At 30.7% G+C, this 57,671-nt stretch carries 61 protein-coding genes and 1 tRNA gene (1 of these 62 running past the window's edge); 38 read left to right on the top strand and 24 right to left on the bottom strand.

All coding sequences use genetic code 11. From position 1 onward, the window contains the following. Window positions 1-536 carry the 5' portion of an ion channel gene (locus tag ACYU7A_RS08410; RefSeq protein ID WP_460575706.1) on the bottom strand. It extends 421 nt beyond the left edge of the window, so only the first 536 of its 957 coding nucleotides appear in the window; it begins with the start codon at window positions 534-536; its stop codon lies beyond the left edge, outside the window. Between the two features lie 223 nt (window positions 537-759). Between ACYU7A_RS08410 and ACYU7A_RS08405 the strand changes: the two genes are divergently transcribed. Continuing rightward, window positions 760-1,521, top strand: a complete 762-nt coding sequence (locus ACYU7A_RS08405) for an NYN domain-containing protein (protein ID WP_460575704.1) — start codon at window positions 760-762, stop codon at window positions 1,519-1,521. Window positions 1,522-1,551: 30 nt separating this feature from the next. Here the strand turns inward: ACYU7A_RS08405 and ACYU7A_RS08400 are convergent, their stop codons facing one another. Next, entirely contained in the window at window positions 1,552-1,944 is a 393-nt protein-coding gene (locus tag ACYU7A_RS08400) for a hypothetical protein (protein ID WP_344815144.1), read from the bottom strand. Between the two features lie 309 nt (window positions 1,945-2,253). Between ACYU7A_RS08400 and ACYU7A_RS08395 the strand changes: the two genes are divergently transcribed. The 3 genes from ACYU7A_RS08395 to ACYU7A_RS08385 all read left to right on the top strand — a co-directional run bounded on the left by ACYU7A_RS08395 (window position 2,254) and on the right by ACYU7A_RS08385 (window position 4,264). Further along, window positions 2,254-3,057: a hypothetical protein gene (locus ACYU7A_RS08395; RefSeq protein ID WP_460575702.1), complete on the top strand. Its 804-nt coding sequence runs from the start codon at window positions 2,254-2,256 to the stop codon at window positions 3,055-3,057. Between the two features lie 114 nt (window positions 3,058-3,171). After that, window positions 3,172-3,732, top strand: a complete 561-nt coding sequence (locus tag ACYU7A_RS08390) for a TPM domain-containing protein (protein ID WP_460575700.1) — start codon at window positions 3,172-3,174, stop codon at window positions 3,730-3,732. 58 nt (window positions 3,733-3,790) lie between these two features. Further along, window positions 3,791-4,264, top strand: coding sequence for a hypothetical protein (locus ACYU7A_RS08385; RefSeq protein WP_460575698.1), 474 nt, complete (start codon window positions 3,791-3,793; stop codon window positions 4,262-4,264). 62 nt (window positions 4,265-4,326) lie between these two features. Here the strand turns inward: ACYU7A_RS08385 and carB are convergent, their stop codons facing one another. Continuing rightward, entirely contained in the window at window positions 4,327-7,179 is a 2,853-nt protein-coding gene (gene carB / locus ACYU7A_RS08380) for a carbamoyl-phosphate synthase large subunit (protein ID WP_460575696.1), read from the bottom strand. Window positions 7,180-7,343: 164 nt separating this feature from the next. After that, window positions 7,344-7,505 carry a 50S ribosomal protein L34 gene (rpmH, locus tag ACYU7A_RS08375; RefSeq protein ID WP_007136275.1) on the bottom strand — a complete coding sequence of 54 codons (162 nt, stop codon included), beginning with the start codon at window positions 7,503-7,505 and terminating at the stop codon, window positions 7,344-7,346. A gap of 153 nt (window positions 7,506-7,658) precedes the next feature. On the opposite strand from rpmH, the gene ACYU7A_RS08370 reads away from it, so the two are divergent. Continuing rightward, window positions 7,659-8,174 carry a DUF2892 domain-containing protein gene (locus ACYU7A_RS08370; protein ID WP_298304187.1) on the top strand — a complete coding sequence of 172 codons (516 nt, stop codon included), beginning with the start codon at window positions 7,659-7,661 and terminating at the stop codon, window positions 8,172-8,174. 117 nt (window positions 8,175-8,291) lie between these two features. Here ACYU7A_RS08370 and ACYU7A_RS08365 read toward each other — a convergent pair whose 3' ends face one another. Together ACYU7A_RS08365 and ACYU7A_RS08360 are read right to left on the bottom strand one after the other, a co-directional pair. Continuing rightward, entirely contained in the window at window positions 8,292-9,185 is an 894-nt protein-coding gene (locus ACYU7A_RS08365; protein WP_460575690.1) for a lytic transglycosylase domain-containing protein, read from the bottom strand. A gap of 50 nt (window positions 9,186-9,235) precedes the next feature. Next, window positions 9,236-9,892 (bottom strand): alpha/beta hydrolase, encoded by a 657-nt coding sequence (locus ACYU7A_RS08360; RefSeq protein ID WP_460575688.1) that lies wholly within the window; start codon window positions 9,890-9,892, stop codon window positions 9,236-9,238. Window positions 9,893-9,998: 106 nt separating this feature from the next. On the opposite strand from ACYU7A_RS08360, the gene ACYU7A_RS08355 reads away from it, so the two are divergent. The 4 genes from ACYU7A_RS08355 (at window position 9,999) to ACYU7A_RS08340 (ending at window position 12,229) form a co-directional block, all read left to right on the top strand. Further along, window positions 9,999-10,283 (top strand): GNAT family N-acetyltransferase, encoded by a 285-nt coding sequence (locus ACYU7A_RS08355; protein ID WP_298304181.1) that lies wholly within the window; start codon window positions 9,999-10,001, stop codon window positions 10,281-10,283. A gap of 6 nt (window positions 10,284-10,289) precedes the next feature. Next, on the top strand, window positions 10,290-11,162 hold the full coding sequence (locus ACYU7A_RS08350; RefSeq protein ID WP_460575686.1) for a T9SS type A sorting domain-containing protein: 873 nt from the start codon (window positions 10,290-10,292) through the stop codon (window positions 11,160-11,162). A 77-nt stretch (window positions 11,163-11,239) separates the two neighbouring features. Further along, complete coding sequence (locus tag ACYU7A_RS08345) at window positions 11,240-11,581, top strand: hypothetical protein (protein WP_460575684.1); 342 nt, start codon at window positions 11,240-11,242, stop codon at window positions 11,579-11,581. Window positions 11,582-11,749: 168 nt separating this feature from the next. Next, window positions 11,750-12,229 carry a hypothetical protein gene (locus ACYU7A_RS08340; RefSeq protein WP_460575682.1) on the top strand — a complete coding sequence of 160 codons (480 nt, stop codon included), beginning with the start codon at window positions 11,750-11,752 and terminating at the stop codon, window positions 12,227-12,229. Window positions 12,230-12,389: 160 nt separating this feature from the next. On the opposite strand, the gene mtaB is transcribed toward ACYU7A_RS08340, so the two are convergent. Further along, entirely contained in the window at window positions 12,390-13,718 is a 1,329-nt protein-coding gene (gene mtaB / locus ACYU7A_RS08335) for a tRNA (N(6)-L-threonylcarbamoyladenosine(37)-C(2))-methylthiotransferase MtaB (RefSeq protein WP_460575680.1), read from the bottom strand. Window positions 13,719-13,917: 199 nt separating this feature from the next. Here mtaB and ACYU7A_RS08330 point away from each other — a divergent pair, with 199 nt between their 5' ends. Then, window positions 13,918-14,295: a SpoIIAA family protein gene (locus ACYU7A_RS08330; RefSeq protein ID WP_460575678.1), complete on the top strand. Its 378-nt coding sequence runs from the start codon at window positions 13,918-13,920 to the stop codon at window positions 14,293-14,295. 70 nt (window positions 14,296-14,365) lie between these two features. Here ACYU7A_RS08330 and ACYU7A_RS08325 read toward each other — a convergent pair whose 3' ends face one another. Beyond that, entirely contained in the window at window positions 14,366-15,541 is a 1,176-nt protein-coding gene (locus tag ACYU7A_RS08325; RefSeq protein ID WP_396144058.1) for a GlmU family protein, read from the bottom strand. 163 nt (window positions 15,542-15,704) lie between these two features. Further along, complete coding sequence (locus ACYU7A_RS08320; RefSeq protein ID WP_345090026.1) at window positions 15,705-15,956, bottom strand: type B 50S ribosomal protein L31; 252 nt, start codon at window positions 15,954-15,956, stop codon at window positions 15,705-15,707. A gap of 224 nt (window positions 15,957-16,180) precedes the next feature. Here ACYU7A_RS08320 and ACYU7A_RS08315 point away from each other — a divergent pair, with 224 nt between their 5' ends. From ACYU7A_RS08315 to ACYU7A_RS08270, 10 genes are all read left to right on the top strand, one after another. Further along, window positions 16,181-16,723, top strand: coding sequence for a DUF4199 domain-containing protein (locus ACYU7A_RS08315; RefSeq protein WP_460575675.1), 543 nt, complete (start codon window positions 16,181-16,183; stop codon window positions 16,721-16,723). A gap of 1 nt (window position 16,724) precedes the next feature. Further along, entirely contained in the window at window positions 16,725-17,681 is a 957-nt protein-coding gene (locus ACYU7A_RS08310; RefSeq protein ID WP_344815159.1) for a glycosyltransferase family 2 protein, read from the top strand. A 21-nt stretch (window positions 17,682-17,702) separates the two neighbouring features. After that, entirely contained in the window at window positions 17,703-18,197 is a 495-nt protein-coding gene (locus ACYU7A_RS08305) for an ORF6N domain-containing protein (RefSeq protein WP_298304164.1), read from the top strand. Between the two features lie 4 nt (window positions 18,198-18,201). Further along, window positions 18,202-19,929 (top strand): phospho-sugar mutase, encoded by a 1,728-nt coding sequence (locus ACYU7A_RS08300; RefSeq protein WP_460575672.1) that lies wholly within the window; start codon window positions 18,202-18,204, stop codon window positions 19,927-19,929. After that, on the top strand, window positions 19,930-21,759 hold the full coding sequence (locus tag ACYU7A_RS08295; RefSeq protein WP_460575670.1) for an ABC transporter ATP-binding protein: 1,830 nt from the start codon (window positions 19,930-19,932) through the stop codon (window positions 21,757-21,759). It abuts the gene before it with no gap. A 27-nt stretch (window positions 21,760-21,786) separates the two neighbouring features. Continuing rightward, window positions 21,787-21,963 carry a hypothetical protein gene (locus tag ACYU7A_RS08290; protein WP_460575668.1) on the top strand — a complete coding sequence of 59 codons (177 nt, stop codon included), beginning with the start codon at window positions 21,787-21,789 and terminating at the stop codon, window positions 21,961-21,963. 3 nt (window positions 21,964-21,966) lie between these two features. Next, window positions 21,967-22,668 carry a hypothetical protein gene (locus tag ACYU7A_RS08285; protein ID WP_460575666.1) on the top strand — a complete coding sequence of 234 codons (702 nt, stop codon included), beginning with the start codon at window positions 21,967-21,969 and terminating at the stop codon, window positions 22,666-22,668. 80 nt (window positions 22,669-22,748) lie between these two features. Continuing rightward, on the top strand, window positions 22,749-23,570 hold the full coding sequence (locus ACYU7A_RS08280) for a helix-turn-helix domain-containing protein (RefSeq protein ID WP_460575664.1): 822 nt from the start codon (window positions 22,749-22,751) through the stop codon (window positions 23,568-23,570). A 203-nt stretch (window positions 23,571-23,773) separates the two neighbouring features. After that, window positions 23,774-24,019: a DUF3667 domain-containing protein gene (locus ACYU7A_RS08275; protein ID WP_460575662.1), complete on the top strand. Its 246-nt coding sequence runs from the start codon at window positions 23,774-23,776 to the stop codon at window positions 24,017-24,019. A 59-nt stretch (window positions 24,020-24,078) separates the two neighbouring features. After that, the gene (locus ACYU7A_RS08270) at window positions 24,079-24,540 is read left to right on the top strand and encodes a hypothetical protein (protein ID WP_460575660.1); all 462 of its coding nucleotides are present in this window, start codon (window positions 24,079-24,081) and stop codon (window positions 24,538-24,540) included. Here ACYU7A_RS08270 and ACYU7A_RS08265 read toward each other — a convergent pair. From ACYU7A_RS08265 to ACYU7A_RS08250, 4 genes are read right to left on the bottom strand one after another with little or no spacing between them, the layout of a single operon-like run. Beyond that, entirely contained in the window at window positions 24,533-25,249 is a 717-nt protein-coding gene (locus tag ACYU7A_RS08265; protein WP_460575658.1) for a hypothetical protein, read from the bottom strand. The two genes, ACYU7A_RS08270 and ACYU7A_RS08265, sit on opposite strands and share 8 nt — an antisense overlap. A gap of 21 nt (window positions 25,250-25,270) precedes the next feature. Beyond that, window positions 25,271-25,945: a hypothetical protein gene (locus ACYU7A_RS08260; protein WP_460575656.1), complete on the bottom strand. Its 675-nt coding sequence runs from the start codon at window positions 25,943-25,945 to the stop codon at window positions 25,271-25,273. Continuing rightward, window positions 25,946-28,402, bottom strand: a complete 2,457-nt coding sequence (locus tag ACYU7A_RS08255; protein ID WP_460576687.1) for a TonB-dependent receptor — start codon at window positions 28,400-28,402, stop codon at window positions 25,946-25,948. Window positions 28,403-28,417: 15 nt separating this feature from the next. After that, on the bottom strand, window positions 28,418-30,109 hold the full coding sequence (locus tag ACYU7A_RS08250) for a M23 family metallopeptidase (protein ID WP_460575654.1): 1,692 nt from the start codon (window positions 30,107-30,109) through the stop codon (window positions 28,418-28,420). Window positions 30,110-30,303: 194 nt separating this feature from the next. Here ACYU7A_RS08250 and ACYU7A_RS08245 point away from each other — a divergent pair, with 194 nt between their 5' ends. The 3 genes from ACYU7A_RS08245 to rny all read left to right on the top strand — a co-directional run bounded on the left by ACYU7A_RS08245 (window position 30,304) and on the right by rny (window position 32,682). Beyond that, complete coding sequence (locus ACYU7A_RS08245; protein ID WP_298304146.1) at window positions 30,304-30,594, top strand: hypothetical protein; 291 nt, start codon at window positions 30,304-30,306, stop codon at window positions 30,592-30,594. Window positions 30,595-30,598: 4 nt separating this feature from the next. Continuing rightward, window positions 30,599-30,892: a cell division protein ZapA gene (locus tag ACYU7A_RS08240; RefSeq protein WP_460575652.1), complete on the top strand. Its 294-nt coding sequence runs from the start codon at window positions 30,599-30,601 to the stop codon at window positions 30,890-30,892. Window positions 30,893-31,119: 227 nt separating this feature from the next. Next, window positions 31,120-32,682 (top strand): ribonuclease Y, encoded by a 1,563-nt coding sequence (rny, locus tag ACYU7A_RS08235; protein ID WP_460575650.1) that lies wholly within the window; start codon window positions 31,120-31,122, stop codon window positions 32,680-32,682. Window positions 32,683-32,734: 52 nt separating this feature from the next. Here the strand turns inward: rny and ACYU7A_RS08230 are convergent, their stop codons facing one another. From ACYU7A_RS08230 to ACYU7A_RS08210, 5 genes are all read right to left on the bottom strand, one after another. Beyond that, window positions 32,735-33,127 (bottom strand): response regulator, encoded by a 393-nt coding sequence (locus ACYU7A_RS08230; protein ID WP_460575648.1) that lies wholly within the window; start codon window positions 33,125-33,127, stop codon window positions 32,735-32,737. Next, entirely contained in the window at window positions 33,114-34,637 is a 1,524-nt protein-coding gene (locus ACYU7A_RS08225; RefSeq protein WP_460575646.1) for a PAS domain-containing sensor histidine kinase, read from the bottom strand. Before ACYU7A_RS08225 ends, ACYU7A_RS08230 begins: the two co-directional genes overlap by 14 nt. Before the next feature lie 171 nt (window positions 34,638-34,808). Further along, on the bottom strand, window positions 34,809-35,915 hold the full coding sequence (locus ACYU7A_RS08220) for a sensor histidine kinase (protein WP_460575644.1): 1,107 nt from the start codon (window positions 35,913-35,915) through the stop codon (window positions 34,809-34,811). 94 nt (window positions 35,916-36,009) lie between these two features. Further along, window positions 36,010-36,906 (bottom strand): site-specific tyrosine recombinase XerD, encoded by an 897-nt coding sequence (gene xerD, locus ACYU7A_RS08215; RefSeq protein ID WP_460575642.1) that lies wholly within the window; start codon window positions 36,904-36,906, stop codon window positions 36,010-36,012. An 81-nt stretch (window positions 36,907-36,987) separates the two neighbouring features. Further along, a complete protein-coding gene (locus ACYU7A_RS08210; protein ID WP_460575640.1) occupies window positions 36,988-37,593 on the bottom strand; it encodes a porin family protein in 606 nt (201 codons plus the stop codon). A gap of 189 nt (window positions 37,594-37,782) precedes the next feature. Here ACYU7A_RS08210 and ACYU7A_RS08205 point away from each other — a divergent pair, with 189 nt between their 5' ends. The 6 genes from ACYU7A_RS08205 (at window position 37,783) to ACYU7A_RS08180 (ending at window position 42,711) form a co-directional block, all read left to right on the top strand. Further along, on the top strand, window positions 37,783-38,343 hold the full coding sequence (locus ACYU7A_RS08205; protein WP_460575638.1) for a porin family protein: 561 nt from the start codon (window positions 37,783-37,785) through the stop codon (window positions 38,341-38,343). Between the two features lie 72 nt (window positions 38,344-38,415). After that, entirely contained in the window at window positions 38,416-38,829 is a 414-nt protein-coding gene (aroQ, locus tag ACYU7A_RS08200; RefSeq protein WP_460575636.1) for a type II 3-dehydroquinate dehydratase, read from the top strand. A gap of 62 nt (window positions 38,830-38,891) precedes the next feature. Continuing rightward, the gene (locus ACYU7A_RS08195) at window positions 38,892-39,263 is read left to right on the top strand and encodes a GxxExxY protein (protein WP_460575634.1); all 372 of its coding nucleotides are present in this window, start codon (window positions 38,892-38,894) and stop codon (window positions 39,261-39,263) included. Between the two features lie 97 nt (window positions 39,264-39,360). Further along, the gene (locus tag ACYU7A_RS08190; RefSeq protein WP_460575632.1) at window positions 39,361-41,835 is read left to right on the top strand and encodes a DUF5686 and carboxypeptidase regulatory-like domain-containing protein; all 2,475 of its coding nucleotides are present in this window, start codon (window positions 39,361-39,363) and stop codon (window positions 41,833-41,835) included. Window positions 41,836-41,874: 39 nt separating this feature from the next. Then, on the top strand, window positions 41,875-42,234 hold the full coding sequence (locus ACYU7A_RS08185) for a hypothetical protein (RefSeq protein WP_460575630.1): 360 nt from the start codon (window positions 41,875-41,877) through the stop codon (window positions 42,232-42,234). 45 nt (window positions 42,235-42,279) lie between these two features. Next, window positions 42,280-42,711, top strand: coding sequence for a hypothetical protein (locus tag ACYU7A_RS08180; RefSeq protein WP_460575628.1), 432 nt, complete (start codon window positions 42,280-42,282; stop codon window positions 42,709-42,711). Window positions 42,712-42,765: 54 nt separating this feature from the next. Here ACYU7A_RS08180 and ACYU7A_RS08175 read toward each other — a convergent pair whose 3' ends face one another. The 4 genes from ACYU7A_RS08175 to ACYU7A_RS08160 form a co-directional block, all read right to left on the bottom strand. Further along, window positions 42,766-43,533, bottom strand: coding sequence for a sulfite exporter TauE/SafE family protein (locus ACYU7A_RS08175; RefSeq protein ID WP_460575626.1), 768 nt, complete (start codon window positions 43,531-43,533; stop codon window positions 42,766-42,768). Between the two features lie 68 nt (window positions 43,534-43,601). Then, window positions 43,602-44,909, bottom strand: a complete 1,308-nt coding sequence (murA, locus tag ACYU7A_RS08170) for a UDP-N-acetylglucosamine 1-carboxyvinyltransferase (protein ID WP_460575624.1) — start codon at window positions 44,907-44,909, stop codon at window positions 43,602-43,604. A gap of 77 nt (window positions 44,910-44,986) precedes the next feature. Continuing rightward, window positions 44,987-45,709 carry a DUF4290 domain-containing protein gene (locus tag ACYU7A_RS08165; RefSeq protein ID WP_460575622.1) on the bottom strand — a complete coding sequence of 241 codons (723 nt, stop codon included), beginning with the start codon at window positions 45,707-45,709 and terminating at the stop codon, window positions 44,987-44,989. Between the two features lies 1 nt (window position 45,710). Then, window positions 45,711-45,995 carry a DUF493 family protein gene (locus ACYU7A_RS08160; protein ID WP_460575620.1) on the bottom strand — a complete coding sequence of 95 codons (285 nt, stop codon included), beginning with the start codon at window positions 45,993-45,995 and terminating at the stop codon, window positions 45,711-45,713. Window positions 45,996-46,234: 239 nt separating this feature from the next. Between ACYU7A_RS08160 and ACYU7A_RS08155 the strand changes: the two genes are divergently transcribed. The 6 genes from ACYU7A_RS08155 to ACYU7A_RS08130 all read left to right on the top strand — a co-directional run bounded on the left by ACYU7A_RS08155 (window position 46,235) and on the right by ACYU7A_RS08130 (window position 51,456). After that, entirely contained in the window at window positions 46,235-46,771 is a 537-nt protein-coding gene (locus ACYU7A_RS08155) for an AAA family ATPase (protein ID WP_460575618.1), read from the top strand. Next, a complete protein-coding gene (locus ACYU7A_RS08150; protein ID WP_460575616.1) occupies window positions 46,772-47,266 on the top strand; it encodes a MepB family protein in 495 nt (164 codons plus the stop codon). A 77-nt stretch (window positions 47,267-47,343) separates the two neighbouring features. After that, entirely contained in the window at window positions 47,344-49,248 is a 1,905-nt protein-coding gene (locus ACYU7A_RS08145) for a RecQ family ATP-dependent DNA helicase (protein ID WP_460575614.1), read from the top strand. 135 nt (window positions 49,249-49,383) lie between these two features. Further along, window positions 49,384-50,331 carry a methionyl-tRNA formyltransferase gene (gene fmt / locus ACYU7A_RS08140; protein WP_460575612.1) on the top strand — a complete coding sequence of 316 codons (948 nt, stop codon included), beginning with the start codon at window positions 49,384-49,386 and terminating at the stop codon, window positions 50,329-50,331. A 181-nt stretch (window positions 50,332-50,512) separates the two neighbouring features. Then, window positions 50,513-50,785: an HU family DNA-binding protein gene (locus tag ACYU7A_RS08135; protein WP_298115502.1), complete on the top strand. Its 273-nt coding sequence runs from the start codon at window positions 50,513-50,515 to the stop codon at window positions 50,783-50,785. 110 nt (window positions 50,786-50,895) lie between these two features. Beyond that, window positions 50,896-51,456, top strand: a complete 561-nt coding sequence (locus tag ACYU7A_RS08130; RefSeq protein ID WP_460575609.1) for a YqgE/AlgH family protein — start codon at window positions 50,896-50,898, stop codon at window positions 51,454-51,456. Here the strand turns inward: ACYU7A_RS08130 and ACYU7A_RS08125 are convergent. Further along, entirely contained in the window at window positions 51,448-52,278 is an 831-nt protein-coding gene (locus tag ACYU7A_RS08125; protein ID WP_460575607.1) for an aminotransferase class IV, read from the bottom strand. The two genes, ACYU7A_RS08130 and ACYU7A_RS08125, sit on opposite strands and share 9 nt — an antisense overlap. A 62-nt stretch (window positions 52,279-52,340) precedes the next feature. Then, window positions 52,341-52,733: an START-like domain-containing protein gene (locus tag ACYU7A_RS08120; RefSeq protein ID WP_345090137.1), complete on the bottom strand. Its 393-nt coding sequence runs from the start codon at window positions 52,731-52,733 to the stop codon at window positions 52,341-52,343. A 135-nt stretch (window positions 52,734-52,868) separates the two neighbouring features. Between ACYU7A_RS08120 and ACYU7A_RS08115 the strand changes: the two genes are divergently transcribed. From ACYU7A_RS08115 to ACYU7A_RS08105, 3 genes are all read left to right on the top strand, one after another. Next, window positions 52,869-52,942, top strand: a tRNA-Met gene (locus ACYU7A_RS08115). Window positions 52,943-53,219: 277 nt separating this feature from the next. Next, window positions 53,220-53,627, top strand: a complete 408-nt coding sequence (locus tag ACYU7A_RS08110) for a hypothetical protein (RefSeq protein WP_460575604.1) — start codon at window positions 53,220-53,222, stop codon at window positions 53,625-53,627. A gap of 298 nt (window positions 53,628-53,925) precedes the next feature. After that, the coding region (locus ACYU7A_RS08105; protein WP_460575602.1) for a M14 family zinc carboxypeptidase at window positions 53,926-57,671 on the top strand (3,746 nt) is incomplete at its 3' end.

Below are 57,671 nucleotides of genomic sequence, written 5' to 3'. Positions count from 1 at the left end.
AAAGCCGTTATATCTTGATATGGAGCTATAATAGCATTTTCAGAAAAAACAATATGCGCTCTTGGCTGACTAAATCTACCATAAAATAAACCTGTTGCAATAGCAAAACTCAACAATCCAAAAAGCGCTTCAACAGAAGCCACAAAACTCGCCAAAAAACCACTCGGACTAATATGTCCATAACCAACAGTCGTATAAGTTTGAATACTAAAGAAAAACGCCTGACCAAATTTATCTAAAGCCGAAACCGCACTAATACCTCTCAAATGCTCCACTCCTATCAATACATAAATCGAAGCAAAAGCACAATTCACCAAAAAGTAAAAAGACAAAATAATAAAGAAAAACTTCCATCTCGGAATCGTCAACATCGTGTGATACCAACTGATTCCTTCAAAAAAACCTATTCCTGTTTTTCTTACATTCGCATTACCCGATTTCGTCACAAAACGACCACCATAACTCGATGCGTTTGCTCCAAAACCAGAGTTTTTATCATCTTGAGCCTTACTATTTATTTTCTTTTTAAAAGCCATTATCTTAAGTATTAGAAGCCAATCCAGCTATACGTTGCAAGCATTATCTAAAAAAGCACATTTTTGTAAGTTGTAAAAAGAGCTTCTCAGGTCGCTTTTTTACAACAACAAAAATAGCACTTTTTTACACAATGGCTTTCCACTACTATCTGGGCTAAAAACGTCCTGATTTTCATAGCACTATTAGTTTAATTCACTACATTTGATAATCTAAAACAATCCCATGACTACTAAAAACGACCTAAAATTTGCTGTTCTCATAGATGCAGACAACGTTCCTTACGCCAACGTAAAAGAAATGTTTGAAGAAATCGCCAAATACGGAACACCAACATTCAAGCGAATTTATGCCGATTGGACCAAACCAACCGTTTCGGGTTGGAAAAATGTTTTGTTAGAAAACGCCATAACTCCCATTCAACAATACAGTTATTCTACAGGAAAAAACGCAAGCGATAGCGCATTAATAATAGATGCCATGGACATTCTTTACACCGGAAAAGTAGACGGATTTTGCATTGTATCAAGCGATTCCGATTTTACACGATTGGCTACAAGACTTCGTGAAGCTGGTATGAAAGTTATTGGAATTGGAGAAAAGAAAACCCTTACACCATTCATCACAGCATGCGATAAATTCATCTATATAGAAATTCTTAAAAAACCAGATTTAGAACCAATTATAGAAAATAGCAACAAAAAAACAACTAAAACTACAAAAGCTACCAACAGTCCAATAAGTAAAATAGACCCAAAAATCATTAAACTTCTAGCCGATAGTATTTCCGATTTAGAAGACGAAAACGGTTGGGCATTTTTGGGAGAATTAGGAAATCTAATGCTAAAAAAGAAACCCGATTTTGACCCAAGAAACTATGGTTTTCCTAAAATGTTGGCGCTAATCAAAAACATCAATCGTTTCGAAATTGACGAACGCGAAAGCGGCAAAAACAACATCAAACACATTTATGTAAGAAGAAAGTAAAAGTCGAGAAGTAACTTACTTTTAGAAGATTTACATATAATAAGTTTCCTCCACTTGAATACCATTTTTTTCTAAAATGGCAAAAAGATACATACTTTGGTTTGGATCATATTTTTCTGTGCCACTTTGATACCATTTTGCCAAAACATTCAACTGAAAATTAGTGTAACCATCAGTATCTGGTGGCAAACCTAGCAAACCAGCTAACAGAAAATCTTCCAAAACCTTTTTAGTAACAATACGCTTCGGAATTCCGTCAATGATGTAGCCGTTTCTATTTTCATAATCCAGTCGACCCGAGACGAATCCAGAGTGAAAAGCATCATTGTACTTTACCTCATCATAATCGATGTAAGGATTCAAACCATTTGAATAACCATTCAAATAATCTTGTCTATAAGTTGGATCAAAAATATTTTCCATAGAGCTAATTGCTATGTTATTGTAAATTTCAAATCAAACTTAATAACAATAAAACAACAATTAATTAAAAATCGTTTAACGGAAAAAAAACTCTTTAAACCACAGCCACCTTGACGTTCATCGATAAAATTGGAAGTTTTTCAAGTGCTCACAATTAAATTCACAACCAAGAATAAAATTACATTTCTAAGAGATTCTTGCCTTTTTTGATTATTTTTACTTTTATAAATTGTGTTAATAGCGGATATTTACAAGTTGGCAGTAATTTTAACCAAAAAACGAAGAATTCAATAACTTAATAATTTTAAAATGATAGATCCAGGAACTGGCTTAACAATATTAGGAAGTGCAATTGGTGGTGCAAAAATTGCAGAAAAAATTCTTGGACCAACATCAGATTATATTGGAGAACAAATAAAAGAATGGACAACAAAAAAAGTAAACAATACCGCTAATATTTTTAAAAATGCTCAAAAAAAATTAGGTGAAGATATTAATATTGATGGTAAAGTTCCTCCAAAAGTTTTAAAAGGTATATTAGAAGACGGAGCTTGGTGTGAGGAAAATTTACAAATTGAATATTTTGGTGGTGTTTTAGCATCTTCAAGAAGCGGAATATCTAGAGACGATAGAGGTGCGTATTTTACTTCTTTAATTTCACGTTTAACTACATATCAGTTAAGAACTCATTATCTGTTTTATAAATGTTTAAAAGCAAATTTTGAAGGAGAAAAAATAAATATTGGAAATAATGATGATAGAAACAAACTGCAAATGTTTATTCCTATGGAAACTTATTATAAGGCTATGGATTTCACAAATGATGAAATTCCAAACATAGCAAACTTAATGTCTCATTCAATGTTTGGACTTGTTAAGGAAGATTTAATTGGACAACATTTTAATTATGGCGGTGTTGAATATTTAAAAAAGTTTTTTAGCGAAGTTCCAAATCAAGGCATAATTTTTTATCCAACAGCTCTTGGAGTTGAATTAATGATGTGGGCATATGGATATGGAAAAAAACCATTATCAGATTTTTTTAATAATAATATTACGTTTGAAAATGAACAAGAGATAGTTTGTGGAAATTCAATTCCAGTTAAGAAATAATTAAAAAAACCAGCTTCGCAAAAAAGTTCCTCATAAAAGCTACGCAAATGTCTCCTTACTTTGCGTCATTTTTACAATTACCTATACGTTCATCAATAAAATCAAACATAATAAATGAAACCAATTTTTAAATATTTCTTTTTACTTTTTTTTGCTATTAATATTAATGCGCAGAATATAGGAAATGCAGAAAAAGACAGCTTAAAAATAAAATCAATTGAACTTTTTAGAGAAATTTATTGGAATAATATACCAAAGCCTGTAAGTTGGACAAATGATTATGAAGACTTATTTTCCGATTTAGAACAAACAAAACTTGATAGTATTATCTCAAAATTTGAAAGAGAAACATCGATTGAAATTTCAATAGTAACAATAGATACAATAAAAACATCTAAAGAAAAGTTTGATGATTTGACTTTGCATATAGCACAAACTTGGAAAATCGGAAAAGTTGAAAAAGATAACGGAATATTAATCGGAATTTCAAAAGGCTACAGAAGAATTAGAATTCAAAATGGTGATGGAATTGAAAAAATTGTAACAAATGAAGAAACTAAAGAAATAATCGAAAACTATTTCATACCAGAATTTAAAAAAGGTGAATATTATAATGGTACTTTAAATGGTTTGTGTGAAATTATTAGAATTTTGAAAGACAAATCGGAAAAATAAAAAAACCAAGTTGAGAAACGTTGAAGCGATAGTAAAGCAGAAGACGAAAAAATAAAAAATGAAGTCAAAAATAGATATAACTGAATTTAGAAATCGATTAAAAGAGAATACTAAAATTGGCTCGCCAAGACTTAAAATTCCATTAGGTTTCTTTTCGCTTTTTGCTGAAAATTCAAAATATTTTTATGGAAATTTTGACAATTCAACCTTTGAGATCATAAAAAATTCTAATTTTTTTCCAAGTTTTTATTTTCTAAAAGGAACTTATAAAAACATTGAGAAAAGTTTAATTGTAAATTATACCATTGAACCTTTGGGCAAATTAAGAGTTGCTTATATAAAATACTTTCCAATTATTGCACTGATTATCTTTAACTCTATTTTTTACCTTCATGCAAAACCACCAATAGAAATATACATCATATCTAATTTATTCATAGTTTTTATCTCTATCATTGCGAGACTAAACATAATATGGCAAAATAGAAACTTGAAAAGAAAATTCAATAAAATGTTTGAAATAACTGAGTAAAAAAAACATGCAAATTTTTTACAAATAAAAAAATCCCAAACTTTCATTCGGGATTTTCTATTTTATTTACTCAAGTACATCTTACGTCTGCTATATAATTCGTAGAATTGATCGTCTTTTAAATCGTCTATGAACAAAATACTTTCACCTGTAGATTTCATTTCTGGTCCGAGTGCTTTGTTTACATCTTTAAACTTACTGAAAGAGAAAACCGGTTGCTTAATCGCATAACCTTTCAACTGCGGATTGAAAGTGAAATCGGTTACTTTGTTTACACCAAGCATTACTTTAGTAGCATAATTCACGTAAGGTTCGCCATAAGCTTTCGCAATAAACGGAACCGTTCTCGATGCTCTTGGATTGGCTTCGATGATGTAAACCGTATCGTCTTTTATCGCAAATTGGATGTTTATCAATCCAACTGTTCTTAAAGCCAAAGCAATTTTCTTTGTATGATCTTTTATTTGTTGCATCACAAACTCACCTAAATTAAACGGTGGCAAAGTCGCATTCGAATCACCTGAGTGAATTCCGCATGGTTCGATGTGTTCCATAATTCCTATGATGTACACATTTTCTCCATCGCAAATGGCATCGGCTTCTGCTTCAATTGCGCCATCCAAATAATGGTCAAGTAATAATTTATTTCCCGGAATCGATTTCAATAAATCAATTACATGTTCTTCTAATTCTTGTTTGTTTATGACAATTTTCATTCCTTGTCCACCTAAAACATAAGAAGGACGAACTAACAATGGGAAATCTAAACTATCAGCTAACTTAGAAGCTTCATCAGCACTTTCAGCAATTCCGAATTTTGGAAACGGAATATTTAATTCGGTTAAAAGTTCTGAAAAACGACCTCTATCTTCAGCTAAATCTAAAGCATCAAATGAAGTTCCAAGAATTTTAATTCCGTATTTAGATAATTTTTCTGCTAGTTTTAATGCAGTTTGTCCACCTAATTGCACGATAACTCCTTCTGGTTTTTCGTGACGAATGATGTCGTAAATATGTTCCCAAAAAACTGGTTCGAAATACAATTTATCTGCTGTATCAAAATCAGTTGAAACCGTTTCAGGATTACAATTAATCATGATTGTCTCATAACCACATTCCTTCGCAGCCAAAACTCCGTGAACACACGAATAGTCAAATTCAATTCCTTGTCCAATTCTATTTGGACCAGAACCTAAAACAACCACTTTCTTTCTATCGGTCACAATACTTTCGTTATGAACGTATCTTTCACCATTTGCAGTTTGAATTTCAGCTTCAAAAGTTGAGTAATAATAAGGTGTTTGCGCTTTAAATTCGGCAGCGCAAGTATCCACCAATTTATAAACACGCTTAATGTTCATCTCATCACGCAATTTATAAACCTGACTTTCCAAACAACCCAACATGTGTGCAATTTGTCTGTCTCCGTAACCTTTTTGCTTTGCTTCAAGCAATAATTCTTTTGGTAAAGTATCTATTTTATAGTTTGTGATTTCTCTTTCTAACGAATACAATTCTTCGTATTGTTTCAAGAACCACATGTCAATTTTAGTAATCTCGTGAATTCTACTTAACGGAATTCCCATAGCAATGGCATCGTAAATTACAAAAACTCTATCCCAACTTGCGAACGTTAATTTCTCAATAATTTGTTCGTAATTTTTGTAACCTTTTCCGTCAGCTCCTAGTCCATTTCGTTTAATTTCAAGTGATTGCGTTGCTTTATGAAGCGCTTCTTGAAACGAACGGCCAATTCCCATAACTTCACCAACCGATTTCATTTGAAGTCCCAAAGTTCTGTCGGCACCTTCAAATTTATCGAAATTCCAACGCGGTATTTTTACAATTACGTAATCTAAAGTTGGTTCGAATAAAGCCGAAGTTGATTTTGTAATTTGGTTTTGAAGTTCATCTAAATTGTAACCCAAAGCAAGTTTTGATGCAATTTTTGCAATCGGATAACCTGTAGCTTTTGACGCTAAAGCAGAAGAACGAGAAACTCTCGGATTGATTTCGATAGCAACAATATCTTCTTTTTCATCTGGCGAAACAGCGAATTGCACGTTACAACCTCCAGCAAAATTTCCGATAGAACGCATCATCAAAATCGCCATATCACGCATCTTTTGAAACGTCGTATCCGATAAAGTCATTGCTGGTGCAACTGTAATGGAATCACCTGTATGAATTCCCATTGGATCCATGTTTTCAATCGAACAGATGATTACTACGTTGTCGTTTTTATCACGTAAAAGTTCTAATTCGTATTCTTTCCAACCCAATAAAGCTTTGTCAATCAGCACTTCATGAATTGGTGACATTTCTAAACCATAAGTTAGTTTTTCGTCAAATTCTTCTTTACTATGTACAAAAGCTGCTCCTGTTCCACCAAGAGTAAACGAAGGACGAATTACTAAAGGAAAACCAAATTCTTGTGCAATTTCTTTTCCTTTTAAGAAAGAAGTTGCAGTTTTAGCTGGTGCTGCAGGAACACCTATTTTTTCTAATAATTGCTTGAATTGCTCACGGTCTTCAGTAATATTAATTGCATTTACATCAACACCAATTAATTTTACACCAAAATCTTCCCAAATTCCTTTTTCATCGGCTTCCAAACAAAGATTTAATGCTGTTTGTCCACCCATTGTTGGAAGAACTGCATCAATTTGAGGGTGTTCTTTTAGAATTTGAATGATTGATTTTGTTGTTAATGGCAATAAATAAACATGATCCGCCATACTTGGATCGGTCATGATGGTTGCTGGATTGGAATTGATAAGAATGACTTCAATTCCTTCTTCACGAATAGAACGTGCCGATTGTGAACCTGCGTAGTCAAATTCGCATGCTTGCCCAATAACGATTGGACCTGAACCAATAATTAAAACCGATTTGATTGAATTGTCTTTTGGCATTGTAGTTAGTTTGTTGTGTGTTGTATTGTTGTTTTTTCAAAGATAATCTGTTTGATTTGAAAAGTAAAAAATGATGGTTTAAACTTATCAAATTTTATAAACAGGTTTAAAAAAAAGCCGCTACTAATAAAAGTAACGGCTTGATATTGATTAGAATCTAATCATTATTTTTTGTGTCTTGGTTCGCAAGATACTGTCAATTTATGTCTTCCTTTAGCTCTACGACGCGCAAGGACTTTTCTTCCATTTGCAGAAGCCATTCTGTCCATAAATCCGTGTTTATTTCTTCTTTTTCTTTTCGATGGTTGAAACGTTCTTTTGCTCATTGCTTTTTATCTTTAAAATCGTATAATAATCTTTTCTTGAGGTCTTTTTTAAACCGAGTGCAAATATACAACGATTTTTATTACTTGCAAGTAGTTTTTTAAAAATATTTTAATTTCTATTTATTATCTTTGCAAACTTAAAAATACACTATTATGTTTCACAGAAATATCAAACTTATTTTAACAGGTTTAATCTTTATCGCCGCTATTTGGCAATTTACAGAAGGTAATATCGGAAATGGAATTTTCCTTATCTTATTGTCATTAATTCCTTTGTTTCTTTATTTTAAAAATGAATATATTTTAATGGCTTTCTTACAGTTACGTAAACAAAACTTTGAAGGTGCAAAAAAATGGTTAGCCAAAATAAAAAATCCTGAAACGGCTTTGGTACAAAAACAACAAGGATATTATAACTACCTTCAAGGATTAATGTTATCTCAAACTAATTTAATTCAAGCTGAGAAATACTTCAAGAAAGCAATTGAATTGGGTTTAAATATGGACATGGATTTAGCTGTAGCAAAATTAAATCTAGCTGGTGTAGCCATGTCTAGAAGAAGAAAATTAGAAGCAACCAACCTTATCAACGAAGCTAAAAAACTAGACAAACAAGGAATGTTGAACGATCAGATAAAAATGATGAAAGAACAGATGAAGAAGATATAGTATTCAGTTGGCAGTGTTCAGTATTCAGTTATGATGATACTTAAATAAAAAAGTTCGCAAAAATTGCGAACTTTTTTATTTTCAAAATATTTATGCCAACTGAACACTGCCAACTGACTAATATCCTTCCGTTGGAATTTCAATCAAATACTTTTTCTTAGTTGCGTTAACTAATTTCTTATCTCTCAACCAAGGATTGTGGATTTTTAAAATTTTGTAATTGATTCCTTGCGATTTTGCAAATGTTGCTAAATCAGTTATAGAACTATCAACTTCAATAGTTTTAGTTGGAATATTATCATACAATTCATATTTTGAAACATCAAAACCATAAAGTGATGGGTTTTTCATGATTTCTTTCAAAGCTAAAATTCTGAAAACATATCTTGATGTTTCGTCTGTTAACAATAAATCATAATAATCTGTAACTTTTTGCTCCGTAATTTTGTTGTTCACTCCTGTCATTCCTCCATTATAAGATGCTGCCGCAAGTGTCCAGCTTCCGAATTTCTCTTTGGCTTTCAATAAATATTTACAAGCTGCTTCGGTAGATTTTTGAAGATGGTAACGTTCGTCAACACCATCATTAACTTCCATTCCTTTTTCTTTGGCAGTATCTGGCATAAATTGCCAAACACCTCTTGCTCCTGCTGAAGAAACCGCATTAGTTAATGAACTTTCAATAACAGCCAAATATTTAAAATCATCTGGAACTCCATATTGTTTTAAGATAGGCTCAATAACAGGAAAAGCTCTATTAGCACGTTTTAAAATTAGTATTGTAGAAGAATGTAAATTAGCATTGATTAATAATTCTCTGTCAAATCGCTCTTTTACGTCAGCTATTTGTAATGGTGCTTTTTCACCAGCAAAGTCAATTTTTGCTGGAAAATATTGAGACGTACCTTCTTTAAATTGTTTTTCCTTTTGTTCGCCAGAAGTTGCATAAATAAACGCTCCACTTGCTAAAACTAATAGTGCACTTGCACCTAAAATTTGTATCTTTTTCATATTCCAATTGTATATTTTTCAAAGCTACAAAAATCAATCCAAAATCAAAATCATTCTAAAATTATCTTTGGTAAATTTGTGTTAAACCATCGATATTTACTTAGAATCATTGCATGAGTTCCTCCTTTTACATTAATAAAACCTTTAATATGTTTGGCAGGAAAAACTTCGTCAGCATCACCATGAATATGAACAACTTCCATATCAATTTTAGTTCTATCCCAACAAATCATTTGCTCAATTGCCCAATCTAAGTATTCTTTATTGCGCATATGAAGGTATTTCTCGTAAAGTTTTAATTTCTTTTTCAAAGTGTCGCCAAAAGCGTATTTGGTCAATAGTTCAACATCTTGAAGCAAACCTGTAGGAAGTAATTTATAGGCTTTAGTAGTTTTAGCAATTTTCATTCTTCGAGGTAATTCATTATTGCTACGAACACTTGAAACGATAATGATTTTTTTAGTAGTAAGAAACTGTTTCATTTCCTGAACTAAAACGCCTCCAAAGGAAACTCCAATCAAAACTGCATTTTCATGAGTTACTTTTTTTGCCATACGTTTAGCATAATCAACAAGTAATTCATTCTTTTCCGGCAAAAACCAGTGTAATAAGTGTACTTCGAAAGTGTCTTTTGGCAAATCAATCATTTCAAAGATTGTTGGACTTGCTGCTAGACCTGGCATAAAATAAACGTGTATCTTACTCATATTTTAACTTATTTCGGTGGCTTTATCCATATTTTATTCCGAAATTTGCATAAAATTAATTTATTTATCCCACTTATACATGAACTCAGAGTTAATTTTAGAAAAAATGGAAATTAAAGACAATACATTCGCTAGACAGTTTGAAACTTTGGTCGATGGAAAGTTGGTTTCTGTTGAATATTCGTTTCAAGAAAAAAAGATTTTCCTAACAAGAATCAATACTTTTGATGGATTTGACAATGAAGAATTTATCAATGATTTATTGAAGAATATTATGGAAATTGCCTACGAACGTAAATTAAAAGTGGTTCCTATTCTTCCTAAAATTGCATTGTTTTTTAGAAAAAATACAACTTATAGAGATTTATTACCACCGGGAATTAAAATCTAATTTTTTATGAAAAAAACATTATTGTTTTTATTTTTCTTTACTCTTTCAATTTCATATGGTCAAATTCCTGGACCTCCAGGATGTAGAACTTTTGACAAATTAGACACCAATAATGATGGATTTACTTCATTTGAAATTGATTTTTATTTGAATTATGTAAGAAGTTATGCTTTGTCTGAATTAGGTTATAATTTGAATGGTTATAATTTAACTTTATTTCCATCTCAGACTGATTATGATAATAATACAAACGCAATTTTGAGCGCTAATTATAGTAATATTGTTGCAAATCAGCAATATTGTTATTTAAAAATCACATATTCTGGTAGCGGAACATTATACAACCAAGCGGATTTAAATTATAATTTAACATGCCATATTTTGGTCGTTCATCAACCATCTAATAATTTTGACAATGATGGTGTTGCAAACGGATTAGAAGATTTGAATACTAATTTAAGACTTGGCGATGACGATACTGATAGTGACGGAATTCCAAACTTCAAAGACACTGATGATGATAATGATGGTGTTTTAACAATAAACGAAGATTATAATGCCAATGGAAATCCAGTTGATGACGACACCAATTCAAACGGGATTCCTGATTTTCTTGACAATACTAACACATTACAAATTATTGAAAATAATTCCTCTATTTTCTATTTGCAACCAAATCCTGTTAATGAGATTTTAAACATTACTTATTCTGAAAACACTTCTTATAGTGTTTCAATTATTGATATAAATGGAAGAATTTTGAAAAACAGTAACAATTCACCATCATCAATTGATGTATCAAATTTTGAAAATGGAATTTATATCCTTCTAATTCAATCGGATGGAAAATCATCGCATCAAAAATTCATTAAAAATTAATTTATTATCAAAATATATTTAAACCATTTCAGATGTTGAAATGGTTTTTTTTTGAATAAAAAAATTATCTTTATCAAATGAATTCAGAAGAACTAAATCTCAACATTATTTCATTTTTTGAAAACATCCAAAAATATTATGGTTGCAAAACCGAAATTACTGAAGGATTATTTTCAGAATTGGAAGATTTAGATGCTAATCTTACTACATGGAATTTATCTGAATTTGATTTAATTCGCTCTGCATATCGTAACAATGGCAAACGATTTATGTTTGAAGGAAACTCAATGTACTATGAAATTTCAGGCGAAAGAATCATAGATTTCAAACAACCAGGAAGAAATAAATATGAATTTATTGAACAATACAGCGAATCTGTTTTTAGGATTACTAAACTTCGTTTTCACTACAAATATTAGTTTTCAGCCACAGATTCACAGATTTTTATATCTTTGAAAGATGCCTAAATATGTTTATAATTATTTATAAATGTTTGTAACCCTTTTTATGATGACCATTCGCCTATAAAAGAGTTAGTGGCAATGTGACCGCGAGCCTAGAAATTATAACTAAAACTCTATTAATTGATGAAATCAAAATTAAGTATTGTTCAATTCCGAAATAGAATAAAAGAGAATACTAAAATTGGTTCACCGAAATTTAAATCAAGTTTATTTGGAGTTTTTACAGTGTTTGATGGAAGTACAGAAAAGTTTTATGGGTTAATAGATGACTCCAATTTTCGCTTAACAATGAATACAACTCTCTATCCTACATTTTATGTCTTAAAAGGCAAATATAAAAATGTAAATAGCGAATTAAATATAGATTATACTATTGAATCAAGTAATAAATTCCAATTAATATGGATGAAATATTTTCCTTTTGTGTTCTTATTTGTATTTAATCTTATGTTCATTTTAAATCAAAAAAACACACCTCTTTTTGTAAGTATCGTTTTTAATTTATTCATTGTCTTTATAATATTTTTTTCAAGATGGGATATTAATCGAAAAAAGAAGAAATTGGAAAAAGAGTTTATTGAAATTTTTGAGATAATTCCATAAATGATTTAATAACCCACACTGCCACTAAAAGCCGTTACAAGAAATTGATAGGCTCGGTGTGTATTTGAATTGTTAGTTTTTTATTTAAAAATTTGTCTATATCTGTTATAGTCAGTGAATGAAGTTCGCAACTTCTTGTAGCTGCCAAATGTTAAAATCACTAAATCTCAACATTTAGAAACTCCATTCTAACACTACCATCTTCATCTATTCTTGTCAAGTTGATTTCGTGCAAAGTATTTACTAATTCAGGATTCCAAGGTGTTTTAACTTTTACGTAATTTTCTGTAAATCCGTGAATGTAACCTTCTTTATTTTCACCTTCAAACAAAACAGTTCTGTTGGTTCCAATTTGGTTTTCGTAAAAAGCACGACGTTTTTTAACTGACAATCCACGAAGCATTTTACTTCTTTTAGATCTCACATTCATAGGAACAACATTTTCCATAGTTGCTGCTTCAGTATTGTCTCTTTCAGAATAAGTAAAAACGTGCAGATAAGAAATATCCAACTCATTTAAGAAATTATAAGTTTCTAAGAAATGTTCATCGGTTTCACCTGGAAAACCTACAATTACGTCAACACCAATGCAAGCATGTGGCATCACTTTTCTAATGTTCTCAACCCTATCAACATAAACTTCACGTTGATAACGACGTTTCATTTTACCCAAAATTTCATTACTTCCAGATTGCAATGGAATGTGAAAATGAGGTACAAATGTTCTACTTTTTGAAACAAAATCGATTGTTTCGTTTTTCAACAAATTAGGTTCAATGGATGAAATTCTAAGACGTTCAATTCCTTCTACTTCATCTAAAGCTTTTACTAAATCTAGAAAAGTATGTTCGTGTTTTTTGTTTCCGAATTCTCCTTTTCCGTAATCACCAATATTTACACCTGTTAGAACAATTTCTTTAATACCTTGTTGTGAAATTTCGAAGGCATTTTTCAATACATTTTCCAAAGCATCACTTCTTGAAATTCCGCGTGCTAATGGAATGGTACAATAAGTACATTTGTAATCGCAACCATCTTGAACTTTTAGAAAAGCACGAGTTCTATCGCCAATGGAATAACTTCCTACGTAGAAATCGGCTTCTTCAATTTCGCACGAATGCACTTCGCCCATATCGTTTTTGGACAAATCATTAATATAATCGGTAATTTTAAATTTTTCTGTAGCACCAAGAACTAAGTCAACACCATCAACGGCAGCAAGTTCTTCTGGTTTTAATTGCGCATAACAACCAACAGCAGCAACAAATGCTTTATCGTTGAGTTTCATGGCTTTTTTTACTATTTGCTTGAATTGTTTGTCGGCATTTTCTGTAACTGAACACGTATTGATAACATACATATCAGCAACTTCTTCAAAATCTACTCTATCAAAACCTTCGTCTTGAAAATTACGAGCAATAGTTGACGTTTCTGAGAAGTTCAACTTGCATCCTAAAGTGTAGAATGCTACTTTTTTTCTGTTTTCCATAAGTAAACTCAATTAATGAAATCGTTGTCAAAAAATTGAGAGTGCAAATTTAGGCAAAAAATAAAAAAAGCCACAGATTCACAGATTAAAATTATTTTAAAATAGTAAAATAACAAGTAATTATGCAATATAACTTTACAATTATGTAATATTTCTAATATAAAAATAGTGAATTTTACAATGATAAAAAATTAATATTATGATAGTAGAAATAGCAAACGAAGGAAAAAAGTTTATTGGTTTTAGAGCTGTTGGCGATATTAATGCCGATGATTTTACAACTGAAGTCATTCCAAAAGTTGAAGCTTTTGTAGCTAAATATGATACCTTAAATTATCTTTTACAAATTGAAACCGAATTATCAAATTTTACAGTTGGAGCGTGGCTTCAAGATGCAATCTTAGGAATAAAAGTGTTTTCAAAATGGAACAGAGCCGCAATAATAACCGACACTCAAGGTATCAAAATTTTTACTGAACTTTTTAGCAAAATTATGATTGGAGAATTTAAATGCTTTAATCATGATGAGTTGGACGCCGCTATTTCTTGGGTTTCTGAAGAAGGTAAAAAAGAGTAATCTCAAAATTTAAAACAAAAAAACACATAACATTAATGCTATGTGTTTTTATTTATGCTAGTTAAATAATTTACTCTTTTCTATATTTTTTAGTTTCTTCAAAAATGTGTTCTAATATTTTAGCATCTTCTTCTGTAAAATCAACGTGACGACGCGACATTACAATTTTAGCCGTTTGAAATGCTTTTGAAGTTAAGTAAGTTGTAAAACCTGAAGCGCCACCCCAAGAAAAACTTGGAACAAAATTTCTAGGAAAACCACTTCCGAAAATGTTAGAAGAAACTCCCACAACAGTTCCTGTATTAAACATGGTGTTGATGCCACATTTGCTATGATCACCCATCATTAGCCCGCAGAATTGTAATCCAGTTTTGGCAAAACCTTCTGTTTCATAACTCCATAGACGCACTTCTTCGTAGTTATTTTTTAAATTAGAATTATTACTATCGGCTCCAATGTTACACCATTCGCCTAGAACAGCATTTCCTAAAAACCCATCATGTCCTTTATTTGAATATCCAAAAAGCACTGAATTATTAACCTCTCCTCCAATTCTTGAATGTGGTCCGACAGTAGTTGCTCCATAAACTTTTGTAGCCAATTTTACTTGTGCTTCTTCACACAATGCGAATGGTCCACGAATGACAGAACCTTCCATTATTTCAGAATTTTTTCCTATATAAATTGGTCCTGTTGAAGCATTTAGTGTTACGAATTCTAGCTTTGCTCCTTCTTCAATAAATATATTTTCTGGAGATAAAACATTAACACTTTTTGGAATTGGTAGCGATGATCTACCTTCAGTAATTAGATCAAAATCTTCTCTAATTGCAGCATCATTTTTAGCAAAAATATCCCATGTGTTTTCAACTGTTAGGCAATCTTCGTTGAATTCTATAATTTCGTAGGTATCAAAATCTATTTCTTCTTGAGTATCGTTAGTATAAAAAGCAATTACTGCATCACCTTTAAAAATTGCCTGATTTTTTTCTAAACTTTTAACCATTTCAGATAAAACATCATTGGGCAAAAAAGAAGCATTAATCATTACGTTATCTTCAAGCTCTACCATTGGATACTTTTCAGAAAGATATTCTTCAGTTAGAGTGGTTGTTGTATAACCTAAATATTTTTCCCACTTTTCACGAATAGTTAAAATTCCAATGCGAATTTCAGCAACTGGTCGTGTAAAAGTAAAAGGCAAAAGTGCGTTTCGAACGGTTCCGTCAAAAAGTATGTAGTTCATTTTAATTTCAGATTTCAGATTTCAGATTTCAGATTTCAGTTTAATGGTTGAAAACAAAATTTAAAATCATTAGTAATGTTTTGTCAAAGTTACAAAAGTTTAGTTCATAAAAAAACCTCCCAAAAAATTGGAAGGTCTTAATAAAATTTGAACAGCTAAAAAATTATTTTCCGTGTTTAGCGTATTTAGTTTTAAATTTATCAATACGTCCTGCAGTATCGATAAGTTTAGATTTACCTGTGTAAAATGGGTGAGATGTTCTAGAAATCTCCATTTTGTAAACTGGATATTCAACTCCTTCGTGAGTGATAGTTTCTTTAGTTTCAACTGTTGATTTAGTGATAAAAACATCTTCATTTGACATGTCTTTAAAAGCAACTAATCTGTAATTTTCTGGGTGAATTCCTTGTTTCATTGTGTAAATCTTTTATTTGTTATGAAGTAGTTTGTTGTGAAGCTTTCATTATAAAAGGTATCAACTGGCTACAACTTTTAATTATTGTTTTTTATTTGAGAGTGCAAAAATACAACTATTTTTTAATTATCAAACCTTTAAAGCACTTTTTTTAATTGAATTATATATTCTACAATAATAATGGAATTACTATATTTGTGGATTAATTTTAAAAGACTTAAAAAATGGATAATACTATTTCACCTGCAAAATCGGGTTTAACTTATGGACTTCTTTTTGGTGCGATTATGATTTTGGAATTTGTTATTGGATATGTTATGAACATTGATCCTCAAACAAATCCTACTTATGGAATTTTTATTCAATTACTAAATTATTTAATTCTTCCACTCCTTTTCATTTATTTAGGTTGTAACAACTTCAAAACTAATATCAATTCAGGTTTTGTTTCATTTGGACAGTGTTTAAAAATTGGTGTAACTATTTGCGTTATTGCAGGATTATTGTCAGCTATATTTATGGTGATTTTTAATTTCATTTTACCAGAATATATGGTGGAAATGTATGATAAAGTTGGGAAAATGATGGTTGAAAAGAATCCTGAAATGACAACAGAGCAAATAGAAATGAGTATTTCAATGATTAAAAAATTCTCACAACCAGCTATCCTCCTTCCAATATCTGTACTTATGTATGCTTTTATAGGACTTATTTGGTCACTTATAGTTGGTGCAATTGTAAAAAAAGATAGTAATCAAGGTTTCTAAAATGAATCTATCCATAATTATCCCACTATTAAACGAACAAGAATCGTTACCAGAGTTGCATTCATGGATTGTAAAAGTCATGAAAGAAAACAACTACACTTATGAAATTCTATTTATAGATGACGGAAGTACAGATGATTCTTGGCAAACTATTGAAAATTTATCAAAAGAAAATCCTTGTGTAAAAGGCATCAAGTTTTTAAGAAACTTTGGGAAATCTCAAGCACTTCATGCAGGTTTTGCAAAAGCTCAAGGTGATGTTATCATTACAATGGATGCAGACTTACAAGATAGTCCAGATGAAATTCCGGGATTATTCAAAATGGTGACGGAACAAAATTTTGATTTAGTTTCAGGTTGGAAAAAGAAACGTTACGACAATGCAGTAACCAAGAATTTACCTTCCAAATTATTCAACTGGGCAGCTAGAAAAACTTCTGGTGTTTACTTGAACGATTTTAATTGTGGTTTGAAAGCATACAAAAATGTGGTTATCAAAAACATTGAAGTTTCTGGTGAAATGCACCGATATATCCCAGTTCTAGCTAAAAATGCTGGCTTTGGAAAAATTGGCGAAAAAGTAGTTATTCATCAAGCAAGAAAATACGGCGAATCTAAATTTGGAATGAGTCGTTTTGTTAATGGTTTTCTTGATTTAATTACGATTTGGTTTTTATCTCGCTACGGAAAACGTCCAATGCACTTGTTTGGAGCTGCTGGAGTTTTAATGTTTATTATTGGTTTTTTAGCAACTGGTTTCATCATTACTATAAAACTTATAAAACTTTACTCTGGATTTGATACCATTCTTGTTACGAGTAATCCATTATTTTATATTGCCTTAACTTCAATGATTATTGGAACTCAATTATTTTTAGCTGGATTTTTAGGTGAAATCATTCTTCGCACAAAAAACAACGAAGAACGTTATAAAATTGCCTCAGAAATAAATTTATAAACCAAAATAAAACTATACGCCATGAAAGAATTAGAAATTATCACAAAAAAAATACATGAAATTAGAAATCAAAAAGTAATGCTAGATTATGATTTAGCAGCTCTTTACGAAATTGAAACACGTGTTTTAAAACAATCTGTTAAAAGAAATGCTTCAAGATTTCCTTCAGATTTTATGTTTGCTCTAACCGAAAATGAAATAAATGACTTGGTATCACAATCTGTGATACCATCTAAAAGCTATTTTGGTGGTTCGCTACCATTTGCCTTTACTGAACAAGGTGTTGCTATGCTTTCTAGTGTATTAAAAAGTGATAAAGCAATAGAAATTAACATCTCTATTATGCGAACTTTCGTAACAATCCGACAGTTTGCATTGAATTATACTGAACTACAAAATAAAATTAATGAAATAGAAGGTCAATTACCTGAAATATATAATGTTCTGAATTATTTAGTTGAAAAAGATGCTACTAAAAATGAAACAGAGCGAACCAAAATAGGTTTTAAAAAATAAGATTATGCACATAGAACAAACTATTTTAGACAAAGTAAACGAGTGGTTAACACCAACATTTGACAATCAAACGCAAGAAGATATCAAAGAAATGATGACAACTTCTCCTAAAGATTTAGAAGAAAGTTTTTTTAAAAATCTTGAATTTGGAACTGGCGGAATGCGAGGTATTATGGGTGTTGGAACCAATAGAATCAACAAATATACACTTGGAAAAAACACACAAGGTTTATCCAATTATATGATAAAATCATTTCCTGGAGAACAATTAAAAGTCGCTATCGCTTACGATTGCCGTCATAATAGTGATACTTTGGCAAAAGTTGTTGCCGATGTTTTTTCGGCAAATGGAATACATGTTTATCTATTTTCTGATATGCGTCCAACTCCTGAATTGTCTTTTGCTTTAAAATATTTGAATTGCCATGCAGGAATCGTTCTTACGGCTTCACACAATCCACCAGAATATAATGGATACAAAGTATATTGGCAAGATGGTGGGCAGTTAGTTCCACCACAAGACAAAGAAATTATAGAGGTTATCGAAGCATTAAATTATAGCGAAATTAAATTTGAAGCTAACGAAAATCTTATTGAATACATTGATGTTGCTATAGATGAAGCTTTTGCAAAATCTACTGTTGAAAATGCAAGTTTCAATACACCAGCAGCAGCAAAAGAAAATTTAAAAATTGTTTATACTTCACTTCACGGAACTTCAATAAAAGCAATTCCGGGAGTTTTAGCAAAAGCTGGTTATACTGATGTGAATATTGTTGCAGAACAAGAAGTTCCCAACGGTGATTTTCCAACTGTGAAATCTCCAAATCCTGAAGAACCAGAAGCTCTTTCAATGGCAATAGCTTTATCTGATAAAATTGGTGGCGATATTGTAATTGGTACCGATCCTGATTCTGACAGATTGGGTGTTGCTGTTCGTGATACTGATGGTAAAATGATACTCTTAAATGGTAATCAAACTATGGTTATCATGACTGCTTTCTTGCTAGAACAATGGAAACGAGCTGGAAAAATTGATGGAAAACAATTTATTGGTTCAACTATTGTTTCAACTCCAATGATGTTAGAATTAGCATCTGGATACAATGTGGAATGCAAAGTTGGATTAACTGGTTTCAAATGGATTGCGAAATTTATAAAAGACTTCCCAGAACTAACATTTATTGGTGGTGGAGAAGAAAGCTTCGGATTCATGGTTGGCGATGCTGTTCGTGATAAAGATGCTGTTGGCGCTTGTTTACTAGTTTGCGAAATTGCTGCGCAAGCCAAAGCTGCTGGAAGCACATTATACAAAGAGTTATTAAATTTATACGTTGATTTTGGTTTTTACAAAGAGCATTTGATTTCGTTAACCAAAAAAGGTATTTCAGGAATGCAAGAAATTAATCAAATGATGATTGATTTACGTGAGAATCCGATGAGTGAGATTAATGGTCAACGTGTGGTTTGTATTGAAGATTATGAAAATTCGACTTCAAAAAATATGTTCACTCAAGAGATTGAATCGATTTCAATTCCAAAATCTAATGTACTAATCTATTATTTAGAAGATGGCTCTAAAATTTGTGCTCGTCCGAGTGGAACAGAACCAAAAATTAAGTTTTATTTTAGTGTGAATGCTCCTCTAGATGCTGTAGAAAACGCTAAAGAAGTAGAAAAACAATTGGACGAAAAAATCAAAAATATTATTGCTGAGATGCAGTTAAGCTAAATGAATACAACCTTTTTCAAAATACTACGTTTTGCATTACCTTATAAAAGGTTTGCTTTCTTGAATGTATTCTTCAATCTTTTTTACGCACTCTTCAATGCATTATCAATGGTGATGTTAATTCCGATGTTGAATGTGATGTTTGATAAGACCAAGAAAGTATATACGAAACCAGTATATGAAGGATTATCAAAATTACCAGCATATGGAAAGCAATATTTAGATTATATTGTAACAACAACTTCTGAAGAAAAAGGACCTCAAGCAGCTTTACTTATTATGGTAAGTCTGGTTATATTGATGTTTTTTCTTAAGAATATTTTCAACTATTTAGCAATGTATTATGTTACTTTTTTAAGAAATGGTACATTAAAAGATTTACGTTTAGCTATTTACGAGAAAGTAATACATCTTCCACTATCTTTTTATTCAGAAAAACGTCGAGGCGATGTTATGATTCGAATGACTAACGATGTTGGTGAAGTTCAATTTTCGTTTTTATCAATTTTAGAAATTATCATTAAGGAACCTCTGACTATAATTTCTGTAATAGTTACCATGTTTTATATAAGTACAAAACTTACAATATTTGTATTTATTTTCATTCCAGTTTCTGGATTCATTATTTCATTAATTGGAAAAAGTTTAAAGCGAAAATCCAATCGTGTTCAACAAGAAACCGGTATCTTTTTATCAATAATAGATGAAACATTATCTGGTTTAAAAATCATTAAAAGTTATAATTCTGAAGATAATTTTCAAGAAAAATATAAAGAATCCGCTCAAAAACTTTACAAATTTTCTAACAGTTTAATTAATAGAAACAACCTCTCTACTCCTATTAGTGAATTTTTAGGAATTGTTGTAATTGCAATTCTACTATGGTTTGGAGGAACAATGGTTTTGATAGAACATAGTTTGGATGGTATTCAATTTATAACTTACATGGGATTGGCTTATCAAATTCTTACACCTGCAAAAGCATTATCAAAAGCATCTTATACATTAAAAGGTGCAATGGCTGCTGCGGACAGAGTTTTGGAAATTTTAGAACAACCCAACGCTATTGAAAACAAACCTAATGCAATTGTAAAAGAATCATTTGAAGATAAAATTACGATTGAGAATATCAATTTCAGATATGAAGACGAAAACGTACTAAAAAACTTTACTATTGAAGTTCCTAAAGGTAAAACCATTGCTCTTGTTGGTCAATCTGGTAGCGGAAAAAGTACGATTGCTAATTTGCTAACTCGTTTTTATGATGTTCAAGAAGGTTCGATAAAAGTTGATGGCATCGATATCAAAGATATTGAAATGAAGTCCCTTCGTCATTTACTTGGCTTGGTTACTCAAGATTCTATACTATTTAATGATTCAATCAGAGGAAACGTTGCACTTGGGAAATTAGACGCTACTGATGAAGAAATCATTGAAGCTTTAAAAATTGCAAACGCTTACGAATTCATAAAAGATTTACCTGAAGGAATTTACACCAACGTTGGAGATGCTGGAAACAAATTTTCTGGCGGACAAAAACAACGTATTTCTATTGCTAGAGCTGTTTTGAAGAATCCACCGATTATGATTTTGGATGAGGCAACCTCAGCATTGGATACCGAAAGCGAAAAATTAGTACAAGTTGCACTTGAAAATATGATGCAAAATAGAACTTCTATTGTTATTGCACACCGACTTTCAACTATTCAAAAAGCAGATAATATCATTGTAATGCAAAAAGGTGAAATTGTGGAACAAGGAACGCATACTGAACTTCTGTCTAAAAACGGAACTTATTCTAAATTGGTAATGATGCAAAGTTTTGAATAATGTATTTTAATCTAAAAAATATTGATTATGAAAAGATATTATTTTGCAGCAATTTTTATTTCACTTTCAGTTGTAATCATTTTTTTGTTTGATTACTTTTTTGGTCAGGATTTTGTAAAAGAAAACACTTATAGATTTATTGTGGTTTGGTTAGTTATTGCTTTCTACGCAGGTCAATTTTCAACAAGATTCCCTAAAGAATAAATTATGTATTTCAATAATCCAAATATTACGCTACCAGAAAATCCAGATACGATTGTATGGAAATACTTGGATTTATCTAAATTTTTGGATTTATTGATTTCCAAAAAACTCTTCATGTCTCGTTCAGATAAGTTTGAAGATCAATATGAAGGTACATTTAGCGAACCAACTTTTGAGGAAATAAAAAAATTGTCTGCCAATAATCCAGAATTTCTTGATTACTATAAATCACACAGAGAAAAAGTTGTAGTAAGTAGTTGGCATATTAACGAATATGAATCGTTTGCGATGTGGCAAATTTTCACACAAAATAGTGAAGGTTTAGCTATTCAATCTACGGTTGGAAGACTCCAAAAAGCTTTAGAAGCTGAAAAAGATTTCAAGCAATACATAGGCGAAGTAAATTATATCGATTACAAAAAAGAATATATTCCTTTTGACGATATGTTTTTTCCATTTCTATTTAAACGTAAAAGTTTTCAATATGAACGTGAAGTTAGAATTATCGCCGATTTATCAGAACAAGAAATTAAAATCAATGATGGTTTAAAAATTGATGTTGATATTTCACAACTTATAGAAAAAATCTACATTCATCCAAAATCGGAAAATTGGTATAAAAAATTAGTCATAGAATTAGTTGACAAACTTGGGTTTGACTTTGAAATTGAAAAATCTGATTTAGAAAGTGATATTTTGATTTAAAAAACACTTACAATTCGGTAAGTTTTAACTTTTAGGTATACTATATTTATCTAAATTTACAAAACTATATTTCACACCAATTGGAAATCAAATTCTTTAAGCCGAAATCTGAAATTCTTCAAAAATACATTGAAGGATATTACTTTCTTACCAAAAAAGAAACCGAACCTACGGTTGAATACCTTACGTTTCCAAATAACTATAGTATAATTTCTGTTTATCAAGATACCGAAATTGTTTTTACAGAAAATCAAGCGTTAGTGAAGGAAAAAATTGGCAATCCATTCGAATCAGATTTAATTTGTCATTATAAAAAACCAATTAAAATTATTTGTGAAGGAAACCTAAATGAAGTTACTTTTTATTTCAAACCACTTGGTTTAAATGCATTTATAACTAAATCGCTTTGCTATTATACCAATAATTTTTTCTCTAAATTCTTTCCTTTTGAAGATTATGAGAAAACAATGCTTCACATTTTAAATGAAAATGATTTTGAAAAAAGATGTGAAATGATAGAAAATTATTGGTTGTCAAAACTAAATGGTTTTAGCCATCCATTTCTGAATGAATTGATCGTTGATTTAAAAAATGATTATTCAATGGCTGAATTAGCCAAAAAATATAATACTTCACGTCAAAATATAAACAAACATTTTGAATCTAACTTGTGTAAAACACCTTCAGATTTTAAAAAAACACAACGTTTTAGAGAAGCTTTAAAGTCACAAATAAATAGTAAAAATAAAAACAATCTAACTTCATTGAGTTACGATATGTTGTTTTATGATCAATCCCATTTAATAAAAGACTTTAAATCATTGACTGGATTGACACCTAAAAATTTCTTCAAAAACATTTCATCTCAAGAAGATGGTGAAGTGAATTGGTTATTTGTATAAGATTACATTTTTACAATTTTATTAATTTAAGTAATGTTAATTTTACTAAAAATAACAAATACTTTTTATCATGATAAATCTAATTGTAAAAATCGTTGTTACTGCTTTAAAAATAGTAGTTAGTTGTTTGTTCTAAATTTAGTTAATAAATAATTGGAAATTTAAAAACAAGTTTTATTTTTGAATAAAATAAAAACTTTTCCATGAACCATCATCTTTGTAAAAACTGCCAACATACATTTGAAGGAAACTTTTGTTCTAACTGTGGACAAAAAACGAATACAAAACGTTTGGATTGGAACTATGTTAAAGATGAAGTAAAATATGTCTTTTTACATATAAATAAAGGTTTTTTATATACTGTAAAACAATTACTTACTCGTCCTGGCGATACAACAAGAGATTTTTTAGAAGGTAAACGAGTAATCATTATAAACCTATTCTATTAGTATTTGTTCTTGCTGGACTTAATGGATTTATTTCCCAATACATTGATTATAGTGGATTTATGCCAGAATATGGCAATAATGCAATTGCAAAAGAAATGCCTAAGATGATGAACTGGATTTTGAGTCATTATGCTTTGGTAGAACTAACGTTACTTCCAGTATTTTCCTTATGTTCTTGGTTTGCTTTCAAAAAATATGGTTATAATTATATTGAAAACATCATTATTAACTGCTTTGCCTCAGCTCAACGTTTAATTTTAGGTTTAGTTTCGTTTCCAATATTGTTTTTAGTTGATTCTAAATACACAATGATGATATCAAGTTTATTATCATTACCTGTATATGGAATAACTATTTGGCTATACCTTCAATTGTATAAAAAACAAGTAATTGGAGATGTTATTATAAGATTGCTTTTATTTGGTTTTTTAGCAACAATAGCATTCTTTTCAATGATAATAATTTCAGAAATTATATACTTTTTTTACTTGTATAAAACCGGACATTTAAAATTTAAATAGGATTATATTCCAACACTTTCAATTCTTTATCCATTAAATCCACATATTGATAATGAACTTTATCGTCTTTGTCAAAGGCTCCATTTTTATTGATATCTTCTATTGTTCTGAAGTATAATCTGTTTTGCGAATCAATTACATTCCAATCTATAAACTCTTGAAATTCAACAGAAAGTTTTTTAAAGTTACTTCCATCGATTGCACTTATATATAAATCTTTGATGTCATTACTATCTAATTTTCCGTCCTTGTTAGAATCCATATCTTCAAGAACATAAACTAAAAATTGCTTTTTTGTTTTATCAGCAATCGATTTCAAATAAGTTACGCGTTCTATTAAAACAGGTTTGTCGGTTAAAACCTTCAATGAATCAGAACCAATTTGTTGGAACTTAAAATTGCTTAAATAACCTGTAATTTCGTATTCATTAGAATTAGAAACCACAAAACTTTCTCTTTCTGAACTCGAATATTTTGTTTTAGACCTTCCGCTAGCAACGGTAAACTCACCAATTGGAAATAACAAAACCGAAGTTCCTTCCATTTGAATTGGTAAATCAGCTACTAGTATTTTAGAAGTATCAATCTTTGGTTCTGAACGCTCTTTAGAAGTATTTTCATAAATTACTTTAGGCTTTTCCGTTTCTTCTTTACAACTAACTAAAAGTATGATTAATGCAAGGACACTATATTTTGAGAAATTTTTCATTTGAACAATATTTAATCTTTATCAAAGATATGATTTTTGATTGTATTTTCTATTTCTATTGAATTTTAGTAATACAAAAATATTTAGAAATATGATTCCTATAAAGGCTAAATATAAATACCACACTTTTTTATAATAAAAGTTCAAAAGTTCATTTTTAGCGTTTTTCAATTCAATTGACTCATCAATAAAGATACCTCCTACTCTTTGATAACAAACAAAAGCTCTTCCATCATTATAAGTTTTTTCAACTTTCTCTCTTCTTTGATTACCATTTAAAATCCATAAATAATTTTGATATTCAATATAAGTTGGAGTTTTTTCAGATTGCAAAATATCTAATATTCTAATATAAACTTCATAAGTCATTTTCTTACCAAATTGAAGTTTAATTCCATTGATAGTGTCTTTAAATTTATTTTGAATTTTAAGAGACTTTTGAAAATTTATTAAATTATTTTTCTCCTTTTCTAATGTATTATTAAAAACAAATATTTTATAATTTCTTAAATTGGGAAAATCAAATTCATTTAATATTTCATAATATGATTTTTTGTCAGCAAGACCTAACTCTATACATGAATATTCCTTAAAAGAATTACTAAAGTATAAAAACCACAAAAATAGAATTGGCAAAACCACCAAAGAAATCATTCCAGGAGCATAAAAAATCTTTCTATGTTTCTTGAAACTCATTTACAATCTTGCAGTCAACTTCACATTAAAAACTCTCGTGGTCATATAATTTGGAATTCCGTATTGATTTTTGGTGTAAGCATCACGAACCCAAGTATTGGTTATAGCATTTTGATTATTAAACAAATTAAATGCTTCTACTCCCAATGACAATTCTTTAAATTTTTTCAACCAATGTCCATCTGGTTTTAACTCATTTTTTTCAGTAAATGAGTAGAAAAATCCAACATCGGCTCTACGATAATCTCTCAAACGACTTTGATATTGATACACATCAGCATAAGATGGCGAACCACCTGGAAGTCCTGTATTGTAAACCAAATTCAAATACAATTTCACGTTAGGAATGTTTGGCATATAATCTTGGAATAAAATACCAAATTTTAAACGTTGATCTGTAGGACGAGCAATATTTCCTCTATTATCTTGATTTTCTTCTGTTTTTAAATATCCAAAACTAAACCATGATTCTGTTCCTGGAACAAACTCACCATTTAATCTACAATCAAATCCGTAAGCATAAGCAGTAGCATCATTATTAGCTCTGTAACGAATTCTCACATTCTCCAAAGTATAAGTGTTTACATCATTCATAGTTTTATAAAATGCTTCTGAAACCAATTTGAATTTACGATTCCACATTTTGAAATTATAATCATTTCCTACTACAAAATGAATTGATTGTTGTGCTTTAACGTCTGATTGAACGGCTCCATTTTGATCACGCAATTCTCTGTAAAATGGTGGTTGATAGTAAAATCCTGTTGAGAGGCGAAAAATCATATCCCTTTCCCAATCGGGTTTGAGCGAAATTTGTGCTCGCGGACTAAAAACTGTTTGACTTGAAGACGTAATATTATCACCAGAAACCATCCAATTGTGTGCTCTAACTCCAGCGTTTAAAAACAATTGACTGTTTCCAAGTGTAGTTTTTGTATTCCATTGTGCAAAAGCTGAAATTCTATCAATATTTACAAAATTTAGCGCTCTTACATTCTGAAAAGGTACTAACGGACCAACATAAGGATTGTAAGGTTGATCATTAGGAATATCTATAATTGGTGGATTAATAGAAAATCCAGCCGAATCGATAACTTCCCATTCTACTATCCTATCGCGAATACTTTCGTGCGTATATTTTACGCCCCAATCTATTTGAAATCTCTTTTTTACATTGTGACTTCCTTTTACTTCTGCATTAATTATCAATGCATCTAAATCGTTTCTGGCATGATTCAATTGCGAACCAACTGCACGATTGAAAGTCACATCACCAAAAGTTTCAGAACCAATATTACTATCTACTTCTCCTAAAAAATAAGCAGCATCTATATCAAAATATTCTTGCTCTTGTGTGTGATAGGAAGATGCAATAAACTTATAAGTATTATCTTCATTTGATTTGAATGTAGATTTAATAGCGCCAAAAAAGGTTTGAAATTGAGTATCTTCTTGACCTTCATAAAAAACTTGTAAAGCAATTGGTTCACTTAAAGTACCAAAATTGGTTTGACGTGTTAAAGGTTGGTAGCTGTATTTATTTTGAGCAATATTTCCTAAGAAACTCCATTGCCATTTTGCAGAAGCATCATAATTCACAACAGTTTGTACATCGGCAAAAGTAGGTCTGAAATTACTTTCTGTTTCTTGACTGTTAACCAAAAGTGAATTGTCTCTGTAACGAATACCTGTCATGGCACTCCATTTTTTATTTTTAGAAACGCCTTCAGCAGAAATACTTCCACCAAGGAAACTTGCTTCAAGTGAAGCTCCAAATTTTGTAGGTTTTCTGTAAGTAATATCTAAAACCGAAGACATTTTGTCTCCAAATTTAGCTTGAAATCCACCAGCAGAAAATTCTATATTTTGAATTAAATCAGTGTTAGTAAAACTCAATCCTTCTTGCTGACCAGAGCGCACCAAAAACGGACGATAAATTTCAACTTCATTTACATAAACCAAGTTTTCATCATAATTACCGCCTCTTACAGAGTAAGCAGAACTTAGTTCCGTGACAGAAGTTACACCTTGTAATGTTTTAATCACACTCTCAATTCCACCAGATAAACTTGGATTTCTCCTTATAACTTCGGGCTCAATACTTATAATACCTTGAACTCTACCTCTATTATTTTTAATAATAACTTCATCCAATTGTGCATTTTTAGAACTTAAAACTGGATTATATTCTACGATTTCACCTTCTTTTAATGTAAAACTTTTGGTTGATTCTTTTAAAGTAACATGAGTAAAAACCAAAGTTGCTTTTTGTTTAGCTGGAACAGTAATTACATAAAAACCATATTTATCGGTAACAGCTTTATTGTTTTGACAAGTAACATTGGCACCTTCAACAGGATTGTTATTTTCATCTAAAACTAAACCAGTAACTTTTGCTGTTTGTCCTAAAGACGCAATGCTAAATAGAAAAAAAACTAGGTATATAAATTTATTTATTGCTTTCAAAAGATATTATTTTTTTTGACTTCTGTTAAACTGAGTTTCAAAGATAGTAGAATTTCCAACATTATCGGTAACAACTACTTTCAATTTATTAGCTCCTTCTTGTAACAAATCATCATTAAAAACGTGAGTCAAGCGCTTTAATTTTGATTCATATTCAAACAAAACCCATTTATCATTGATATAGCCATTGTAAGTTTTAACGCCAGACAAATCATCAGAAATCGTTACGTTAATGCTTTTTTGATTTGTAATCCATTTACCTTCAATGCTTTTTGCCATACTAATTTTTGGAGCAGTTATGTCTTTTGCTAATGTGAATTGTCCCAAATTTCTTGTTTTACAAGTAAACGTATTATCTACTAGTTTTGTTGTGATGTATCCTAATTTAGTTCCGTTTACTGTTGCAATAAACATTTTTTTCTTTTCTTCCTCTGACGATTTAGTGTCTTCGACAGAAATTGTAAAATTGGTATGTGCAGGAACGGAATCATCATGAAGGAAAAGCGTGTTATTTCTTACATCAAAATTTAGATAGAAATCTTCATAAAATGTTCCTGCTGGAAAATAAACAGATAAATTATCCTTTTCAAAATTGGATTCAACTTTAGATTTTACCAAATACTTTGTCACTTTAGTATCTTCTTTAATAAGAGCTGGCTTGGCTGAATATTTTACCGGAATTGAAATAACTGTTTTGTTTTTAAAGAAATCAGACACTTCAATACGTTGAATTTCTAAAGTATTTGGTACAATATTTAATATCCCATTTTCATAATTTTGATAAATATTACTCCAAGGAAATGGATTTTTCATAAAAAGCTTTTGCACTCTTTGATGCATCTTCTTATATCTAGCATAGTCGATAAAAGCATTAATATATTTAGCTTCATCAAAAACCATGGTATCAAATTCGTATCCAAAAATCACTTTCCCATTTGAAATTAATTCCGTTTTGTAAACACCATTTGCATTGTATGAGACATTATCATTGTCTGTTGCGCTAATTCCAAATCCAATTTTACCACTTGCAAAAACTTGTTGAGACAAATAGGTACCATCTGATTGAAGAGACAAATTAAGAAGAACTGGCCTTTTAGATTCATTAACCACTGCTGAATTATCTAAAGGATAAACCATAAGACTCGAAACAATTGGATTTTTAGTGTCTTGAGTTTGTATTCCAAAAAACAACGGATTTATAATTTTCTCTGTTTTGTTATCTCTGAACTCAAAATGCAAATGTGGACCTTCTGAACCGCCAGTATTTCCTGAAAGTGCAATGATGTCGCCTTTCTTTACTACAAGTTCGCCAGGTTTAAAAAAAGCTTCAATTTCATAACTCTTTTCAGCATATTGCAATGCAATAATCTTATCTTGAATAGTTCCGACAGCTTTTTGTAAATGTCCGTAAACAGAAGTATAACCATTTGGATGTGTTATATAAATTGCTTTGCCATATCCAGCTGTGGAAACTTTGATTCTTGAAATATAACCATCAGCAACAGCATAAACATTTAAACCCTCTTTCTGATTGGTTTTAAAATCAAATCCGGCATGAAAGTGATTTGGACGCAATTCTCCAAAATTTCCAGATAACTGTAATGGAATATCTAAAGGTGATCTAAAATAATCTTTCGGATACTCATTTTGGGCAAGCGAAAAAATCGAAAATAACAAAATCAATGGGATGTATTTCATTCTATATGGGTTTTTTGCTAAAGTATAAAAAACTTTATAATTACAAAAAAAATACCACAAACAGATTTATAACTAACTATTTTACAAAATATTAGAAGTTAATAAAAAAATAAATTTAATTTTTAACGAAAAATATTGCTTTAATAGATTAGGAATTATAAATTTGTAAGATTAAGTAATGAATTGTGTCATAGATGAGTGAAATTGCAGAAATAATTGATACTCTTGAGAATAAAATTCAAAAATTGTTTAAAAAGATAAACGATTTAGAAGAAAAAAATCAAGCGTTGCAACGAGAAATAAAGATTTCTGTACAATCAAATCAAAATCAAACTTTGGCGTATGAGTCGTTAAAAAAAGAATTTGAATCATTAAAAATGACTAATTCGTTACTAGGCAGTGAAGATTATAAAAGAGATACGAAGCTTAAAATAAATTCATTAATTCGCGAAATTGATTATTGTATAGCGCAACTTGCAGATTAAAACTATGGATGAAAAGCTTAAAATTAAAATATCAATTGCAGACAGAGTTTATCCGTTAACGGTAAATATGCAGCAAGAAGAAGCCATGAGAAGTGCTTCTAAAAAGATAGATTTAATGATAAAGCAATTTGAAGAGAATTATGCTGTAAGAGATAAGCAAGATGTTTTAGCTATGTGTGCATTACAATTTGCATCACAGTTGGAACAGAAAAAAGTGGATAATGCTATAGATGGAACAGAATCAATTGAACGATTAACAAACCTAAATAGCCTTTTAGACGACTATCTTAATAAATAATAAGTTACAAGAAAAAACGTTCTTTTAAATAAACTAAAAATACTGCCTACATTAGTTCATTTTTGGTAAACTCAACACTAACAAATTAAAATGAGTAAATCGTCGCTACTATAGTAAGCCCATTAAGTTGGGAAACTTGAACAGCGAGTTAACTCAAAACTTGTCCTTACGAGTTTATACAAGCAATTAATGTAGGTTTTTTTTATATATAAATTTTTTACACAACCATGGACATAGTATCTATAATTATCGGCGTAGTCGTTGGAATAGCTGGAGGTTTTGCAATAGCAAAAATGCTCGAAAAAAGCAATGTTTCTAACCTTATAAAAAACGCAAAAAAAGAAGCATCTTCTATTTTGAAAGATGCCAACCAAGAAGCAGAAAACATCAAGAAAGACAAATTATTACAAGCTAAAGAGAAATTTCTTGAATTAAAATCGGAACACGAAAAGGAAATTTTATCGAAAGATAAAAAAATGGCAGAAGTTGAAAAGAGAATTCGTGATAAAGAATCGCAAGTTTCAAGTGAATTAGCTAAAGCTAAGAAAGTGAACGACGATTATGAAGCCAAAACTCTTGAATACAACTCTAAAATTGAAATGCTTGATAAGAAATATCAAGAAGTAGAGAAAATGCACAAAAGCCAAGTAGAACAATTGGAAGTAATTTCAGGACTTTCTGCTGATGAGGCTAAAGAACAATTAGTTGAAAGCTTGAAAGCTGAGGCCAAAACTAAGGCAATGGCACACATTCAAGAAACTATTGAAGAAGCCAAACTTACTGCTGCTCAAGAAGCTAAAAAAGTAATCATCAACACAATTCAACGTGTTGGAACAGAAGAAGCAGTAGAAAATTGTGTATCTGTTTTCAACATTGAATCGGATGATGTAAAAGGAAGAATTATTGGCCGTGAAGGTAGAAACATTAGAGCTTTAGAAGCTGCAACTGGTGTAGAAATTATTGTTGATGATACTCCAGAAGCAATCATCCTTTCTTGTTTTGACCCTGTGAGAAGAGAAATTGCTCGTTTGTCTTTACACAAACTTGTTACTGACGGACGTATTCACCCAGCTAGAATTGAAGAGGTTGTTGCTAAAACAACTAAACAAATTGATGATGAAATCATTGAAGTTGGAAAACGTACCGTTATTGATTTAGGAATTCATGGATTACATCCAGAATTGATTAAGATAGTTGGTAGAATGAAATACCGTTCTTCTTATGGTCAAAATTTATTACAACACTCACGAGAAGTTGCAAAACTATGTGGTATCATGGCAGCAGAATTAGGATTGAATGTAAAATTAGCTAAACGCGCTGGTTTACTTCACGATATTGGTAAAGTGCCAGATGCAGAAAGTGATTTACCACACGCTTTACTTGGTATGCAATGGGCTGAAAAATTTGGTGAAAAAGAAGAAGTTTGCAATGCAATTGGTGCTCACCATGATGAAATAGAAATGAAATATTTAATTTCACCTATCATTCAAGTTTGTGATGCTATTTCTGGCGCAAGACCTGGTGCAAGAAGACAAGTATTAGATTCTTACATTCAACGTTTAAAAGACTTAGAAGAAATTGCTTTTGGATTTAATGGTGTAAAAAATGCTTACGCTATTCAAGCCGGACGTGAACTTCGTGTTATTGTTGAAAGTGAAAAAGTTAGTGACGACATGGCATCGAATTTATCATTTGAAATATCACAAAAAATTCAAACAGAAATGACTTATCCTGGTCAAGTGAAAATTACTGTAATTAGAGAAACTCGTGCAGTTAATATAGCTAAATAAGGTAAGCTAATAAATATAAAACAAAAAAAGGTATCCGTTTGGATACCTTTTTTTATGCGAATATAGTTTCGAAATCTTCTTGAGTCATAGGTTTGTAATAGTACTTTTTAACCTCATCTTGATATTCTTTCGACTTATTTAAGTCAGTTACATCATTGGAAGAACTCACCAAATAAACTGTGATTTCTTTCGTAAGCTTTTGCTTTATTTTTTTAAACTCTTCTAAAAACTGCCATCCATCGTAAACTGGCATATTAATATCTAATAGAATTAAATCAGGAATATTATCCGTTTCTACTTTATCTCTTAATTCATCAATAGCTTCTAGACCATTGAAAAAGTATTTTGTATCAACATTAATATTGCATTTAGAAAATAACTTTTTTATAATAAAATGATAAACCATATCATCATCTACAACAAAAATAGTATTAAATTTCTTCATTAAAATTTATTTTAAAAGTGGTTCCAACATTTACTTTACTTTCTACCTCTATACTTCCACCCATCGATTCTATTTGGTTTTTTGTAATAAACAAACCAATTCCTCTTGCGTTTTCATTCTTATGAAATGTCTTATACATTCCAAACAACTTTTCACCATGCTTAGCTAAGTTTATTCCTAAACCATTATCTTCAATAACCAAAACTAATTTTCCTTTTTCTACTGAAGATGAATAACTTATCTCTGGATGACGCTCTGGATGTGAGTATTTTATAGCATTGGTTGTAAAGTTTAAAAATAAACTTTCTAAATATGCTGGATTAAACTTTATAGTATCTTTTTCACCAATCTTATTAACAATTTTTACCTTATTATCTTTTATCTCTTTGCTTAAAACTTCAAGTGTTTGATTTAAATAAACATTAAGATTCAAATCTTCTTTCTTATGAATTATAGTATTGTGAATATCAACCAATTCTTTTAAATGGTCAATAGTTTCAGAAAGTGCATTGGAGGTTGTTTTTAAATACGATAAACACTCCTCTTTGCTTTCCTTATCATTTGATTCATCTAAAATATTCAATAACATTTTAAAATTTCCAGTATGTGATCTTAAATTATGAGAAACAATATGTGCAAAGTTCAGCAATCTGTTATTTTGTTCAACGATAATGTCTAAATTACCTAATAATTCATTTTCTTTTTGCTTGTTATGACTAACATCACTATGCGTACCAATTATTCTAACAGCATCACCATTTTTGTCTCTTTCAATGATTTTACCTCTACTTAAAACCCATTTGTAGGTACCATCTTTAGCTAAAACTCTTTTGGTATTTTCAAAAAAAGGTGTTTTATTTTCTTTATGAGATTGAATACTTTCTAAATAATCATTTAAATCATTCGGATGAATTCGATCATCCCACTTTGAATTAGTATTGATATTGTCAAATTCGTCTAATTGAAGCATATCTAATGATTCTTTTGAGAAGAAAACATTTCCAGTAGTAATATTATAATCCCAAATTCCTTTTTCTGAAGCTTCAAGAGCAAATTGATATCTTGTTTCTGATTCTTGAACTTTGATTTCTCGTTCTTTAATGTCTGTTATATCAGTAAGTATACTATAAAAAACTGTATTTAGATCTTTATCTAATAAAACATTAGCATCAACTTTAAACCATGAAATCTTTTTACTTTTGGCAATAATACGAAACTCACAACGCCAAGGTTCAAGATTTTGTTTAGAATAATTTAGTGATTTGAAAAATGCATCTCTATCTTCTGGATGAACTTTATTGCTAATAACATCAATAGGATTGGATTTTAATTCGAATTTATTTAATTCAAAATAAGACAAAATATTCTTATTAAGATAGGTAAAATTAAATTCATCGTTTGGAGAAATAGTTAACTGAAATATTAAATCTGGTATTTGATTTAATATTTGTTTGAAAAAATTAACTTTTTCTTCCAATATACAATCATTGGAAATTGAATTTACTTTCATAATGTTTAGTAGGTTTGGGGCCAATAAATCTTTAAAATTATATAAAACAACTTGAAAAACTTAAAACAAATATAAAATTAATATCGATTAAATGCACTTTTTATACGTTAAAAAACACTTTTTTAATAATTTTACACATATTTATAAGAATTATATTACTTTTTTAATATCTTAATTTTGGAAATAAACTTTAAAAACAGAACCATGATTAACAGTGCTTTCTACCTCTATTTTACCTCCCAAAGCTTCAATTTGATTTTTGGTAATATGTAGCCCAATACCATTTGAATCTTTATTAGAATGAAATGTTTTGAACAAACCAAAGAGATGATCTCCAAAACGTTCTAAGTCAATTCCGATTCCATTATCTTCAATCTTTAATACTTTATAACCATCAATTGAATAAACAGAATAAGTTATCTTTGGCACTCTATCTGGAGAAGAATATTTTATTGCATTTGACGTTAAATTAAGTAAAATACTTTCTAAATAAGCTGGATTAAAAAATACAGTTTCATCTATAGCAACCAAGTCAACAATATTTACTTTCGAATGATGAACATCTTCCATAAGAATATTAAAAACTTTTTTTAAATACACATTAAGATTCAGCTGTTCTTTATTTATATTCTGATTGTTTTGAACTTTTATTAGGTCAGAAAGATTATCAATAGTACTTGACAACTCATTAGAAACAGTTTTTATATATGATAAAAACTCATTCTGTTCAAACATTCTATTTTCATTCAGTTTTATTAAAGTACCTAAATTTCCAGCATGATTTTTTAAATTATGTGAAACTATATATGCAAAATTGAGTAATTTATTTTTTTGATTATTTATTAAAACTATCGTTTCTTCCAGATTTTGCTCTCTCTCCTTTTGTGAAGAAATATCGGTGTGAGTTCCAACAATTCTTAGTGGTTTACCTTCATCATCTCTTAATACCACTTTACCTCTATCAAGAATCCATTTATATTTACCATTACATAATACTCGATGACAAGTTTCGTAGTATGGAATTTCATTTTCAAAATGCTTTTTAATATTTCCGAAATACAGATCTCTATCATCAGGATGCACTTTTTCATCCCATTCTTCTGGGGTAGAAATAGCAAAACCAAAATCATCCATTTCAAGAATTTTTAAAGATTCTTGTGAATAATATACATGATTAGTAACCAAATCCCAATCCCATATTCCAATTCCTGAAGCTGAAACCGCAAACTGATTTCTAATTTCGTTAATCGTTTGATCGTCAATATAAAGTGTTTTCAAAATTGTATTTTTTTACAATACAAAGGAAAATATTAAAATCTCTGAAAGTAAAAATTAAGCGTAGAAAGATTTCTACAAGAAAGAAAATTAACTTTTACTTCCTTGGATGAAAGGAATTCATTATTTGAGTTAAATGCTTTCTATCTAGATGGACATAAATCTCTGTAGTAGTTATTGATTCATGACCAAGCATAAGCTGAATGGCCCGTAAATCAGCACCATTTTCGAGTAAATGAGTTGCAAATGAGTGTCTAAAAGTATGAGGACTTATCGATTTATTAAGATTAATCTTGACGGCTAAATCTTTAATAATCGTAAAAACCATAGCTCTTGTAAGTTGTCTTCCTCTTCTATTGAGAAACAAAGTATCTTCATGTCCTTTATTTATTGATAAATGATTTCTTACAAGATCTTTGTATAGTAAAATAAACTTTTGTGTAACAGTACTTATAGGAACAAATCGTTGTTTATTTCCTTTTCCTGTTATTTTAATGAAACCTTCGTCAAAAAATAAATCAGAAATTTTAAGATTAACTAATTCGGAAACACGCAATCCACAACCATATAGTGTTTCAAGCATTGCCCTGTTTCTTTCACCTTCTGGTTTAGATAAATCAATTGCTTCTATAAGTGCGTCAATATCTTGAATAGATAAAGTATCTGGAAGTTTTCTACCTAATCTTGGAGCTTCAATTAACTCCATTGGATTGTCAGAGCGATAATCTTCAAATATAAGATAGGAAAAGAAACTCTTTAAACCAGAAATTATTCTTGCTTGAGAGCGAGCGTTAACTTCTTTTGAAATTGTATAAATAAATTGTTGAATGGTCTCTTCTGATATTTTAATTGGAGAAACAGCGATTGCATTTTGTTCTAAAAAAAGACAAAGTCTCTCTATATCAAAAGTATAATTATCAATAGTATTTTTTGACAATCCTCTTTCAATTTTTAAATACGACTGATAACTTTTTATAATAGTAGTCCAATTCATTATTACAAAGTAACGGGAAAGGATTGAATAAAAAAAACCTCACCGAAGTGAGGTTTTCAATAATATAATCTAATATTTAGATTAGAATTTGTAGTTAACTCCAAAAGAGATAGCTCTCATGTTAGCTCCTAAACCAAAAGAAGTTTCGTTTTCTGCACCAGCTACATCAACTTTTTTAGAACCAAAGTTTAATGCTGCAAAATTAGCCTCAATTGACCAATTTTCAGCTACGAAGTAGTTTAAACCTAAACCTAAAGTTACATCAAAACCATTAGTTTTAACTTCTGGATTTGATAAATTGTTAGTTTCTGAATTGTAATCAAATCCTAAACCTGTAAATAAAGAAAATTTAGAAGCTGGAGTAAAGTAATATCTACCTTGTAATCCAAAAGTTACAGTTGATACATCTTTTGTATCAACGTTTAAAGTTTCTTCTTTATCAGAAGAAAAACCAACTTTAGCACCTAAAGAGATATTCTCAGTTAAAAAATAATTCACTTGTGGAGCAAGTTCGAAAAAGTTAGTTTTTGATTCTGGAGCATTGTTGTCTTTTGTACTATTAAAAGAAAAAGCACCAGTTACAAATACATCACCTTTAGAAAAACCTTCAGAAGATTCTTTTTTGTCTTGAGCGTTAGCAAATCCGAAAGCGAATACTGCAGCTACTGTTAAAATAATTTTTTTCATGTTTTATTTTGTTTAAAATTAATAGGGCAAAGTTAAACCTATTCTCTTTTTATTCATTTATATTAACATTTAGAGTTATCAACAGAGTTATCAACAATTTCAACGACGAAAGGTTTTGACATACAATAACTTATAAACAATTTCGTTAATAACTAAAAACACGTCTCATTTTAAAACCCTACTTTTTTTATGCTAAAACTCAAAAAAAACGTCGTATTAGTAGTAATCATACTACTTTTTGGTTCAAAAAGTATTGCCCAAGAAACATCCTTCGCAAGACTTGGACTTAAAGCAGGAATTAACTATGCTAATTACACTGGCTCTGATGTAAATACAGATGCCATTACCAATTTTCATGCAGGATTGCTTGTTGAATTAAAGATTTTTAAAAATTTCTCGCTTCAACCAGAACTACTTTACTCTACTCAAGGCGCAAGTCTAAAGAATCTTAATGAAGAATTCAAAAATGAATTGGGTTATATTTCAATTCCTGTTTTGGCTAAATTCTATCTTACAGACCATTTAAGTATGGAACTTGGTCCGCAAGCATCCTTTTTATTAAGCGAAAGAAATGAAGTTAAAGCAGGAGATTCCAATACTTTTGATTTTGCAGTTGCAGGTGGTCTTAGTTATAAATTTGGAAAACATTTCTTCGTTCAAGGAAGATATGGACTAGGATTAACAGAACCTAAACGCGATGCCGATGTAAAGAATAGTGTTGTTCAAGCATCACTGGGTTACCTTTTTTAAAAATATCATAAACTTTTCTAAAACCGCTTATTTATATGAGCGGTTTTTTTACTTTTACATAAACCAATTCATATGAAGATTATCATTATCAACGGCCCAAATTTAAATCTCTTAGGAAAAAGAGAACCTGAAGTTTATGGGAATGAAACTTTTGAAGAGTATTTCAATCAATTAAAATCTAAATATCCTTCTATTGATTTAAGTTACTATCAAAGTAATATAGAAGGTGAATTAATTTCAAAAATTCAAGAGGTTGGTTTTTCTTTTGATGGCATAATTTTGAATGCAGCTGCCTATACCCATACTTCAATAGGAATTGGCGATGCTGTAAAAGCAATAACTTCACCAACAATAGAAGTTCATATCTCTAATACCTTTTCGAGAGAAACTTTTAGACATCAATCTTTTATCTCACCAAATGCAAAGGGAATTATTATTGGCTTTGGTTTGAAGAGTTACGAATTGGCTTTGCAATCATTTTTATAACACAGAGACACACAGAGGTTTCACAGAGAATAACATTACTATAGGAAAATAAATAAATATTGATGATTGTTAACGATTTGACAGATAAAATTATAGGTTGTGCAATTGAAGTCCATAGAACACTTGGACCAGGATTGTTAGAATCTGCCTATCAACAATGTTTGTTTTATGAATTAAGAGAGCAAGGTATTTGGGTTGAAAAAGAAATCTGTTTACCTATTACCTACAAAGAAATAAAAATAGATCATGGTTATAGAATTGATTTATTAGTAGAAAATAAAATAGTCATCGAACTCAAAACAGTTGAAAAATTTACAGATGTTCATAGTGCACAAATATTAACGTACATGAGATTAGGAGAATATTCTACAGGATTATTAATAAATTTCAATACAAAACTTTTGAAAGATGGATTAAAACGATTTATAATTTAAAAAAACTCTGTGAGACCTCTGCGTTCTCTGTGCAAATTTAAAACAACCATACAACCTTTTCACATTAATAATCGTCTATAAATTAAACACCATACAAATGAAAAAAATTACCTCTATCCTATTATTGTTATTTTCAATTTTAAGCTTTTCTCAAATTAAAGGAACTGTTACTGATTCTAATGGCAAACCCATGTCTTTTGTTAATATATATGTAAAAGACACCTACATAAGTACTACTTCTAATGAACAAGGTAAGTATGAACTGAATCTAAAAACAACTGGCTCTTATGTTATTTTGTATCAATACCTTGGTTATAAGACTGAAAAAAAAATAGTTGAAACTGGTAAAACTTTTCAAACAGTAGATGTCACTTTGGTGGAAGAAGAAATTAAACTTAACGAAGTTGTCATTAATCCAAATGTAAATCCTGCTATTGAGATTATTAAAAATGCTATTGCAAATCGTAAGGAAAACTCAAAACTAACAGAGAAATACAATGCCGATTTCTATTCGAGAGGAATTTTTAGAGTAAAGAATTTACCTAAAACTATATTAGGACAAAAATTAGATTTCTTTGATGAAGTTATAGATTCAACAAGAAGTGGAATTTTATATTTATCTGAAACCGTTTCGAAAATTACTTTTCAAAAACCAGACAAATTAAAAGAGACTATCATTGCATCAAAAGTTAGCGGAAATGATAATGGATTTAGCTTTAATAATGCAGCACAAGCCAACTTTGACTTCTATGAAAATTATTTAGATTTTGATGTAAAAGTAATTTCTCCAATTGCAGATAATGCTTTTAATTACTACAAATATAAATTTGAAGGTTCGTTTGCAGACGAAAACAATAAAGTAATTAATAAAATTAAAGTTACGCCCAAAAGGATGTCTGAACCAGCAATGGAAGGATACATATATATAGTAGACGAATCGTATGCAATTTATGCTGTTGATTTATCTATAACTGGTAGTCAAATGCAAAATCCTGCTTTGAATAAATTAACTTTAAAACAAAATTATAGTTTCAATACAAAAACTAAAATTTGGACAAAAAACACTCAAACCATCGACTTCGAGGCTGGAATGCTAGGTATAAACATCAACGGAACTTTTACTCATGTTTTTTCAAATTTTGAATTCCCAGAGAAATTTGAAAAGAAAACCTTTACAGCCGAAGTGCTGAAATTTGAGGAGAACGCCAATAAAAAAGAAGATGCTTTTTGGGAAACCATTAGACCAGTTCCATTAACTGTTGAAGAAAGTACAGATTATACAAAAAAAGATATTCTTCAAACCAAAAAGAAATCTGAAAAATATCTAGATTCTATCGACGGAAAGAGAAACAAATTTAAATTTACCGATATCATTACTGGATATAGTTATTCTAATTCCTTTAAAAAATGGTCTTTAAATTATGATGGACCTTTACTTTCAACAACGTTTAACACAGTTCAAGGATGGAAAACTCAAGTTGGATTTTCATTCAATAAAAGAGATGAAGAAAAAAGAAGTTTTACAAGAATAGCTACAAAATTAGATTATGGTTTTTCAGAAAATCAATTACGTGCTATTGGAATGTTTTATCATAAATTCAATAATACCAACGATAGTTACATAAATATATCTGGAGGAAGCGCTGTAAATCAATTCAATTCGAGCAACCCAATTTCTAATAATGTAAACTCGATTAGTAGTCTGTTTTTCAAAAATAACTTTATGAAATTGTATGAAAAGAATTTTGTTTCAGCCAATTTTGGACGCGAAGTAGTTAATGGATTAAACTTAAATGTAGGCTTAGAATATTCAGAAAGAAAACCTTTGTGGAACACTAGTGATCAAAGTTCTGTTAAATCATCCGATATTTATACTTCAAATAATCCGTTGGCGCCATTTGATTTTGTAACACCAGCTTTTGAGAAATACAACTTGATGAAAGCTTCTGTAAACACGAGAATTAAATTCGGACAAAAATATTGGACTAGACCTGATGGAAAGTTTAACATTGGAAATGAAAAGTCACCAACATTGTATTTTGGTTACGAAAAAGGATTTTCAGCTTCAGAAAAGAAATATGAATATGATTTTGTTAGCGGAAGAATTACACACGATTTATCTATTGGAAATAAAGGTGACATGAAATTAAATTTAAAAGCCGGTAAGTTCTTCAATGCGGAAAACATAGCTTTTGTTGATTACAAACACTTTAACGGAAATCAAACACACATAACTGGCGGAGATGGTTATACCAATGTTTTTAATAACTTACCGTATTACACAGCAAGTACAAATGATAGCTTTTTAGAATTCCATGCAGAACACAATGACAAAGGATATATTATGAATAAAATTCCGTTGTTAAATAAATTAGGTTCGCAGTTGGTTTTAGGATTTCATAACTTATCAGTTCCAGACAGAAAACCTTATCAAGAATTTACTATTGGTTTAGATAATTTAGGTTTCGGAAAATTCAGAATGTTTCGTGTAGATTACGTTCGTTCCTATCAAAATGGTTATCAAGGCGATGCAGTTATTTTTGGTTTAAAATTTTTGAATATTGTTGAATAATAACTTAATAGGTTTTTCGTTTAATTTAAAACTAAATGAATGAAAAAAGTACTATTATTTATTGCCTTAGTTCTACTGACCTTTTTAATTATTGGTCTAAAACCAATAGATACTTCAAAGGAAAACAGTATCGAAATTACAGGAATTATCAAATCAGTTTCTGAAGGTGGCGCGAAAGATTTAGTGTTTGAATTAGAAAATGAGGAAACCACTTATTATATCAATCGAGGTTTAGAAAACGGATTCTATTTGGATAAATCCAAAAGTGATTTTATTGGAAAAAAAGTCACTTTAAACTATGCCAAAAATTGGACACCATTAGCGCCTTTCGGAACAACTTGCAAACATATAACACAAATTTCAATAGATAATAAAGAAGTTTACTCTGAGTTTGAATAAAAAAAATTATTACATTAGCTTTATCTAACCAATAAAACTAAACAAATGAATACAACAAATTCAAAACCAAGTGCTTCATTTTGGGCAATTTCAATTATTGCATTACTATGGAATATAATGGGTGTAAATCAGTACATTCTAATGGCATACAAATCTGAAAGTGTAAGAGCTGGATTATCTGCAGAAAAATTAGCATTAATTGATGCCACTCCTGTTTGGTCAACAGCCGCTTTTGCAACTGCTGTTTTTGCTGGTGCATTAGGTTGTATAGTATTACTTCTGAGAAAAAAATTAGCTAACACCTTGTTTTTAGTATCATTTTTAGGAATTATAATACAAAACATCGATGCCTTTATGAGATTTAAAATTTCAGAGTTTACCGGTGCAGAAATAACATTTACATTATTAATCCCTTTGATTGGACTATTTTTAATTTGGTATTCTAAAAAATGTATTTCAAAAGGTTGGTTAAAATAATCACAAGCTAAAAAATCCAATTTTGTCTAAAAGCTAAGATGAAATTGGTTTTTTTTATTTTATAAAGACATCATAACCAAATCTAATCAGTGTTCCGATCACAATAATCAAAAAGAAGATTCTTATAAATCCATTTCCTTTTTTGATGGCTAATTTTGCTCCAATAAAACCGCCAAGTGCATTACAAACTGCCATTGGAATTGCAATTGCCCAAATAATTTTACCTTTCAAAACGAAAAGACAAATCGAACCAAAATTGGTTGCCAAATTCACCATTTTAGCATTGGCAGAAGCATGAAGAAAATCGAAACCAAGAATGGCTACAAATCCAAGAACTAAAAAACTTCCTGTTCCTGGACCAATAAATCCATCATAGAAACCAATTACAATACTCATCAAAATACCATAAAAAAGCAAATCGCTTTCTGATAAATTCTTTGCTTGATGGCTACCAAAATTCTTTTTCATGAAAGTGTAAATCGCTATTAAAATCAAAACGACGAAAAGCAATGGTTTCATAAAATCATTACTAACATAAGTCAAAAGTGTAGAACCCAAAAAAGCTGAAACGAAAGCCACAATTGCCATTATTATTAGCAATTTCCAATTCATAGTTACTTTCTTCAAATATTGTCGAGCCGCAAATGAAGTACCACTAAAAGCTGGAATTTTTAAAGAGCCAATAATGGAAGAAACAGCAACATTGGGCAATAAAATCAACGCTACTGGAGTTTGAATCAATCCGCCACCGCCAACAATAGCATCGACAAATCCTGCGAAGAAAGATGCAATGCAAAGAAGTATGATTATGTAGGTTTCCATAATTGTAAAATGAAAAGAGGCACAATTTGCGCCTCTATTTTCTATATTCTTTTTTCTATATTCTAAAATTATACACGAACAATATTCGCTCCTAATGCTCTCAATCGTTCGTCAATTCTTTCGTAACCTCTATCAATTTGCTCAATATTTTGAATAGTTGAAGTTCCTTTGGCAGAAAGTGCTGCAATTAATAACGAAATTCCGGCTCTAATATCTGGTGAACTCATAACAGTTGCTTTCAATTGCGATTTGAAATTATGTCCCATAACCACAGCTCTGTGCGGATCACACAACATAATTTTGGCACCCATATCAATCAATTTATCCACAAAGAATAAACGGCTTTCAAACATTTTTTGATGAATCAATACATCACCATTTGCCTGCGTTGCAACTACTAAAACAATACTCAATAAATCAGGTGTAAATCCTGGCCATGGCGCATCTGCAATAGTCAAAATAGAACCATCAATATCGGTTTTTACTTCGTAGTTTTCATGCGTTGGAATATAAATATCGTCACCGCGTCTTTCAAGCGTAATTCCTAATTTTCTAAACACACTCGGAATTACACCTAAGTTATCCCAAGATACATTTTTAATTGTAATTTCACTTCTTGTCATCGCCGCAAGACCAATCCAAGAACCAATTTCAATCATATCAGGAAGAATTCTGTGTTCGCATCCTCCAAGAGAATCAACTCCTTCAATAACTAATAAATTTGAACCAACACCTTTAATGTTTGCACCCATTGAGTTCAACATTTTACACAATTGTTGCAAATAAGGTTCGCAAGCAGCGTTGTAAATTGTAGTTGTTCCTTCAGCTAAAACAGCAGCCATAACAATATTGGCAGTTCCTGTTACAGAAGCTTCATCTAACAACATGTAGGCACCTTTTAGTTTTCCATCAACTTCTACACCATAGAAATGGTCTTCTCTTTCATAACGGAATTTTGCACCAAGATTGATGAATCCTTCAAAGTGTGTATCTAATCTTCTTCTTCCAATTTTATCGCCTCCTGGTTTTGGAATATAACCACAACCAAAACGAGCTAAAAGTGGACCAACAATCATAATAGAACCTCTCAAACTTCCACCTTCTTTCTTGAAAGCTTCTGTTTTTAAGTAATCAACATTTACTTCGTCGGCTTGAAAAGTATAATCGCCAGGACCATTTTTTTGGATTTTAACTCCTAAATTTCCTAATAATGTAATTAATTTATTGACATCAATGATATCAGGAATGTTTGTAACTCGTACTTTTTCTGATGTTAATAAAGCAGGACATAAAACTTGCAATGCTTCATTTTTTGCTCCTTGCGGTGTAACATCACCTTTTAGTCTAATGCCTCCTTCAATTTGAAAAGTTCCCATAGTTTATCAGTTTCGGGTTAAAAAGTTTCGGGTTTCGAGTTTCAAAAAACTCGCAACTCGCAACTCGTAACTCGCAATTATTTTGGATTATTATTATTTTTTATAAAAGGTTTTTTACCAGGAATTGGTTTTTTGAACCCTTGAATTTTCATGTTTTTTTGTTGTAATTGTGATTTGTTTGAAACCTTTTTGTTAGTTCTAATCAAATCATTTGTAGTCGAAAGTTCTTCTTCGCTTCCTGTTAGATTGATTCTTCCGTCGGACAATTCGAATAAATGTTCGAAAATTACGGCATCAGTTACCGTATCTTTATTCCAACTCAAATACGATTTTTTCATATGATTGGCAATTACTTTTACCAACGCACTTTTCATTTCTCCTTCTTCCCATTTGTTAGCAACTTCTATCATGTATTTGATATTATTACCATAAAAACGATACTTTGGATTCTTCTGCGGATACGCCAAACGTTCTGGTTTCAAATTGATTACATCACGCGTCGGAATTGGATAAGGTGAATCAACATCCAATTTGAAATCGGACATAATAAAAATCTGATCCCACAATTTGTGCTGAAAATCTGGAACATCACGCAAATGCGGATTCAAACTTCCCATCACTTGAATGATATATTTTGCCGCTTTGTTACGTTCCGTTTTGTCTTCAATTGCCACAGCCAAGTCAATCAATTTTTGCAAATGACGACCATACTCTGGAATGATTAAATGTGAACGCTCTGCATTGTATTCTAAATTGAATACCACATCGTTAGCATTTTCTTTTATATATTTTGGTACCATATTAAAATGAAATTATTCCTTCAATCGAAGAAACTTCTATGTATTTTTCAACCACATCTGTTGGCGATTCCATCATTACATTGATAGAAACACTCGTATATTTTCCTGCTTTAGATTGATGTGTTTTTATTACTGCGCCCATATTGTCAAAAGCATTTTCAACTTCCTCAATTTTTTTAGCATCAGTTGGCACAATAAATTTGTAAAGGTATTCTGTTGGCCACTCCGAAGTATTTCCCAATTCTTCCTTCAGCCGAATGTAAAATTCTTCCGTCTTCTTATCCATTCTTGAAATTAAAATAAACGCAAATATACATTTTTGATATTACAATTTGTTTAGTTTTTAGTTTTTTTTAGGAGCGAATGGGTTGGGCTTTCTTGGTTCCCTTATTCCTGCTTTTCGTTCTACTTCGTGCCACTACAATCAGGGCTAATCTGTAATTGTATCGAATAGAAAATAAAATTACAAAACAACCTCAATTATCTAAAACAATTCAATAAATTTGCGCCTTATTTCAAAAAATTTTGGAAAAAGAAATTGTAGTTATTATTGGCGGTCCTGGAACTGGAAAAACAACAATCATAGATAATTTATTATCAAAAGGGCATTGTTGTTATCCTGAGGTTTCGCGCGAAATTATTAGCGAAGCACAAAAACAAGGTATCGAACAACTTTTTTTAGAAAAACCACTACTTTTCAGTGAATTACTCCTTGAAGGAAGAAAAAAACAATTCCAAAACGCCAAAAACGAACCTCATAAAACTGTTTTCCTAGACAGAGGAATTCCAGATGTTTTGGCTTATATGCATTACATTGGTGATAGTTATCCTTCTTTTTTTGATCAAGCTTGTCGCGACCATAATTATGATAGAATTTTCATCCTTCCACCATGGGAAGAAATATACGTTAGCGATGATGAGCGTTATGAAAACTATGAACAAGCCAAATTAATCTATAATCATCTTGTAGAAACTTATGAAAAATACGGTTACAACTTAATCGAAGTTCCAAAAGGAACTGTAGAAGAACGTACTAATTATATTTTACAAGCTTTGCAATAAATGACGTTTCAAGAACTAGAAAAGACTTCAAGCTTAGTTTTTGAAAAATTGGATTTAAAAATCCGTAATCTCATTATAGAAAAAGAAAGTCAAGAGTATTGCGCGGCTCAACTTGAACTCAAAAATTCAAAAATAATTTTTCGAAAAGCAAAAATCACTCCAACCAAAATTGGACAATTCGTTACTTTATGGAAACGTATTGATAAAAAACCAATTCAGCCGTTTTCATCAGAAGATAACTTTGACTTAGTAATAATTAATTGCGAAACTCCTAATCACTTTGGACAATTTGTTTTTCCGAAAACTGTTTTAGAAGAAAAAGGATATCTTCAAAGTCAATCTAAAAAAGGAAAATTAGGATTTAGAGTTTACCCTTCTTGGGATAAAACTGAAAATAAACAAGCGCAACGAACTCAAAATTGGCAATTAAATTATTTTATAGAAACTCCGATTTCTATTTTGAAAGCACAATCACTTTATTCAAAAAACCTCTAAGTTCTATTATATTTATTGTTTTTACTACTTTTACGAAATATTCCTAATTTTAAATTCCTAATTCGTAATTGAATACAATGTCTAAACCATTAGAAATCCTTCAAAAATATTGGAATCACGATGCGTTTAGAACTCCGCAAGAAGACATAATTGCCTCCGTTTTAGCAGGAAAAGACACTTTTGGATTAATGCCAACTGGCGGTGGAAAATCAATCACGTTTCAAGTTCCAGCCATGATGATGGAAGGCATTTGTTTGGTCATTTCACCTTTAATTGCTTTAATGAAAGACCAAGTTCAAAATTTGCAAAACAAAGGAATTAAAGCCATTGCATTAACTGGCGGAATTGCATCAGATGAAATCATTGACTTATTAGATAATTGTCAATATGGAAATTATAAATTCCTGTATTTATCACCAGAACGTTTGCAAAGCGATTGGATTTTAGAACGCATAAAAGGTCTTCCTATAAATTTAATCGCTATTGACGAAGCACATTGTGTATCGCAATGGGGACACGATTTTAGACCAGCCTACTTAAAGATTTCAAAGCTCAAAGAATATTTCCCTAAAGTAGCTTTTTTGGCACTTACAGCTTCGGCAACTAAAAGAGTTCAGGAAGATATCATTACACAATTGCAACTTGAAAATCCTGCGATTTTTGTAAAATCATTTGCTAGAGAAAATTTAGCGTATATGGTTTTTAATGTAGAAGACAAACTGCATTTGATGGAGCAAATTTTGAAGAAAAATCCGCAACCATCAATTATATATGTTACCAATAGAAAATCATGTTCAGAAACCGTTAAACAATTAGAATCTTTAGGATTTTCAGCAACATATTATCATGGAGGTTTGTCTCCAAAAGACAAAGAAAATCACATGAAACTTTGGATGGACGAGAAAGTGCAAACCATGGTTGCAACCAACGCCTTCGGAATGGGAATTGATAAAGCCAATGTAAAAACGGTAATTCATTTACACATTCCACCCAATCTCGAAAACTATTATCAAGAAGCCGGACGCGCAGGAAGAAATGGCGAAAAAGCATTTGCAGTTTTGCTAACCAATCCTTCCGATGTTATTCATGTTGAAGCACAATTTCTTAGCATTTTATCAGATAAAGTATTCTTGAATTTAGTTTTTGTAAAACTCTGCAACTATTTTCAAATTGCTTATGGTGAAGGAATTGACGAAAAATTTAGTTTTAACATCAATCATTTTTGTACGAAATACAGCTTTCCAGTTTTAAAAGTTTACAATGCTTTACAATTTTTAGACGGACAAGGAATCATCAGTTTATCACAAGAATTTACTGAGAAAATCACTTTGCAATTTATAATTCCTTCTAAAGAAGTCATTCGTTACATGAGTTTGAATCCACAAGATGAGGAAGTTATTTTAACCATTTTACGAACCAATCCAGGAGTTTACGAATCACAATCGGTAATTAACATTTCTTTGATTGCAAAAAAATCCAATTGTGATGAAATCAAGGTTTTAGCTATTCTTCATAAATTAAATGAAAAACAAGTAATCGAATTGCATGCTAAAAACAATGATGCCACACTTACATTCAATGAAGTTCGCGAAGATGAACGAACGATTAGCCGAGTTGTAAAATATCTTGAAGCACAAAATCAATTAAAAACTGAACAACTAAAATCAGTACTACATTATATAAAGGAAGAAAAAACTTGTAAGAGTAAATTGCTTTTAGAATATTTTGGAGAAACAATCAAAAAAGATTGTGGTGTTTGCTCCTATTGTATTTCCAAAAAGAAAAACAAGACGGATACTTCAAGTTTATCAGATAAAATAATTGGTTTGCTGAAAATTCAAGAAATGAGTTCGAGAGATATTCAAAAGTTGACCAAATATCCAAAAGACGATGTTATCTTTGCACTTCAAAATTTAATGGAAAACGATACTATTATTGTTAAGCCAAATAATTTATATTCGATAAAAAAAATAACCACATAGAATCATAGAAAAATATAGTTGTTAAGGTTTCATAGACATTTTATTTTACATAGATAAAACTATGAAATCTATATAGAGTGAAACGACTTAACCAAAAAAAACTATGATTTCTATGCGGTTTAAAAAATAATCATAATGGAAAAATTAAGAATCGTATTTATGGGAACTCCAGAATTTGCTGTTGGCATTTTGGATACCATAATTAAAAATAACTACGAGGTTGTTGGAGTAATAACAGCAGCTGACAAACCAGCAGGTCGTGGACAAAAAATAAAATATTCCGCAGTAAAGGAATATGCTTTAGAAAATAATTTGAATTTATTGCAACCAACCAATTTAAAAGACGAAAGTTTTTTAGCAGAATTGAAAAGTTTAAATGCTAATCTACAAGTAGTTGTTGCTTTTAGAATGTTGCCCGAAGTAGTTTGGAAAATGCCTTCATTAGGAACCTTTAATTTACATGCTTCACTCCTACCTAATTATCGTGGTGCGGCGCCAATTAATTGGGCAATTATAAATGGAGAATCTAAAACAGGAGTTACCACCTTTTTTATTGATGATAAAATTGATACTGGTGCTATGATTTTGAGCAAAGAAACTGCAATTTCATCTACAGAAAGTGCTGGAGAATTACATGACCGATTAATGTCGATTGGAAGTGAAGCTGTTGTTGAAACATTAGCTTTAGTAACAGAAGGAAATGTTGTTACTACAATTCAAACCGATTCATCTGATATTAAAACTGCTTACAAATTAAATAAAGACAATTGTAAAATTGATTTTTCGAAATCAGGAGTTGAAATTTACAACTTAATTAGAGGATTATCTCCTTATCCAAGTGCATGGTGTTTCTTTAAAGACGGAACGGAAGAATGGAATGTAAAACTATACGAAGCAAAATTGGTTGAAGAATCGCATAATTTTGAAACTGGAAGTATCATTACAACTAAGAAAGAAATCAAAATAGCTGTTAATAATGGATTTTTAGAAATACTAAGTTTACAGTTTGCTGGAAAAAAGAGAATGAAAAGCTTCGAATTGTTAAACGGAATAACGTTTTCAACCAACGCGAAAGCGGTGTAAGGCATTGCAATCATTGAAAAAATAAGATTTTTTTGCTCAAAACCAATGCTTTTATTAACAAACTGCGCGAGTTATTAACAAAATAGCTAAAAATGATGTGAATCACTTGTGTAGTCTGTAATTTCTACTAAATTTGTTTTGATTAACAAAAAAGTTTAACCAACAATTAATAACTATTATTATGAACAAATCAGAATTAATCGATGCTATTGCTGCTGACGCAGGAATTACAAAAGCAGCTGCAAAATTAGCTTTAGAATCATTTTTAGGAAACGTAGGATCAACTTTGAAAAAAGGTGGAAGAGTATCTTTAGTAGGTTTCGGATCATGGTCAGTATCTAAAAGAGCTGCTAGAGACGGAAGAAATCCTCAAACAGGAAAAACTATCAAAATCGCTGCTAAAAATGTAGTAAAATTTAAAGCTGGAGCAGACTTAGAAGGTTCTGTAAACTAATCTAGTTTATCTTTGATATAGAAAACCATTCGTTTATCGAATGGTTTTTTTTTGCTCTAAAATTTGGTTTTATAACTTTTATTCGTACTTTTAGTTAAAATTGCGTCAAAATGACATCTGAAAAACTCCAAAAAGGACAACTTTTAATAGCAGAACCATCCATAATTGGCGACTTATCTTTTAATAGGTCTGTTATTTTATTGGCCGACCATAACGAAGAAGGTTCTGTTGGATTTATTTTGAACAAACCTCTTGAATATACCATCAACGATTTGCTTCCAGAAATTAACGGTTCGTTTGTCATCTACAATGGCGGACCAGTGGAACAAGACAATTTATATTTCATTCACACCATTCCTGAGTTGATTCCAAATAGTATTGAAATTTCAAATGGAATTTTTTGGGGTGGCGATTTTGAATTGACCAAGAACTTAATCAACGATGGTAAAATCAATAAGGAAGATATCCGCTTTTTCTTGGGTTACACCGGTTGGAGTTCTAACCAATTGGAAGATGAACTACAAGCCAACTCGTGGATAATCACTCCTAATAATTATCAAGCTTCGATTTTGAGTAAATCTTCAAAGCAATTTTGGAAAGAAAAAATTATCGAATTAGGTGGCGAATATGTTATTTGGTCTAACGCACCAGAAAATCCAATTCTAAATTAAGTCATTTATTTTCTCCAATAGTGTTTTTGACAAATCACTTTTGTATTCTTTTTTGCGGTATTTTGTAATAGGTTGAATTCCTGTAATTACATTGGTAATAAATAGTTCGTCCGCTTTTTGCAAATCGAAAGGTGAAATTGATTGCTCTAAAACTTCAATATTTTCAATTTTTCTCGCAACTTGGAGTACTTGCTTTCTCATGATTCCATTTAAACAGCCGTCTTCAATAGATGGTGTTATTAATTGATTTCCAATTAACATTAAGATATTTCCATTCAATGCTTCAACTACGTTTTTTTCGTTATTCAGAAGCAAACAATTTTGCAAATCATTTTCATCAGCAAAAATACTACCAGTTATGTTTATCATCTTATTGGTAGTTTTGATCGTAGAAAGTAATTGCTTTGTGATGTAAAAATCTTTGTATAAATCTACTTCATACATTGCATCGGTAAAGGAATAATGAGTTTCATTTAGTGGTGAAACTTGAATTAAAAACGAAACAGTTCTTGTTTGTGGAAGATAAAATCCGCCATCATTTCTAAAAACAGTTAATCTTACTCGAGCTGAATTTTCACAATTGTTAGCTTTCGCTAAATTCAAAACTTGCTCTTCCAGATATTCTAAAGTAAAATTATTTGGAATTTGCATTCTTACAATTCGCATAGAAGCCATTAATCTAAAATAATGATCTTCAAAAAATAAGATTTTATTATTTACGATTTTTAGTGTTTCAAAAACACCATCACCATATAAAAAACCTCTATTAGCATTAGACAAAGTAGTGTCTGAAGATTGAATTTCGCCGTTGTAATTAATCATAAAAAAAATCTCGTCTCATTATTAGAAAGAGACGAGACAAATATAAGTTTTAAAAATGATTTCTAAACAGAACCAATAACATGTTTTAAATCGGAAACTTGATTTTCCCATAGTTGTTTAGATTCGTCTAATTCTTCTTCGATTGCAAAATCTACAACCATTAAAGAAACATCTTTTGTAATTTCATCTTCTAAAATTCTTAACTCAAAATAGTATTCTGTATCTTTTTTGTTGTCATCAATCCACTTGAACTTTACTTTTTCGCCAGTTTTCTTTGCGGCTAATCTTGCATGTTCTTCAGTATCATCCCACTCAAAGGTAAAAAACTCACCTCTAGAATTAACAATATCCGCAAACCATTCTTGTAATCCAGAAGGAGTTGAAATATATTGATATAGTAATTGAGGAGAAGAATTTATAGGAAATTCTATTTCGTAACGTACTTTTGGTGACATATTCTAATTTTTGCGAAATATATAATTTTTATTTAAAAAAGCAGTCAAGAAAAAAAATATTTTTTTTCAATTTATTATTTGGACAATGTTATATTAGTCTTATATTTGCACCCGCATTCAGGGAATGCCATATCAGGCGAGGTAGCTCAGTTGGTTAGAGCGCAGGATTCATAACCCTGAGGTCACGGGTTCAACTCCCGTCCTCGCTACTACGAATTAAGTTTTAGAAATCAACGGTTTAGTGTACGCTAAACCGTTTTTTTATGTCTAAAATTTTTATACATTTACAAAAAGTACACGATACAGTACACGATTCTAAATTTAACTCCTTCAAAAATTGTTTGAAAATATTTATTATAAACATTTGTAAATGTTTAATTTATTGTTGTACAAATTTTAAATCCGAGCTAAAGTGATTTATGACATTCATTAGTATTTAAGAAGTATAACTCCTGGAAATAAAATTTTTAGATAAAAAAAATTAGTATGAAAATTAATTTGGGCATTCAGTTTTCTCGAGAATTTAGTATTGAATATTTATTATCAATAAATACCTTTGAAGATGAATTAAATAATTATTTTAATAAAAAAAAGTATGGTGAAAAAATTTTAAAAATATATGTAGGTATCATTTGTGTTTCCAAAGGATTTGAACCTTTTTTTACAGTTCGTCCTCTTAAAATTCTTAGGAAAGAACCTTCATTAGAGTATGAATTTAAATTAGACTTTAATGAATTTATAAACTCTGATAAAGAAAAAAGAGATAAAATATTATCATTTGAGTTTTTAAAAAAATCTAAAGAAATTCTATCTACAAAAAAGATAAAAGGTTTTGATACCGAAAAATTTCTAAATGACTTAGAGTCATTTTTTAAAGAAAATAACTATATCTAAATTATGCCAGATTGCTCGCAATTGTATTCCTTGCCCACAAAGAAAAAAAAACTTTAATTTCTAACAAGCAACGCAAAGTCTTCATATAAAAAACTGCGCAAATGTCACCTGGCTTTGCGCAGTTTTTTTAGATGTGATAAAGTAGACTACAAAAAAGAATGTAAATTACTATTTGTAAGATAAATATTTCATTAAATATCTTTTTATGTATTTTATCGATATTATATGCATTTTATCGATAAAATATTTTGTCAGAAAAGAAGTATTTTTTAGGTTTGTCGTTCAAAACCCTAATAAAATGAAAAAATTTACTCTTGTATTATTGTTAACTATCTTATTTTCAAGTGCTTCATTTGCACAGAAAGGTAGTTCTTACGAAAAAGCAATGTATTATTTGAAAGAAAAAGGTGAAGTCATTTTTACTTTTAAAGCAAATAGTAAAGCGCAGTTCTTAGAAATCAATAGAATTGTATCTGTCAGCCATAAAGCTGTGGATGAAAATGAATTGAAAGCAGAAGTTTATGCTAACAAAGAGCAATTTCAGAAGTTCCTAACTTATGGATTGCCTTATGAAGTTACTGCTGAAGACAACGAAATCCCTCAGGAGCTTACAGCAAATAGAGCTGCAGCTGCATGGGATACTACATGGGATGCTTATCCTAGATATTCTGAATACGTAGCAAAAATGCAATATTGGGCAACAACATATCCAAGTTTGTGTACTTTACAAAGTATTGGCACAACTGCTCTTGGAAGAACATTGTACGTTCTGAAAATTTCAGATAATGCAAGCACAGATGAAACAGAACCAGAATTTTTCTATACTTCTTCAATGCACGGTGACGAAATTACTGGTTACCCAACAATGCTTCGTTTTATTGATTATTTGTTAACTAATTACGGTTCATTATCTGAAATTACTAACTTAGTTAATGGAACTGAACTATACATAAATCCACTAGCAAATCCAGATGGTTCATATAAAACTGCTGGAAATGATATTTATAATCCAGGTGGAGCTACAAATACTCCTACAAGAGCTAATTCAAACGGAGTAGATTTAAACAGAAATTATGCTGATGCAATTGGTGGTTTGCACGATGATGGTTTAGTATACCAACCAGAAACAGTGGCGTTTATGAACTTTCAAGCTACTAGAAATTTTGTATTATCAGCAAATTATCATGGAGGTACAGAAGTTGTAAATTTCCCTTTGGATACATCAAATACTCCTGGAACAGGAAACTTTAGTTATCACCCACATGATAATTACTTCAAATTTGTTTCTACAGAATATGCACAATTGTGCCAAACTGCAGATGGTAATTTAGATTACATGGATACTGTTTATAATACTGGTCAATTTCCTGGAACAACTAATGGTGCTGCTTGGTATTCGGTTTATGGAGGAAGACAAGATGCAAGTAATTATTTTGATCATAACAAAGAAATTACAGTAGAAATATCAAATGATAAAACACCAGCTGCTTCAAGTTTGCCATTTTTTTGGACAAGAAACAGACAAGCACTTTTAAACTACGTTAAACAAGCTAGTTATGGCTTACATGGAATTGTTACTGACCAATCTGGAAATCCAATTCACGCAAAAGTGTATGTTGGAGGTACTGTTGATAATTTTGGTTCATGGGTTGAAACATCGCCAACAAAAGGTGATTATCACAAAGTTCAAATAGCAGGAACATACAATGTAATTTTTGAAGCTCCGGGTTATACCTCTCAAACAATATCTGTCACTTTAACAAATAATGCCACAACAACACTTAATGTTACTATGGTACCAACAACTTCAGTACCAACAGCAAGTGATGCAACAATTTGTACTGGACAGACTGCTGCTTTATCTGCAACTGGAACGGGTACAATAAGATGGTACAATAGTGCTACGGCAACAACACCTTTAGCATCAACTGCTACATACACTACTCCAACTTTAACTTCAAACACATCATATTGGGTTGAAAGAGAAGTAACTCCAGCAAATGTTGGTCCTACTACTGTTTCTGGAACTGGTGCAACTAATGCTGCTCTAGCAAATAGATATCTAATATTCAATTGTACCACTCCAACTAAACTAAAATCAGTAGCTATAAACAATACTGTAGTTGGTGACATTTTAGTAGAATTACAAAACAGCTCAGGTGTAATGCTTGAATCAAAAGTAGTTAGATTAACAACTACCGGAAGTAAAGACATCGATTTAGATTTCTTTTTACCTGTAGCAACTGGTTTAAGATTAGTTTCAAGACAACTTTCAGGAACAAGTAATACATTGATTAGAGCTACTACCGGAATAACTTATCCTATAACAAGTGGTAATATATCTATAACGGCAAATAGTGGAACAGGAACTTTCTTTCAATTTTTTAATTGGAAATTAGGTGCTGTAAAAAGTAATAGAGATGAAGTTATTGTTACTGTAAAACCAAATCCAACAAATGACTCGGTTAATCCAACATCTAGACTTGCAGGTTCAGGTGCCTTTACTTTAACTGTAAATGGTACAAACTTTGTTAGTGGAGAATCAATTGTAAGATGGAATGGAACAAATAGAACAACAACTTTTGTTAGTTCAACTCAATTAACTGCAGCTATCAATGCAACTGATGTTGCAACTTCAGGAACAGCAAATGTAACAGTATTCAATACTTGTAATTCAACTACAACAAGTGCAAGAACATTTACAATAAATGTAAATTGTACTGCACCGGTTCCAAATGTTGCTTCATTACCAACAATAACGGCTCAATGTTCAGCTACTGTAACAGCTCCAACTGCAACAAGTAATTGTTACGGTCAAATTACTGGTACAACTGCTTCACCTTTGACATATAATGCTCAAGGAACTTACCAAATTTATTGGACATACAATGATGGTAACGGAAATACTTCTAATCAATTTCAAACAGTTACTATTACAGATACGACTGCACCAGTAGCTAACGTAACAACATTACCAACAATTTCTGGACAATGTTCTGTAAATATTACTCAAACTCCTACTGCAACAGATAATTGTATGGGAACTATTAATGGAACTACCACAGATCCATTAACTTATTCTGCTCAAGGAACATATTCAATCCTTTGGACTTATACTGATAATAGAGGTAACCAATCATTCCAATCACAATCTGTAATTGTTGACGATACTATTGCTCCAGTGGCAAACGTAGCTTCTTTACCAACTGTAACTGGTCAATGTTCTGCTACTGTAACGGCTCCTACTGCAACTGATGCTTGTGTTGGAACTATTACTGGTACAACTACTTCACCTTTAACATACAATGCTCAAGGAACTTATAACATTACTTGGACTTACAATGATGGTAACGGAAATACTTCAACTCAAACTCAAACAGTAATTGTTGATGATACTATTGCTCCAGTAGCAAATGTAGCTTCTTTACCAACTGTAACTGGTCAATGTTCTGCTACTTTAATGGCTCCTACTGCAACTGATGCTTGTGTTGGAACTATTACTGGTACAACTGCTTCACCTTTAACATACAATGCTCAAGGAACTTATAACATTACTTGGACTTACAATGATGGTAACGGAAATACTTCAACTCAAACTCAAACAGTAATTGTTGATGATACTATTGCTCCAGTAGCAAATGTAGCTTCTTTACCAACTGTAACTGGTCAATGTTCTGCTACTTTAATGGCTCCTACTGCAACTGATGCTTGTGCTGGAACTATTACTGGCACAACTGCATCACCTTTAACTTACAATGCTCAAGGAACTTACACTATTACTTGGACATACAATGATGGTAACGGAAATACTTCAACTCAAACTCAAACAGTAATTGTTGATGATACTATTGCTCCAGTGGCAAACGTAGCTTCTTTACCAACTGTAACTGGTCAATGTTCTGCTACTGTAACGGCTCCTACTGCAACTGATGCTTGTGTTGGAACTATTACTGGTACAACTACTTCACCTTTAACATACAATGCTCAAGGAACTTATAACATTACTTGGACTTACAATGATGGTAACGGAAATACTTCAACTCA

The organism is Flavobacterium koreense (genome assembly GCF_054776075.1).
This window is presented reverse-complemented; position numbering and strand designations above follow the sequence as displayed.

Excerpts from the sequence above, each read along its gene's own strand:
- ACYU7A_RS08180 (WP_460575628.1), top strand. The coding sequence starts at position 42,280 with ATGAATACAACAAATTCAAAACCAAGTGCTTCATTTTGGGCAATTTCA.
- ACYU7A_RS08295 (WP_460575670.1), top strand. The coding sequence starts at position 19,930 with ATGAATACAACCTTTTTCAAAATACTACGTTTTGCATTACCTTATAAA.
- ACYU7A_RS08120 (WP_345090137.1), bottom strand. The coding sequence starts at position 52,733 with ATGTCACCAAAAGTACGTTACGAAATAGAATTTCCTATAAATTCTTCT.
- ACYU7A_RS08325 (WP_396144058.1), bottom strand. The coding sequence starts at position 15,541 with ATGAACTACATACTTTTTGACGGAACCGTTCGAAACGCACTTTTGCCT.
- aroQ (WP_460575636.1), top strand. The coding sequence starts at position 38,416 with ATGAAGATTATCATTATCAACGGCCCAAATTTAAATCTCTTAGGAAAA.
- ACYU7A_RS08320 (WP_345090026.1), bottom strand. The coding sequence starts at position 15,956 with ATGAAACAAGGAATTCACCCAGAAAATTACAGATTAGTTGCTTTTAAA.
- ACYU7A_RS08340 (WP_460575682.1), top strand. The coding sequence starts at position 11,750 with ATGAAATCAAAATTAAGTATTGTTCAATTCCGAAATAGAATAAAAGAG.
- ACYU7A_RS08160 (WP_460575620.1), bottom strand. The coding sequence starts at position 45,995 with ATGGATAAGAAGACGGAAGAATTTTACATTCGGCTGAAGGAAGAATTG.
- ACYU7A_RS08390 (WP_460575700.1), top strand. The coding sequence starts at position 3,172 with ATGAAACCAATTTTTAAATATTTCTTTTTACTTTTTTTTGCTATTAAT.
- ACYU7A_RS08230 (WP_460575648.1), bottom strand. The coding sequence starts at position 33,127 with ATGAAGAAATTTAATACTATTTTTGTTGTAGATGATGATATGGTTTAT.
- ACYU7A_RS08315 (WP_460575675.1), top strand. The coding sequence starts at position 16,181 with ATGGATAATACTATTTCACCTGCAAAATCGGGTTTAACTTATGGACTT.
- rny (WP_460575650.1), top strand. The coding sequence starts at position 31,120 with ATGGACATAGTATCTATAATTATCGGCGTAGTCGTTGGAATAGCTGGA.
- ACYU7A_RS08400 (WP_344815144.1), bottom strand. The coding sequence starts at position 1,944 with ATGGAAAATATTTTTGATCCAACTTATAGACAAGATTATTTGAATGGT.
- ACYU7A_RS08150 (WP_460575616.1), top strand. The coding sequence starts at position 46,772 with ATGACGTTTCAAGAACTAGAAAAGACTTCAAGCTTAGTTTTTGAAAAA.
- ACYU7A_RS08330 (WP_460575678.1), top strand. The coding sequence starts at position 13,918 with ATGATAGTAGAAATAGCAAACGAAGGAAAAAAGTTTATTGGTTTTAGA.
- ACYU7A_RS08135 (WP_298115502.1), top strand. The coding sequence starts at position 50,513 with ATGAACAAATCAGAATTAATCGATGCTATTGCTGCTGACGCAGGAATT.
- ACYU7A_RS08185 (WP_460575630.1), top strand. The coding sequence starts at position 41,875 with ATGAAAAAAGTACTATTATTTATTGCCTTAGTTCTACTGACCTTTTTA.
- ACYU7A_RS08145 (WP_460575614.1), top strand. The coding sequence starts at position 47,344 with ATGTCTAAACCATTAGAAATCCTTCAAAAATATTGGAATCACGATGCG.
- rpmH (WP_007136275.1), bottom strand. The coding sequence starts at position 7,505 with ATGAGCAAAAGAACGTTTCAACCATCGAAAAGAAAAAGAAGAAATAAA.
- murA (WP_460575624.1), bottom strand. The coding sequence starts at position 44,909 with ATGGGAACTTTTCAAATTGAAGGAGGCATTAGACTAAAAGGTGATGTT.
- mtaB (WP_460575680.1), bottom strand. The coding sequence starts at position 13,718 with ATGGAAAACAGAAAAAAAGTAGCATTCTACACTTTAGGATGCAAGTTG.
- ACYU7A_RS08240 (WP_460575652.1), top strand. The coding sequence starts at position 30,599 with ATGGATGAAAAGCTTAAAATTAAAATATCAATTGCAGACAGAGTTTAT.
- ACYU7A_RS08195 (WP_460575634.1), top strand. The coding sequence starts at position 38,892 with ATGATTGTTAACGATTTGACAGATAAAATTATAGGTTGTGCAATTGAA.
- ACYU7A_RS08350 (WP_460575686.1), top strand. The coding sequence starts at position 10,290 with ATGAAAAAAACATTATTGTTTTTATTTTTCTTTACTCTTTCAATTTCA.
- ACYU7A_RS08270 (WP_460575660.1), top strand. The coding sequence starts at position 24,079 with ATGCCAGAATATGGCAATAATGCAATTGCAAAAGAAATGCCTAAGATG.
- ACYU7A_RS08285 (WP_460575666.1), top strand. The coding sequence starts at position 21,967 with ATGTATTTCAATAATCCAAATATTACGCTACCAGAAAATCCAGATACG.
- ACYU7A_RS08175 (WP_460575626.1), bottom strand. The coding sequence starts at position 43,533 with ATGGAAACCTACATAATCATACTTCTTTGCATTGCATCTTTCTTCGCA.
- ACYU7A_RS08365 (WP_460575690.1), bottom strand. The coding sequence starts at position 9,185 with ATGAAAAAGATACAAATTTTAGGTGCAAGTGCACTATTAGTTTTAGCA.
- ACYU7A_RS08165 (WP_460575622.1), bottom strand. The coding sequence starts at position 45,709 with ATGGTACCAAAATATATAAAAGAAAATGCTAACGATGTGGTATTCAAT.
- ACYU7A_RS08305 (WP_298304164.1), top strand. The coding sequence starts at position 17,703 with ATGAAAGAATTAGAAATTATCACAAAAAAAATACATGAAATTAGAAAT.
- ACYU7A_RS08125 (WP_460575607.1), bottom strand. The coding sequence starts at position 52,278 with ATGATTAATTACAACGGCGAAATTCAATCTTCAGACACTACTTTGTCT.
- ACYU7A_RS08260 (WP_460575656.1), bottom strand. The coding sequence starts at position 25,945 with ATGAGTTTCAAGAAACATAGAAAGATTTTTTATGCTCCTGGAATGATT.
- fmt (WP_460575612.1), top strand. The coding sequence starts at position 49,384 with ATGGAAAAATTAAGAATCGTATTTATGGGAACTCCAGAATTTGCTGTT.
- ACYU7A_RS08250 (WP_460575654.1), bottom strand. The coding sequence starts at position 30,109 with ATGAAATACATCCCATTGATTTTGTTATTTTCGATTTTTTCGCTTGCC.
- ACYU7A_RS08395 (WP_460575702.1), top strand. The coding sequence starts at position 2,254 with ATGATAGATCCAGGAACTGGCTTAACAATATTAGGAAGTGCAATTGGT.
- ACYU7A_RS08290 (WP_460575668.1), top strand. The coding sequence starts at position 21,787 with ATGAAAAGATATTATTTTGCAGCAATTTTTATTTCACTTTCAGTTGTA.
- ACYU7A_RS08385 (WP_460575698.1), top strand. The coding sequence starts at position 3,791 with ATGAAGTCAAAAATAGATATAACTGAATTTAGAAATCGATTAAAAGAG.
- ACYU7A_RS08355 (WP_298304181.1), top strand. The coding sequence starts at position 9,999 with ATGGAAATTAAAGACAATACATTCGCTAGACAGTTTGAAACTTTGGTC.
- ACYU7A_RS08110 (WP_460575604.1), top strand. The coding sequence starts at position 53,220 with ATGAAAATTAATTTGGGCATTCAGTTTTCTCGAGAATTTAGTATTGAA.
- ACYU7A_RS08210 (WP_460575640.1), bottom strand. The coding sequence starts at position 37,593 with ATGAAAAAAATTATTTTAACAGTAGCTGCAGTATTCGCTTTCGGATTT.
- ACYU7A_RS08275 (WP_460575662.1), top strand. The coding sequence starts at position 23,774 with ATGAACCATCATCTTTGTAAAAACTGCCAACATACATTTGAAGGAAAC.
- ACYU7A_RS08310 (WP_344815159.1), top strand. The coding sequence starts at position 16,725 with ATGAATCTATCCATAATTATCCCACTATTAAACGAACAAGAATCGTTA.
- ACYU7A_RS08370 (WP_298304187.1), top strand. The coding sequence starts at position 7,659 with ATGTTTCACAGAAATATCAAACTTATTTTAACAGGTTTAATCTTTATC.
- ACYU7A_RS08345 (WP_460575684.1), top strand. The coding sequence starts at position 11,240 with ATGAATTCAGAAGAACTAAATCTCAACATTATTTCATTTTTTGAAAAC.
- ACYU7A_RS08405 (WP_460575704.1), top strand. The coding sequence starts at position 760 with ATGACTACTAAAAACGACCTAAAATTTGCTGTTCTCATAGATGCAGAC.
- ACYU7A_RS08265 (WP_460575658.1), bottom strand. The coding sequence starts at position 25,249 with ATGAAAAATTTCTCAAAATATAGTGTCCTTGCATTAATCATACTTTTA.
- ACYU7A_RS08190 (WP_460575632.1), top strand. The coding sequence starts at position 39,361 with ATGAAAAAAATTACCTCTATCCTATTATTGTTATTTTCAATTTTAAGC.
- carB (WP_460575696.1), bottom strand. The coding sequence starts at position 7,179 with ATGCCAAAAGACAATTCAATCAAATCGGTTTTAATTATTGGTTCAGGT.
- ACYU7A_RS08225 (WP_460575646.1), bottom strand. The coding sequence starts at position 34,637 with ATGAAAGTAAATTCAATTTCCAATGATTGTATATTGGAAGAAAAAGTT.
- ACYU7A_RS08245 (WP_298304146.1), top strand. The coding sequence starts at position 30,304 with ATGAGTGAAATTGCAGAAATAATTGATACTCTTGAGAATAAAATTCAA.
- ACYU7A_RS08300 (WP_460575672.1), top strand. The coding sequence starts at position 18,202 with ATGCACATAGAACAAACTATTTTAGACAAAGTAAACGAGTGGTTAACA.
- ACYU7A_RS08360 (WP_460575688.1), bottom strand. The coding sequence starts at position 9,892 with ATGAGTAAGATACACGTTTATTTTATGCCAGGTCTAGCAGCAAGTCCA.
- ACYU7A_RS08130 (WP_460575609.1), top strand. The coding sequence starts at position 50,896 with ATGACATCTGAAAAACTCCAAAAAGGACAACTTTTAATAGCAGAACCA.
- xerD (WP_460575642.1), bottom strand. The coding sequence starts at position 36,906 with ATGAATTGGACTACTATTATAAAAAGTTATCAGTCGTATTTAAAAATT.
- ACYU7A_RS08205 (WP_460575638.1), top strand. The coding sequence starts at position 37,783 with ATGCTAAAACTCAAAAAAAACGTCGTATTAGTAGTAATCATACTACTT.